Origin of the sequence: Gynurincola endophyticus (assembly GCF_003991195.1) — a bacterium.
Classification (GTDB): domain Bacteria; phylum Bacteroidota; class Bacteroidia; order Chitinophagales; family Chitinophagaceae; genus Gynurincola; species Gynurincola endophyticus.
Genome location: NZ_RCWL01000005.1, coordinates 115343 through 173013 on the forward strand (window position 1 = coordinate 115343; position 57671 = coordinate 173013).

At 38.4% G+C, this 57671-nt stretch carries 58 protein-coding genes (2 of these 58 running past the window's edge); 36 read left to right on the forward strand and 22 right to left on the reverse strand.

Annotated elements, in window-relative coordinates:
* The 5 genes from ispF to D9O48_RS11010 form a co-directional block, all read left to right on the forward strand.
* A protein-coding gene (ispF, locus tag D9O48_RS10990) for a 2-C-methyl-D-erythritol 2,4-cyclodiphosphate synthase (protein WP_126973026.1) crosses the window boundary here: on the forward strand, nucleotides 1-319 show its 3' portion. Its footprint begins 161 nt before the window's first position; only the last 319 of its 480 coding nucleotides appear in the window; the start codon falls outside the window, past its left edge; the stop codon is at nucleotides 317-319.
* A 47-nt stretch (nucleotides 320-366) separates the two neighbouring features.
* Nucleotides 367-813, forward strand: a complete 447-nt coding sequence (dut, locus tag D9O48_RS10995; RefSeq protein ID WP_126973027.1) for a dUTP diphosphatase — start codon at nucleotides 367-369, stop codon at nucleotides 811-813.
* 4 nt (nucleotides 814-817) lie between these two features.
* Nucleotides 818-1636 (forward strand): DUF4292 domain-containing protein, encoded by an 819-nt coding sequence (locus tag D9O48_RS11000; RefSeq protein ID WP_126973028.1) that lies wholly within the window; start codon nucleotides 818-820, stop codon nucleotides 1634-1636.
* An 18-nt stretch (nucleotides 1637-1654) separates the two neighbouring features.
* On the forward strand, nucleotides 1655-2944 hold the full coding sequence (locus D9O48_RS11005) for a murein hydrolase activator EnvC family protein (RefSeq protein WP_126973029.1): 1290 nt from the start codon (nucleotides 1655-1657) through the stop codon (nucleotides 2942-2944).
* Nucleotides 2945-3057: 113 nt separating this feature from the next.
* Nucleotides 3058-3624: a murein hydrolase activator EnvC family protein gene (locus D9O48_RS11010; protein WP_126973030.1), complete on the forward strand. Its 567-nt coding sequence runs from the start codon at nucleotides 3058-3060 to the stop codon at nucleotides 3622-3624.
* A gap of 2 nt (nucleotides 3625-3626) precedes the next feature.
* Here D9O48_RS11010 and bshA read toward each other — a convergent pair whose 3' ends face one another.
* Nucleotides 3627-4751: an N-acetyl-alpha-D-glucosaminyl L-malate synthase BshA gene (gene bshA, locus D9O48_RS11015; protein ID WP_126973031.1), complete on the reverse strand. Its 1125-nt coding sequence runs from the start codon at nucleotides 4749-4751 to the stop codon at nucleotides 3627-3629.
* A gap of 156 nt (nucleotides 4752-4907) precedes the next feature.
* On the opposite strand from bshA, the gene D9O48_RS11020 reads away from it, so the two are divergent.
* Nucleotides 4908-5282, forward strand: a complete 375-nt coding sequence (locus D9O48_RS11020; RefSeq protein WP_126973032.1) for a hypothetical protein — start codon at nucleotides 4908-4910, stop codon at nucleotides 5280-5282.
* Nucleotides 5283-5332: 50 nt separating this feature from the next.
* On the opposite strand, the gene D9O48_RS11025 is transcribed toward D9O48_RS11020, so the two are convergent.
* The 3 genes from D9O48_RS11025 to D9O48_RS11035 all read right to left on the reverse strand — a co-directional run bounded on the left by D9O48_RS11025 (nucleotide 5333) and on the right by D9O48_RS11035 (nucleotide 7278).
* Nucleotides 5333-5650, reverse strand: a complete 318-nt coding sequence (locus D9O48_RS11025) for a carboxypeptidase-like regulatory domain-containing protein (RefSeq protein WP_126973033.1) — start codon at nucleotides 5648-5650, stop codon at nucleotides 5333-5335.
* A gap of 136 nt (nucleotides 5651-5786) precedes the next feature.
* Nucleotides 5787-6494: an SAM-dependent methyltransferase gene (locus D9O48_RS11030; protein WP_126973034.1), complete on the reverse strand. Its 708-nt coding sequence runs from the start codon at nucleotides 6492-6494 to the stop codon at nucleotides 5787-5789.
* A 7-nt stretch (nucleotides 6495-6501) separates the two neighbouring features.
* On the reverse strand, nucleotides 6502-7278 hold the full coding sequence (locus tag D9O48_RS11035; RefSeq protein WP_126973035.1) for an EI24 domain-containing protein: 777 nt from the start codon (nucleotides 7276-7278) through the stop codon (nucleotides 6502-6504).
* A gap of 322 nt (nucleotides 7279-7600) precedes the next feature.
* Between D9O48_RS11035 and D9O48_RS11040 the strand changes: the two genes are divergently transcribed.
* Nucleotides 7601-9049 carry an SLC13 family permease gene (locus tag D9O48_RS11040; RefSeq protein WP_126973036.1) on the forward strand — a complete coding sequence of 483 codons (1449 nt, stop codon included), beginning with the start codon at nucleotides 7601-7603 and terminating at the stop codon, nucleotides 9047-9049.
* Here D9O48_RS11040 and upp read toward each other — a convergent pair whose 3' ends face one another.
* Nucleotides 9050-9700: a uracil phosphoribosyltransferase gene (gene upp / locus D9O48_RS11045; protein ID WP_126973037.1), complete on the reverse strand. Its 651-nt coding sequence runs from the start codon at nucleotides 9698-9700 to the stop codon at nucleotides 9050-9052.
* Between the two features lie 46 nt (nucleotides 9701-9746).
* On the opposite strand from upp, the gene D9O48_RS11050 reads away from it, so the two are divergent.
* The gene (locus D9O48_RS11050) at nucleotides 9747-10832 is read left to right on the forward strand and encodes an anhydro-N-acetylmuramic acid kinase (protein ID WP_126973038.1); all 1086 of its coding nucleotides are present in this window, start codon (nucleotides 9747-9749) and stop codon (nucleotides 10830-10832) included.
* Between the two features lie 172 nt (nucleotides 10833-11004).
* Here the strand turns inward: D9O48_RS11050 and D9O48_RS11055 are convergent, their stop codons facing one another.
* Together D9O48_RS11055 and ade are read right to left on the reverse strand one after the other, a co-directional pair.
* A complete protein-coding gene (locus tag D9O48_RS11055) occupies nucleotides 11005-11637 on the reverse strand; it encodes a Crp/Fnr family transcriptional regulator (RefSeq protein ID WP_126973039.1) in 633 nt (210 codons plus the stop codon).
* A 173-nt stretch (nucleotides 11638-11810) separates the two neighbouring features.
* Entirely contained in the window at nucleotides 11811-13442 is a 1632-nt protein-coding gene (gene ade, locus D9O48_RS11060) for an adenine deaminase (protein WP_126973040.1), read from the reverse strand.
* A gap of 138 nt (nucleotides 13443-13580) precedes the next feature.
* Here ade and D9O48_RS11065 point away from each other — a divergent pair, with 138 nt between their 5' ends.
* Nucleotides 13581-14264: a hypothetical protein gene (locus D9O48_RS11065; protein WP_126973041.1), complete on the forward strand. Its 684-nt coding sequence runs from the start codon at nucleotides 13581-13583 to the stop codon at nucleotides 14262-14264.
* Nucleotides 14265-14344: 80 nt separating this feature from the next.
* Entirely contained in the window at nucleotides 14345-16798 is a 2454-nt protein-coding gene (locus tag D9O48_RS11070; RefSeq protein WP_126973042.1) for a TIM-barrel domain-containing protein, read from the forward strand.
* Nucleotides 16799-16814: 16 nt separating this feature from the next.
* On the opposite strand, the gene trmD is transcribed toward D9O48_RS11070, so the two are convergent.
* Nucleotides 16815-17498, reverse strand: a complete 684-nt coding sequence (gene trmD, locus D9O48_RS11075; protein ID WP_126973043.1) for a tRNA (guanosine(37)-N1)-methyltransferase TrmD — start codon at nucleotides 17496-17498, stop codon at nucleotides 16815-16817.
* A gap of 152 nt (nucleotides 17499-17650) precedes the next feature.
* On the opposite strand from trmD, the gene D9O48_RS11080 reads away from it, so the two are divergent.
* Nucleotides 17651-19069 (forward strand): DUF5723 family protein, encoded by a 1419-nt coding sequence (locus D9O48_RS11080; protein ID WP_126973044.1) that lies wholly within the window; start codon nucleotides 17651-17653, stop codon nucleotides 19067-19069.
* Between the two features lie 84 nt (nucleotides 19070-19153).
* On the opposite strand, the gene D9O48_RS11085 is transcribed toward D9O48_RS11080, so the two are convergent.
* The 4 genes from D9O48_RS11085 to D9O48_RS11100 all read right to left on the reverse strand — a co-directional run bounded on the left by D9O48_RS11085 (nucleotide 19154) and on the right by D9O48_RS11100 (nucleotide 23448).
* On the reverse strand, nucleotides 19154-19540 hold the full coding sequence (locus D9O48_RS11085) for an RNA-binding S4 domain-containing protein (RefSeq protein ID WP_126973045.1): 387 nt from the start codon (nucleotides 19538-19540) through the stop codon (nucleotides 19154-19156).
* A gap of 8 nt (nucleotides 19541-19548) precedes the next feature.
* The gene (locus D9O48_RS11090; RefSeq protein ID WP_126973046.1) at nucleotides 19549-20919 is read right to left on the reverse strand and encodes a dipeptidase; all 1371 of its coding nucleotides are present in this window, start codon (nucleotides 20917-20919) and stop codon (nucleotides 19549-19551) included.
* An 81-nt stretch (nucleotides 20920-21000) separates the two neighbouring features.
* A complete protein-coding gene (locus tag D9O48_RS11095; protein WP_126973047.1) occupies nucleotides 21001-21990 on the reverse strand; it encodes a cation diffusion facilitator family transporter in 990 nt (329 codons plus the stop codon).
* Nucleotides 21991-22008: 18 nt separating this feature from the next.
* Entirely contained in the window at nucleotides 22009-23448 is a 1440-nt protein-coding gene (locus D9O48_RS11100) for an LptF/LptG family permease (protein ID WP_126973048.1), read from the reverse strand.
* Nucleotides 23449-23464: 16 nt separating this feature from the next.
* Here D9O48_RS11100 and D9O48_RS11105 point away from each other — a divergent pair, with 16 nt between their 5' ends.
* Nucleotides 23465-24073, forward strand: coding sequence for a hypothetical protein (locus tag D9O48_RS11105; RefSeq protein ID WP_126973049.1), 609 nt, complete (start codon nucleotides 23465-23467; stop codon nucleotides 24071-24073).
* On the opposite strand, the gene D9O48_RS11110 is transcribed toward D9O48_RS11105, so the two are convergent.
* Nucleotides 24070-24450 (reverse strand): START-like domain-containing protein, encoded by a 381-nt coding sequence (locus D9O48_RS11110; RefSeq protein WP_126973050.1) that lies wholly within the window; start codon nucleotides 24448-24450, stop codon nucleotides 24070-24072. The genes D9O48_RS11105 and D9O48_RS11110 overlap by 4 nt on opposite strands.
* A 319-nt stretch (nucleotides 24451-24769) precedes the next feature.
* Between D9O48_RS11110 and D9O48_RS11115 the strand changes: the two genes are divergently transcribed.
* The 7 genes from D9O48_RS11115 to D9O48_RS11145 all read left to right on the forward strand — a co-directional run bounded on the left by D9O48_RS11115 (nucleotide 24770) and on the right by D9O48_RS11145 (nucleotide 31934).
* A complete protein-coding gene (locus D9O48_RS11115; RefSeq protein WP_126973051.1) occupies nucleotides 24770-25639 on the forward strand; it encodes a sigma-70 family RNA polymerase sigma factor in 870 nt (289 codons plus the stop codon).
* A gap of 146 nt (nucleotides 25640-25785) precedes the next feature.
* Complete coding sequence (ffh, locus tag D9O48_RS11120; RefSeq protein WP_126973052.1) at nucleotides 25786-27108, forward strand: signal recognition particle protein; 1323 nt, start codon at nucleotides 25786-25788, stop codon at nucleotides 27106-27108.
* A gap of 140 nt (nucleotides 27109-27248) precedes the next feature.
* Nucleotides 27249-27665, forward strand: a complete 417-nt coding sequence (rpsP, locus tag D9O48_RS19100) for a 30S ribosomal protein S16 (protein WP_126973053.1) — start codon at nucleotides 27249-27251, stop codon at nucleotides 27663-27665.
* A gap of 375 nt (nucleotides 27666-28040) precedes the next feature.
* A complete protein-coding gene (rimM, locus tag D9O48_RS11130) occupies nucleotides 28041-28556 on the forward strand; it encodes a ribosome maturation factor RimM (RefSeq protein ID WP_126973054.1) in 516 nt (171 codons plus the stop codon).
* Between the two features lie 40 nt (nucleotides 28557-28596).
* Nucleotides 28597-29751 carry a DNA polymerase IV gene (dinB, locus tag D9O48_RS11135; protein ID WP_126973055.1) on the forward strand — a complete coding sequence of 385 codons (1155 nt, stop codon included), beginning with the start codon at nucleotides 28597-28599 and terminating at the stop codon, nucleotides 29749-29751.
* 117 nt (nucleotides 29752-29868) lie between these two features.
* Nucleotides 29869-30507 carry a peroxiredoxin gene (locus D9O48_RS11140; protein ID WP_126973056.1) on the forward strand — a complete coding sequence of 213 codons (639 nt, stop codon included), beginning with the start codon at nucleotides 29869-29871 and terminating at the stop codon, nucleotides 30505-30507.
* Nucleotides 30508-30662: 155 nt separating this feature from the next.
* Entirely contained in the window at nucleotides 30663-31934 is a 1272-nt protein-coding gene (locus tag D9O48_RS11145; RefSeq protein ID WP_126973057.1) for a metal-dependent hydrolase family protein, read from the forward strand.
* Between the two features lie 293 nt (nucleotides 31935-32227).
* Here D9O48_RS11145 and D9O48_RS11150 read toward each other — a convergent pair whose 3' ends face one another.
* From D9O48_RS11150 to rlmN, 3 genes are read right to left on the reverse strand one after another with little or no spacing between them, the layout of a single operon-like run.
* Entirely contained in the window at nucleotides 32228-32938 is a 711-nt protein-coding gene (locus D9O48_RS11150; RefSeq protein WP_126973058.1) for an RluA family pseudouridine synthase, read from the reverse strand.
* The gene (locus D9O48_RS11155) at nucleotides 32931-34304 is read right to left on the reverse strand and encodes a pseudouridine synthase (RefSeq protein ID WP_126973059.1); all 1374 of its coding nucleotides are present in this window, start codon (nucleotides 34302-34304) and stop codon (nucleotides 32931-32933) included. Before D9O48_RS11155 ends, D9O48_RS11150 begins: the two co-directional genes overlap by 8 nt.
* A 38-nt stretch (nucleotides 34305-34342) precedes the next feature.
* The gene (gene rlmN / locus D9O48_RS11160; protein ID WP_126973060.1) at nucleotides 34343-35392 is read right to left on the reverse strand and encodes a 23S rRNA (adenine(2503)-C(2))-methyltransferase RlmN; all 1050 of its coding nucleotides are present in this window, start codon (nucleotides 35390-35392) and stop codon (nucleotides 34343-34345) included.
* A gap of 106 nt (nucleotides 35393-35498) precedes the next feature.
* On the opposite strand from rlmN, the gene D9O48_RS11165 reads away from it, so the two are divergent.
* Complete coding sequence (locus tag D9O48_RS11165) at nucleotides 35499-36701, forward strand: thiolase family protein (RefSeq protein WP_126973061.1); 1203 nt, start codon at nucleotides 35499-35501, stop codon at nucleotides 36699-36701.
* A 189-nt stretch (nucleotides 36702-36890) separates the two neighbouring features.
* Here D9O48_RS11165 and D9O48_RS11170 read toward each other — a convergent pair whose 3' ends face one another.
* The 6 genes from D9O48_RS11170 to D9O48_RS11195 all read right to left on the reverse strand — a co-directional run bounded on the left by D9O48_RS11170 (nucleotide 36891) and on the right by D9O48_RS11195 (nucleotide 43880).
* On the reverse strand, nucleotides 36891-38372 hold the full coding sequence (locus tag D9O48_RS11170; protein WP_126973062.1) for a hypothetical protein: 1482 nt from the start codon (nucleotides 38370-38372) through the stop codon (nucleotides 36891-36893).
* A gap of 53 nt (nucleotides 38373-38425) precedes the next feature.
* Complete coding sequence (locus tag D9O48_RS11175) at nucleotides 38426-39628, reverse strand: hypothetical protein (protein ID WP_126973063.1); 1203 nt, start codon at nucleotides 39626-39628, stop codon at nucleotides 38426-38428.
* A gap of 9 nt (nucleotides 39629-39637) precedes the next feature.
* Nucleotides 39638-40276 (reverse strand): ATP-binding cassette domain-containing protein, encoded by a 639-nt coding sequence (locus tag D9O48_RS11180; protein ID WP_126973064.1) that lies wholly within the window; start codon nucleotides 40274-40276, stop codon nucleotides 39638-39640.
* Nucleotides 40277-40333: 57 nt separating this feature from the next.
* Nucleotides 40334-41941, reverse strand: coding sequence for a DUF4836 family protein (locus D9O48_RS11185; protein WP_126973065.1), 1608 nt, complete (start codon nucleotides 41939-41941; stop codon nucleotides 40334-40336).
* 74 nt (nucleotides 41942-42015) lie between these two features.
* Nucleotides 42016-43401, reverse strand: a complete 1386-nt coding sequence (hisS, locus tag D9O48_RS11190; protein ID WP_126973066.1) for a histidine--tRNA ligase — start codon at nucleotides 43399-43401, stop codon at nucleotides 42016-42018.
* Between the two features lie 11 nt (nucleotides 43402-43412).
* Entirely contained in the window at nucleotides 43413-43880 is a 468-nt protein-coding gene (locus D9O48_RS11195) for a low molecular weight protein-tyrosine-phosphatase (RefSeq protein ID WP_233589236.1), read from the reverse strand.
* Between the two features lie 298 nt (nucleotides 43881-44178).
* On the opposite strand from D9O48_RS11195, the gene D9O48_RS18745 reads away from it, so the two are divergent.
* The 16 genes from D9O48_RS18745 to nuoL form a co-directional block, all read left to right on the forward strand.
* Complete coding sequence (locus tag D9O48_RS18745) at nucleotides 44179-44382, forward strand: hypothetical protein (RefSeq protein ID WP_158624871.1); 204 nt, start codon at nucleotides 44179-44181, stop codon at nucleotides 44380-44382.
* A 7-nt stretch (nucleotides 44383-44389) separates the two neighbouring features.
* Nucleotides 44390-45313, forward strand: coding sequence for a PstS family phosphate ABC transporter substrate-binding protein (locus D9O48_RS11200; RefSeq protein ID WP_158624872.1), 924 nt, complete (start codon nucleotides 44390-44392; stop codon nucleotides 45311-45313).
* Nucleotides 45314-45354: 41 nt separating this feature from the next.
* Nucleotides 45355-46989, forward strand: a complete 1635-nt coding sequence (locus tag D9O48_RS11205; protein WP_148114544.1) for a tetratricopeptide repeat protein — start codon at nucleotides 45355-45357, stop codon at nucleotides 46987-46989.
* Nucleotides 46990-47144: 155 nt separating this feature from the next.
* On the forward strand, nucleotides 47145-47540 hold the full coding sequence (locus D9O48_RS11210) for an NADH-quinone oxidoreductase subunit A (RefSeq protein WP_126973069.1): 396 nt from the start codon (nucleotides 47145-47147) through the stop codon (nucleotides 47538-47540).
* 58 nt (nucleotides 47541-47598) lie between these two features.
* Nucleotides 47599-48177, forward strand: coding sequence for an NADH-quinone oxidoreductase subunit B (locus tag D9O48_RS11215; protein WP_126973070.1), 579 nt, complete (start codon nucleotides 47599-47601; stop codon nucleotides 48175-48177).
* Between the two features lie 29 nt (nucleotides 48178-48206).
* Nucleotides 48207-48710 (forward strand): NADH-quinone oxidoreductase subunit C, encoded by a 504-nt coding sequence (locus D9O48_RS11220; protein ID WP_126973071.1) that lies wholly within the window; start codon nucleotides 48207-48209, stop codon nucleotides 48708-48710.
* 50 nt (nucleotides 48711-48760) lie between these two features.
* Nucleotides 48761-49996, forward strand: a complete 1236-nt coding sequence (locus D9O48_RS11225) for an NADH-quinone oxidoreductase subunit D (RefSeq protein ID WP_126973072.1) — start codon at nucleotides 48761-48763, stop codon at nucleotides 49994-49996.
* An 18-nt stretch (nucleotides 49997-50014) separates the two neighbouring features.
* Nucleotides 50015-50512, forward strand: a complete 498-nt coding sequence (locus tag D9O48_RS11230) for an NADH-quinone oxidoreductase subunit NuoE family protein (protein WP_126973073.1) — start codon at nucleotides 50015-50017, stop codon at nucleotides 50510-50512.
* 96 nt (nucleotides 50513-50608) lie between these two features.
* Entirely contained in the window at nucleotides 50609-51022 is a 414-nt protein-coding gene (locus tag D9O48_RS11235) for a copper resistance protein NlpE (RefSeq protein WP_126973074.1), read from the forward strand.
* 26 nt (nucleotides 51023-51048) lie between these two features.
* Nucleotides 51049-52407, forward strand: coding sequence for an NADH-quinone oxidoreductase subunit NuoF (gene nuoF, locus D9O48_RS11240; RefSeq protein WP_126973075.1), 1359 nt, complete (start codon nucleotides 51049-51051; stop codon nucleotides 52405-52407).
* A 30-nt stretch (nucleotides 52408-52437) separates the two neighbouring features.
* Entirely contained in the window at nucleotides 52438-53529 is a 1092-nt protein-coding gene (locus D9O48_RS11245) for a 2Fe-2S iron-sulfur cluster-binding protein (protein ID WP_126973076.1), read from the forward strand.
* A 36-nt stretch (nucleotides 53530-53565) separates the two neighbouring features.
* Entirely contained in the window at nucleotides 53566-54627 is a 1062-nt protein-coding gene (gene nuoH, locus D9O48_RS11250) for an NADH-quinone oxidoreductase subunit NuoH (protein ID WP_199750560.1), read from the forward strand.
* 31 nt (nucleotides 54628-54658) lie between these two features.
* On the forward strand, nucleotides 54659-55210 hold the full coding sequence (gene nuoI / locus D9O48_RS11255) for an NADH-quinone oxidoreductase subunit NuoI (RefSeq protein ID WP_126973077.1): 552 nt from the start codon (nucleotides 54659-54661) through the stop codon (nucleotides 55208-55210).
* 8 nt (nucleotides 55211-55218) lie between these two features.
* A complete protein-coding gene (locus tag D9O48_RS11260) occupies nucleotides 55219-55734 on the forward strand; it encodes an NADH-quinone oxidoreductase subunit J (RefSeq protein WP_126973078.1) in 516 nt (171 codons plus the stop codon).
* Between the two features lie 11 nt (nucleotides 55735-55745).
* A complete protein-coding gene (nuoK, locus tag D9O48_RS11265; protein WP_126973079.1) occupies nucleotides 55746-56075 on the forward strand; it encodes an NADH-quinone oxidoreductase subunit NuoK in 330 nt (109 codons plus the stop codon).
* Between the two features lie 47 nt (nucleotides 56076-56122).
* On the forward strand, nucleotides 56123-57671 hold the 5' portion of the coding sequence (gene nuoL, locus D9O48_RS11270) for an NADH-quinone oxidoreductase subunit L (RefSeq protein ID WP_126973080.1). 365 nt of this gene lie beyond the right edge of the window; 1549 of the gene's 1914 nt are visible here — the first part of the coding sequence; its start codon is at nucleotides 56123-56125; its stop codon lies off the right edge, out of view.

A 57671-nucleotide genomic window follows, 5' to 3' on the forward strand; every position in this document is an offset into this window, starting at 1 on the left:
GGCGTTAGGAGATATAGGCGTACATTTTCCTCCGAACGACGATCGTTTTAAGGATATTGATTCTAAAATCTTATTGAAAGAGAGTTTTGAAATGATTCGTCAGAAAGGATACCGGATAGTGAATGTAGACAGTTCTTTATGCCTGGAAGCCCCAAAAATAAAAAAGTATGCACCCGAAATGCAGGCAGTAATTGCGGAGATATTAATGCTCGAAATAACGGATGTTTCTATCAAAGCGACTACCACTGAAAAAATGGGGTTCGTAGGCAGGGAGGAAGGATTGGTGGCTTATGCTACTGTTCTGTTAGAAAAAAATTAACGTTTTTCAGGCGGCGATTACCCAGGCTATAATAGTAAATTTGCAATATGATAAATAAAGTTGTTGTTAAAGTTGTAAATAAATCAAACAATGAACTTCCTGCTTATGGTACAGAATTAGCAGCAGGAGTAGATGTGAGAGCGAATATTGAGGATACGATCACTGTTCACCCATTAGAAAGAGTTTTAGTGCCAACCGGTTTATTTGTTGAAATACCGGCCGGATATGAAATACAGGTTCGCCCCCGCAGCGGAATGGCAATCAATCATGGTATTACCGTATTAAACTCACCGGGTACAATTGATGCTGACTACAGAGGGGAGATTAAAGTTATTTTAGTCAATCTGTCGAACAATGCCCATACTATTCAACACGGCGATCGTGTGGCGCAAATGGTATTGAACAAAGTGGAAAATATTGAGTGGGAGGCCGTAACGGAACTCTCTGCAACCGTTCGTCAGGACGGAGGTTTCGGGCATACCGGAAAAAAATAAAAGAATGAAAAAAAAGCTCATTTATAATATCGGTATTTGCTTTTTGCTGTTGCTTACAATGGCCAGTTGTAGCAGTTCGCGTAAAGTAAAAAAAGTTACTCAACCTGACCAGCAAATTGATTATACCGGTCAAACAGCATCTGGCGATACACTCAAGTATATCACCGAATTTAGAGAACAGGTTGCTCTGAATGAAGCTTCCTTCCGAACTTTCAGTGCTAAAGCAAAAGTGTTGTTTACCGACAAAGAAGATAAAACTACCGAAGTAAATGCAATCATCCGGATAAAGAAAGACAGCGTTATCTGGGTGAGTATAAACGCACTACTCGGTATTGAAGCTGCACGGGTATTAATCACCCCCGATTCAGTAAAACTGATTAATAAGCTCGACAAAAAAATAGTGGAGCACTCAGTTACATATCTGCAGGAACTGGTAAACCTTCCGCTTGATTTTCATTCGTTGCAGGATCTTTTATTGGGAAATGCCTTGTACTTCGATGAGGGTGTAGTAGCTTATCAGAAAGAAGATGACTTAATAACCGTACTGTCGGTGAATGAAAAAATTAAAAGTACCCTGCAGTTTGATTCGAAACGGGCATTGTTTTTAAGTGCAGTTCTGTCTGAAATGGATCCGGCTAAAGACAGGGTTTCTACTATATTGAATGATGAATATGAAAAGAAGAGTAAAAGATGGTTTTCATTATTCAGGAATATAAAAGTAGAAGGTTCTACAAAAGCAAATATCCAGATCACTTTCAGGCAATATGAGTTTGATGGTGCAGTAAGTTTTCCTTTTAACTATCCGAAAGATTATTCTAAATAAACCAGTCGAAATATCGTCATGATACAGAAACTATTGCTGTTGTTAATGTTGGGAGTGTTGGGTTATAACGTTTCAGTTGCACAATCAAGTGACGAACTGAAGCGTCAGCAAGCTGCTATTCAGGATGAGATCAACCAGTTGAAAAAACAGATTACGGAAGCACAGAAAAATACAAAGGCAGGTTTAGGACAGTTGAATCTGATTAAAAATCAGATTGCCCTGAGAGAAAAATCTATCCGGAATATTTCAGCACAAATCGACAATATTCAGAAAGACATTTCCAGTTCTAATGGAGAAATTGTACAGCTGGAAAAAGATGTTGCACAGCTTAAGCAGGAATATGCTAAAAGTGTGGTATATGCTTATAAGAACAGAAACAATTATGACTTTTTAAATTTTATATTTTCTGCTCCATCTGTAAATGATGCCTTAAAGAGAATAGAATATTTAAAATCTTATAGAAAACACCGTGAATTGCAGTCAGAAGCTTTACAGGAAAAGCAATCTTTATTAAAAGATAAAATTGCTTCTTTAGAAAAGGTAAAGCTGGAGAAAGATGAAATTCTAAAGAAACAGGAAACAGAAAAAAACTCGTTATTGGGTGAGCGAAAAGAAAAGGACGCAATTGTTGCCAGTTTAAGAGGGCGGGAGAAGGAGCTAAATACTGAATTGAAGAAAAAGCAGGATGCAGATAAGAGGTTGAAGTCTGCCATCAATGCAGCTATTAACCGTGAGGTTAAGTTAGCTCAGGAAGAGGCCCGCAAAAAAGAAGAACTGGCTAAAAAGAACAATGCTGCAAACAATAACAAACCTAATAATACAACGACTACCACTACGAAACCTGCTACCACTAATACTTCTGCCAGTGTTTTTGAGAGTACGCCGGAAGCATTGGCGCTGTCGGGTAATTTTGAAGGTAATAAAGGTAAAATGCGTTGGCCTTTAGATCAGGCTACTGTGAAAGTTCCATTTGGTATTTATAATGTAGAGGGTACGAAATTGCAGGGAAATAATCCGGGTTTAACATTTGAAACTGTTAAAAATGGCGCTGTAAAGGCCATTTTTGAAGGTGTCGTTTCCAGCGTGTTCGAGATTGAGGGCCAATGGGCCATTATGATCAAACATGGTAAGTATTTTACTGTATATAGTGGATTATCAACCAGTTCAGTGGCTGTAGGGGATAAGGTTACAGGAGGTAAAGTACTCGGTACAGCAGGTACCAATGCAGATGGAAATGGCGAAATTGAGTTTTTGATCTACGAAGAAAGAAAAAATGTTAATCCGGGTCTTTGGTTAAACAAACGATAATTTGGCGGTATTTCGCATTTTTTGTAATTTTCGTTGAAAGGTATTAGTAGCAAACTCCTGACGGACGATATAATATTTGCCCGAGTCGTACGTTATACAAAAAAAGCGTTTCAATGAAATTGAAATTATTAAGCTGGTTTGTTGTGTTGTTAGGCGCAGTGTCCACCGCATCGGCTCAAAAACAGCCTACCCTATTATCCGCAACGTTTCATATTAAAAAAACTGAACATATTGAAAAGCGTGCTTTTCAGCCTGAAGCCATTACTGCCAGTAAAGGGGTCTTAGAAGCTCCTTTAACAAATGCCGTATTGGTCAGTAACTTCGGTTATTATGATATTCCCGGTACAAAATTAAAGGGAAACAATCCCGGAATTACACTTGCTGTTCCTGTTTGGGGAGAAGCTAAGTCTGTATTTGACGGCGTTGTAAAATCCGTTTATAAAATGGATGGTAATTACGTAGTGATTGTTAAGCACAATGATATTCTCAGTGTATATGCCCATCTCACTAAAGTAGTAGTAAAAGAAGGTGAGCAGGTGTATACGGGTGATACCATTGGAGGAATCGAAACTTCTCTTACCCACAATGGTACCATGGAGTTTATGATGCTTGAAAACAGTAAAAATGTAGATCCGCTGGCATGGTTAAAAACCAATGCGGTTCCTCTTCAGAATCAATAAGATCAGTTCTTCATAAATCTTTGATACAAAGCTTCGTATTGTGGTATAATTCTATCAATATCGAAGCTTTGTGCATGTAATATCCCACACTCTTTAAACGTATGCATCTTTTCCTGATTTGTTAGTAAATCAACAGCATACCTGCTCATGGCATCTACATCGCCTATATCAGCCAGATAACCGGTAAAGCCGTGACGATTTACCTCTGGCAATCCTCCGGCATTTGTAGAAATTACAGGAACACCTGCTGCCATTGCTTCTAATGCTACCAATCCAAAACTTTCATAATCTGAAGTCAGCAAGAATAAGTCGGAGATAGCCAGAATTTCTTCCATGCGCTCCTGCTTTCCTAAAAAGCGTACATCGTCAAATATATTGAGTTCACGAGCCAGCCTTTCTGCAGCCGGTCGTTCAGGCCCATCGCCTACCAGTAATAATTTAGAGGGTACTTCGTGTCTTACTTTTTCAAATACTTTTACCACATCTTCTACTCTTTTTACTTTTCTGAAGTTTGAGGCGTGTACCAGAATTTTTTCTCCATTGGGGGCAATAACTCTTTTAAAAGCATCAATCGGCTTTTTACTGAATCGTTTTACGTCAACAAAGTTGTAGATTACTTCAATCTTTTTATCAATCTTAAAGTTGCGATAAGTTTCAGCAGCAAGGTTATCAGAAACGGCAGTAATCGCATCACTTTCGTTAATAGAGAAGGTAACTACGGGAGCGAAGGTTTTATCTTTACCTACTAAAGTAATATCTGTACCGTGTAAAGTGGTAATGATTGGCAAGTCAATACCTTGTTTTGCCAGAATCAGTTTGGCCATGTAGGCTGCTGAAGCGTGTGGAATGGCATAGTGAACATGTAATAAATCTATTTTGTGATTAACCACCACATCTACCATTGTACTTGCCAGAGCGGTTTCGTAAGGAGGATAATCAAACAGCGGGTAGTGAGGTACCCTTACCTCATGATAAAAGATATTGGCATAAAATTCACTCAGCCTTACCGGCTGCTGATAGGTAATAAAGTGAACTTCATGACCTTTATGAGCTAAAGCCTTTCCCAGCTCTGTTGCTAAAACACCACTTCCGCCAAATGTAGGATAACAAACAATTCCTATGCGCATAAATTATATCTTGTTGAATGCTAAATTAATAGAAAAAATCAAATATCACAGTTCCGTTACACAACTACAGAAGAACAGTCAATTTCATTGGTTTGTTCACTTTTCTGAGAAATTTGGTTTCTTCCCCTTAAATTTGAGTATTAATTACAGAAATATATGAAAGTCATCAAAATAGCCGCTATTGTGTTAATTGTAGGCCTTATTGTATTTCTTTATGCAAGATACTATATGGTTTTTGGTGAAGGTACTAAAGCCGGTGTACTTAACAGTTTCGTAAGGAAAGGATATGTTTTTAAAACCTATGAGGGTAAAATCATTCAAACCGGGTTTAAAGCCAACATCCAGAGTAATGAGTTTGAGTTTAGTGTAACAGACGAGAAAGTAGCAAAAATATTAATGGAAAACTCAGGACGTGAGTTAGAGCTGCATTATAAAGAGTATTTCGGGGCGCTGCCGTGGAGAGGAATGCAGAAATATGTTGTAGACAGTGTATACGAAATCAGAGATGCAAAAAGTTATCCTTATCAATAAAAAAAGATGGCATTACGGTGCCATCTTTTAAGTGTAAATTTATATATGAATTACTCAGACAAGGTAATGGTTCCAACATCGGTAACATTACCTGCTGTAACAGATACATTATCCTTTGCTGCATTTTTATATGGAGGAGTTGCTTCAATAATTACTCTGTAACTACCTTCTTTCACATCTCTCAATTCAAACAATCCATTTGAAATGGCTGATTGTAAAGTATCTGTGGCACTGATTGCCCACACTTTAACACCTGCGTCTGTCGGAGAAACCGAACCTTTAATACTTCCTGAATTCTGTGCCTTAAAGGCTAATAATGAACCTGCTAGGATTACAATAGCTGCAATCGACATTTTAATCTGCTTCATAAGATAACATTTTAGTTGTTTTCAATAAGAATGTTTTGAACTAGCTAGTGCAACTTAAAAAATCCAATTACTATGCCGAAAATGAAGCTACATGTTAAAATAGTCTAAAAGTGAAGTTGTCGGTTATGCTTTATTGTTATGCCTGCAAACAAAAGATTGCAGGACGCTTATGAAGGTCGTCGGGAGTGTTTTGTTTCCACTCACTAACTGTTTTGGTTATTATGCTTTCTGTAGAAGCAGTAATATCAACAGCGATGCAAAAGCGGGTGGTGTGCTTACAGTTTTTCAGTACCGATTGTACTAACTGTTGATTTCTATAGGGTGTTTCTATAAATATATGTGTTGAACTATCTTGTTGGGATTGTTGTTCCATCTGCCGGATCTTTTTATCTCTTGCTACATTATCTATTGGCAGATAGCCGTGAAAGGTAAAATGCTGGCCATTCATTCCACTTGCCATTAATGCCAGTAATATGGAGTTCGGGCCCACCAGTGGCGAAACATTTATATTTAATTTTTGTGCGCGTGCAATTAAATATTGTCCGGGATCTGCAATGCCCGGACAACCGGCTTCTGAAATAATACCGATTGTTTTGCCTGCCATTATATCTTTTTGAAAGGCATTCAATACGTTTTCTTCAGCTTTTCCAATCATTTGCCATTCATAGTCATCAATGACCATTTCTTTCCACCAGCGTTTCAGATATCTTCTGGCGGTACGATCGTTTTCTACATAAAATACCTGGCATTTCTGTATAGCCGATAAAATATAATCGGGTAAACATTCCATATTTGTTTCATGCAGATAACAAGGTATCAGATACACGGTTCCTTTTCCACTCATAAAAACATTATTGATTAATCTTATAGCGTACTTCTTTGTGTTCGTATAAACTTAAAGTAGCTGCAATCACTGCGTATGCAGGAGCAAATACCCATCCTATAAAAGGAATGAAATGTAAACCATAAAACATTATACCATTTCCGATGGCTAACCCTTTATGACGTCCAATGAATTCAATCGATTCTTTCGGTGATAGTTTATTGCGTTCACAACTATAATCTAACATGGAAAATCCGTAATAATAACATTCTATGAATACCATAATGATTGGGGTAATCCATCCGGCAACCGGTATCAGTGAAGCCAGTAAGGTAGAAATGGTGAATAAGGTTTGCCATACCGTATTTCTTAATGCCAGTTTAATACCCCGCCACATGTCTCTGAACAGTTGTGAAAGACTAAAGGGAAAATCTTTGCCTTCAATAATAGAGGCCGTCTTTTCGCTGAGGTAGGCAAAAATAGGGCTACCGATAATAAGGAATAAGAATTTAAAAAGAGAAAACCAGAAAATCAACATGATAAACCGGATCATGATCTGCGACATCATAAAAAGAAAACTCAATAGTCCGCTTTCTTTTCTCGATAGCCAACGATCGATTCCTAATCGATTGGATAGGTATGATACGGCATCGCCGGAACTGGTCCAGAAAAAATACATACCGATTAAAAACAGTAAAGCATACAGTATTCCTGGAATAATAATCCATTTCCATAAATTGTGCTTACGTATAAACCGGTGAGCATTAATGTATGATTCGATGGCGATTACAATTTCTTTCAGCAACTTTCTTTGATTTTAGGTTATCATTGGACAGGCATCAAACTTATAAAAAAAAACACACTTGACCATAAATGAAACGGAGAAGAGTGCGGAAATTTTCGTAATGAGTATTTACCATTATGAAACAGACCGATTCGGCAGTGCTGGTTTTGTGTTTGTATCCGGGAGCTTGATGAATGATAGCTGATACTCTTTTAACAGTTAAGAAATTACATGTTTTGCATAGTGAGGGTAGTCTTAAAAATCGTATACATGTTTTAGACTCAAAAGCCTTATAATATCAATAAGCATTTGTATTTTTAAGTTTATAACAAAAACTAACTGGATGAATTGGCTCAAACAATGGGGCGGAATTGTATTGGGAATTGTTCTCGCTCTCCTGATTTATATTACTAATCCCTTCGGATTAGAAACGAAAGCCGTGACGGTTCTTGCCTTAGCTGCATTAATGATTACCTGGTGGGTTACGGAGGCCCTTCCGATGCCGGTGGTTGCTTTAACTCCGTTGGTGCTGTTTCCGCTTTTTCAGATTAACTCTATAAAACAAGTAGCCAGCGGATATTCCGATTCAGTAATATTTCTGTTTATGGGAGGCTTTATGATCGGAATGGCGATTGAAAAATGGAATCTGCACCGGCGAATTGCTCTTACCATTGTAAACATTACAGGTACCAGCGGAAATAAAATTGTATTGGGCTTTATAGTAGCCACGGGCTTATTGAGTATGTGGTTGTCTAATACAGCTACAACGATGATGATGTTTCCGATCGCAGTATCGGTAATATCTGTTGTTCAGGAAAATCAATCGGGCAATGTTAATTATAAAAACTTTGCCGCTTCTATAATGCTGGTGATAGCATATGCTTCTAATTTTGCTGGTATCTCTACCATTATCGGTACACCTCCGAATGTAGCTTTTGCAGGATTCATCTCAGATAAATACAACTATGATATTCAGTTTGTCGATTGGATGCTTATCTGTATGCCTATTTCAATTTTACTGTTGACTGCTTTATATTTTTTATCTACGCGGATATTATTTCCGAATAATATTAAAGCAAATCCACAAACAAAGCTCGTGATAAAAAGTGAACTGGCGGCTCTGGGAAAGTTGTCAAAAGCTGAAAAAAGAGTAATGATTATTTTTTGTACTACGGCTGCCTTATGGATTTTTAAAGACCTTATCAATAAACTGGGAATAGTGAGGCTGGATGATACCATGATTGCTGTAGCCGGTGCTTTGGCACTATTTATCAGCCCTTCAGGCATGAAAGAAAAAGACACTCAGCTGTTGGTTTGGGAAGACACTACTAAAATGGCATGGGGTATTTTACTGCTGTTTGGTGGTGGAATAGCATTAGCGTCGGCATTAGAAAGTGTGGGATTGATAGAAGCGCTCGGAAAATGGGTGGCTGATTTTTCAGGAGGAGGTGGTATTATGCTGGTGATATTAATTACAGTTATTTCAATCTTTATCAGTGAAGTGATGAGTAATATTGCCCAGGTTATAGTATTTGCCCCGGTGGTTGCAGGTATTTCAGATGCGTTGGATATGAATCCGCTATTATTAGGACTACCCATGACATTGGCCGCTTCCTGCGCCAGTATGATGCCGATGGGCACTCCTCCTAATGCGATTGTATTTGCAAGTGGTCACATCCGCTTAAAACAAATGGTTGTAACCGGTTTTATAATGAATATTGTTTCAATTGTACTGATCGTGTTATTCTGCTGGTATGTAGTACCAATGTTGATTCCGCCAATATCAAAATAATCAGAATTGAATTTTCGGACCAAAGGCTAGATCTCCCGCGTCACCTAAACCGGGAACGATGTAGCCTTTGTCATTTAATTCAGCGTCAATGGTACCTACCCAGATATGAACTGCAGGTTCACTCTTTCTGATAAAGTCGATGCCGGGTTGACTGGCTATCGCTGCTACAACGTGAATTTCACGCGGTTTGCCTTCCTGCTTCAGGTACTGGATGGTTTTTACCAGAGATGCCCCGGTAGCTAACATCGGATCTGAAATAATCAGTACACGGTTTTCAAGGGCCGGGCAGGAAATATAATCCAGACTGATTTCAAAACTACCATCTTCGTTATGTTTGCGGTAAGCAGAAATGAATGCATTATCACTTTTATCAAAATAATTCAATAAGCCCTGATGTAAGGGAACTCCTGCACGTAGAATGGTTGCCAATACAGGATATTCATTCAGTACAGTACTTTTGCTGATTCCTAAAGGGGTGGGCGTGTCTTCTATTTTAGAAGGTAATCTTTTACTGATTTCAATGGCTGCCACTTCGCCAATCCGCTCTAAATTTCTTCTGAAACGCATTCTGTCGCGCTGAACTGCTACATCCCTTAATTCTGCGACCCAGTTATTTAGGAGCGAAAATTGTTCACTTAAGTTGATTACCATAATTTTGAACTTTATTAAGTTGCCCGAAAATAGAAATTATTTCGATATGATTTACCGTGCTATAGGATTAATGAGTGGTTCGTCGCTCGATGGTTTAGACATTGCATTTGTGGAGTTTACAGAACAGAGTGGCAAATGGCAGTATGAAATAAAAGCTTCTGCCTGTGTGCCTTATGATGATGAATGGATGGAAAAACTACGTACTGCATCGCAAGCTTCTGCATATACATATTTGGGGCTGCACTCAGCATACGGACACTATCTCGGAAGAACCGTAAACCAGTTTATTGCTTCAAAAGGACTTGATTATCAGGTGCAATTAGTGTCTTCGCACGGTCACACTATTTTTCATGAGCCGTCAACCCGTATGACTGCTCAATTAGGAGACGGTGCTGCTATTGCGGCAGAAACCGGTATTAATGTAGTGAGTGACCTGCGCGCGCTGGATGTTGCCCTGGGTGGACAAGGTGCTCCGATTGTTCCGATCGGAGAGAAGTATTTATTCAGCGACTATTCATATCTTCTCAATATCGGTGGAATTTCTAACCTGACAGTTTTGGGCGAAAACCAATCCATTGCATTTGACATAGCTCCGGCAAACCGTGTTTTAAATATGATTGCCGGCCAGATAGGAAAAAAATACGATGAAGGTGGAGCGATGGCAGCTAAAGGAATGATCAACGAGCCGGTATTAGATGAGTTGAATGCGCTCGATTATTATAAAAAACCTTTTCCTAAATCATTGAATAATGAATTTGGCAGCGACACTATTTATCCGCTTCTTGAGAATTTAAATACCGAAGATGGGCTGGCCACTTATGTTGAGCATATCGCTCAACAGTTGGCAAATGCTTTCCAACAATTTGAGCAGCCGGTTCAACCAGGTAAACTGCTCGTAACAGGTGGGGGAGCGCATAACGATTTTTTAATGCAGGCCATTCAATCTAAACTGGCTGTATTCGGAATTGAAGTAGAGAAACCTTCAAAAGAGGTGATTGACTATAAAGAAGCACTTATTATGGCCTTTATCGGTGTATTGAGATGGCGTGAAAATAATAACGCATTAGCTGAAATAACAGGTGCAGGAAGGAATAGCATCGGTGGGGCATTATGGATCGGTCAGGAATATTAAATAAGTGAAGAATTAAGAATGAAGGGTTATGAATGATTTATTTACATTCTGTAATATCTCAATGACTTTAAATTGACCGCAGATACACAAATGGCAAAGCATATACCATACATAACCTTTGGAGTTAGTTTGTTATCTGTGTATCTGTGGTAAAAAGGTGTTTGTTATTCCACTATTGTTTTTTCTGCGTATACTTGTTACGTATTCTACTCAGGGTTTCCAACGTCATACCCAGATAAGATGCAATGTATTTTAAGGGGATGCGTCTGAGTAATAACCCATTCGTCTGAACGAAATAGTCATACTTTAAAGATGCTTCTGTTAAACGGGCTACAAATGCCCTGTCTTCGGCTTCCATCAGATATTCCTGATACAACATTCTTACAATGTAATTGAACTCGGGAAATCGATTGTACATCTCTTGTAATACATTGTAATCGATCACATATACTTCTGCATCTTCAATTACCTGAATACTTTCTTTTGTAGGATTCTCATTGTTGAAAGTTGAAATGCAAGCTGCCAGTTGATTCTCTCTTGAAAACCAGGTGGTGATTTCTTTATTGTTATACAAATAAAATCCTCTTAATACACCTCGTTTAATGTAGTAAATATTTTCGCAGATATTACCTGCTTCATGAATCACTTCGTTTTTCTTGAATTGTTTCTGCGAAATATGACGATCTAAATATGATTTTACTTCGTCTGAAAGCGGATGAATTCGTTGTAGAATCTGAGTGAATGAAAAATTACCAATACTCTCCTTTTGTGAGGGAGGAATGGGCGCCTCTGTGTTTGATACCATAATCTAGAATAAGGGTTTAACCAATACTGTTATTTCTCGGCATTGCCGACTATGGCTCATCAAAGGATTACATTTGTAAACTAAAATAATATTATTTTGTTACAATAATAACATTTACTTAAATATTAAGTATTTATACTTAGCTAAAACAAAGAAATTGATTAGTAATACTACTAAAAGGTGATTAGTTTAAACTGATCGCCATCGAATAATGACCGATCGCTGAGCTTTAAATGCGGAATTACTAACAGTGCCATAAACGATAATGTCATAAAAGGAGCACTTAAAGAAGTACCCAGGGTTTTCGCCATTTCGTCGATTGCCGTATATTGTCTGGCAACCTGGTATCCATCATCAGCTGACATTAAACCGGCAACGGGTAAACCTAACGTTTTTATTATTCCATCGTTTACACAACTAATTCCTCCTTTCAATTGAATTAACGATTGAATCGCTTTGTAAATACTTTCATCATCTACTCCCACCGCAATAATATTATGGCTATCGTGTGCTACTGTAGAGGCAATTGCCCCTGATTTAAAACCGAACCTGTGAATAAAAGCTTTGGCAACGGGTGTGTTCTGATAGCGGTTCACCACCACAATTTTGAGCACATCTTCTTCTGTATTACTAATGATATTATTACCAGACAGGGTGGGTTTGAACGTTAATTTTTCGGTGATGAGTTGTCCGTCTAATGCCCCGATTACGGGAATTTGTTCCTGTCCGTTAAATGGAACTGCCAGGTCCTCTATACTGAAATGAGGATCTGTAAATTGATTGAGTAATTGTGTGGGAGGAGTGGTGGATAGATGAGACTTTCCGTTTTCTGCTACTTTTTTACCATTGATATATGTGGATAATACGTCAAAAGTATGCAGGTCCTTTACCAATATAAAATCGGCCGGGTCACCAATATTCAACAGGCCTACGTCCATTTTATAATGTTTTACCGGGTTGATACAGGCTGCCTGTAAAATATTAAACAGTGGAATACCTTTATCGATTGCTCTTTGACATAATTGATTGATATGCCCATCTACTAATGAGTCAGGATGTTTATCATCACTGCAAAACATGATATGATCAGGGTATGTATTTAGTAAAGGAATCAGTGCTTCGAAATTTTTAGCAGCACTTCCTTCACGAATTAAAATCTTCATACCGTGTTGAAGTTTTTCTAAAGCTTCTTCAAGTGTGAAACATTCATGATCGGTACTGATGCCGGCATTGATATATTGTTTGGCGGCTTCACCGCGTAACCCGGGGGCATGTCCGTCAACAGGTTTACCTAATGCGTGCGCTGCTTTAATTTTTGCCATTACCTCCGGATCTTTGTTTAATACACCAGGGAAGTTCATCATTTCGCTGAGGTAATAAATAGCAGGATCCTGTAATAATTCTTTCACTTCAGCTATGCCGATTTCAGCTCCTGCCGTTTCTGATTTAGTGGCCGGAACACAAGAAGGAGCTCCGAAATGAAATTTAAACGGAACTGTTTTTCCGTTATTAATCATATACTTAACGCCCTCTACCCCACATACATTTCCAATCTCATGCGGATCACTGATAGTGGCTACCGTACCATGTACGACTGCCAGTTTTGCAAATTCAGAAGGAATCAGCATTGAACTTTCAATGTGTACATGGCTGTCAATAAATCCTGGTAAAAGAAAAGGCAGGTTGGTGTCTTCCTCAATCATACGAAAGGAACGGATAGATCCTTGTGTTACCTCCATTTCAACCGGGCGGATTTCTTTTTTTTCAATGTTTACCAGTTGCGCTTTGATAGTAAAATCTTGCATAAAATAAATGCTGTGGTTACCCGCAATTTAGGTAATACTTTGATAATATGGAGAGAAGAATATTATTATCAAAAACAGTCATGATTATACCGGTAAAATGAGAAAAAAGAATTATCTTTCGAGCATTAAATTATCTGTATGAAAAGAGTATTATTTGTTTTATGTGCTACTGTGATGAGTTCAGTGGTGTTTGCACAAGATGCGAAATCTTTGGTTGATAAATATTATAACGCTTTAGGAGGTAAATCTGCTGAAACGAATATCAAATCATATGTTGCTAACATAGAAATGGATGCAATGGGGCAGCCATTAAATGTGAAACAATCAGTAGTACTTGGTGAAAGTTCTAAAATTGTGATTGATGCCGGTATCATGGAAATTATTCAGGTGTGGAGTAAAGGTAAAGGTTGGATGACTAACCCGATGACCGGAGGTACCGAAGATATTTCTGAAGATCAGGCAGTTAATTTAGTTGAACTTTTAAACCTTTTCGGTTATGTTCATCCGTCAAAAGTAGATGATACTTTCAAATATATCGGAAAGAAAGAAGTGGGGGGTGAAACTTTCGAAGGTATCGAAACGGTAAAAAGCGGTAACGATGTGAAAATTTATTTCGATAATAAAGGATATTTAAGATTACAGGAAATCAATTCAGCTGAAGGTAGTGTAACGATTGAGTTTTCAGACTACCGTGATCTTGATTTTGGTTTTAAAGCTCCTTTCAAAGTAATCACTAACACGCCAATGGCTTCTATCGAAATGAAGTATAAAGATTTCTTAATCAATGAAAAAATTGATCCGGCAATTTTCGAAAAGCCTTAATCAACTAAATAAGTAATTAAAAGGAGCCCAAAAGGCTCCTTTTTTTGTGCCAGATTATTAGATATTGTATATTTATTTTTATGAAGAAGTTCTATAGCATACTGATAGCTACATTATTAGCCATTCCTTATCTGAATGCACAAACTTTACTTTTAAATAGTTTGGGTAAAGAGCCTGTGAATGGAAAATATCAACAGGTTGTTTTAAAAGAAGAGGGTGGTGAGTGGCAATTAAAGTTTTATGATCATAAAGTGGTAGAGTTTAATTATTCGTCTGGTAAATTAAAAAATCAGGAACAGATAAGTGATGCTGTAGTAGCAACTCCATTAACTGTAGGTATACAGGCTAGAAAAACCGCTATCTATACATTAATGTTAGAAAACGGTTTATCTGTTATTTATCAGCAGGGAGCATGGTATGTGAAAGACGGTAACAAAGTATTATTGAAAAAAGCTGTTGTGAAAAGTGATGCTTCGGTTCGCGGCTATGAGTTTGTTATTAATGAAGACGAACACTTTTTCGGAGGTGGAGAAAGAGCGCTGCCTTTAAATAGAAAAGGTTTTTCGTTTCCGCTGTTTAATCAACCTCATTATGGTTATGAAACGGGAGCAGATGCGCTAAATTTTTCAGTACCATTTTTTATGTCAAGCGACGGGTATGGTATTCTCTTTAATAATGTTTCAAAAGGAAGCGTTGATTTAGGGAAGTCAGATGCCAGATCCTGGAAAACAAGTTTTGAAAGTGGTGCATTACAATTTTATATTATACCCGGTAGCAGAATAGCGGATATATTAAAAGCTTATCATTTGTTAACCGGTGCACAGCCCTTACCTCCGCGATGGGCTTTCGGTAACTTTGTATCCCGCTTTGGATATAGAAGTGAAAATCAGGTGAAACAGGTAACCGATACAATGCGTACACATGCCTTTAAAATGGATGCGCTTATTTTTGATCTCTTCTGGTTTGGTGACTCTATCAAGGGTACCATGGGCAACCTGAGTTGGGTGAATCAAAAGAAATGGCCTAATCCTCCTCAGATGCTGAAATCACTCCAACTTCAGAACATTAAACCTGTTGCCATCTTAGAACCTTTTATTCTGGAAGGTACCTTACAGTTTGAAAATGCAAAACCTCATTTTGCCTTAGACATAAACCGTAAACCTTATCTTCTTCAGGATTTTTATTTTGGAGTAGGAGGATTGATAGATATTTTTAAACCATCCGCACAACAGTTTATGTGGAAATTCTATCAGCAACAAATGAAAAATGGTGTGATCGGATGGTGGACTGATTTAGGAGAACCGGAAAAACATCCGTCAGATTTATACCATGATTTATCTGTACTCGGATATAAGAGACTCTTTGCAGCTGATGAAGTACACAATGCTTACGGGCATTATTGGAATAAATTTCTCTACGAACAGTTTAAAAAAGAAAAACGTAATGAAAGATTGTTTCATTTAAACCGTTCCGGATTTGCAGGCTCTCAAAGGTATAGCGTATTTCCATGGACGGGAGATGTTGCCCGTACATGGAGTGGCTTACAGGCACAGGTGCCTTTGCTATTGGGAATGAGTGTAAGCGGATTTCCTTACATACATTCGGATGCAGGTGGTTTTTCAATGGTGGATAAAGCAGATCCTGAATTATATGTTCGTTGGTTAAGTTTTGCCGCTTTTACACCGATTTTCAGACCGCATGGCACTGCTCTGGGAGATCTTGAAGCTCCTGAAAAAGATATTCCATCTGAACCGGCTTTCTGGAAAGAACCTTATCGGACGTTTGTAAAACACTGGATCGATTTAAGATATGCATTACTTCCTTACAACTATGATCTTGCATTTCAGCATGTAAAAGACGGTAAACCTTTAATGCGTACACTGAATTACAATGACTTTTCTTTTAAGCATACTTCGTTAGATAAACAGTATTACTGGGGCGAACATTTTCTGGTACACCCGGTAACAGAATCAGGAAATAAATCTGTAAAAACATATCTTCCTAAAGGACAGTGGTATGATTTCTATACAAATGAATTGACAGAAGGCGAGCGCGAGAAAGAATTTAATTTTAACCTGCAAAAGATACCGTTATATGTAAAAGCTGGTGCGTTTGTTCCTTTCTGGACAAATTCGTTTAAGTTTTCTTCAGCCGATGCTTATACAGGAGATACCCTGAGTGTTTATTATTATCCTGCCAACAATAACAGCTTTTATGAGTGGTTTGATGACGATGGTAAAAGTGCCGGCAGTTTAGAAAAAGCGCAATATGAGATTATACATTTCACAGCCGGCTATCAGGGTGGTTCAAGAGAAATTGAAATCAGTACACCTATTTTGAAAACACAACAAATGAAGAAACGTGTTATTGAAATTTCAATTCCTGCAACGATTGAATATAAGAGTATTGAAGTAAACGGAACTGCGGTAAATGTGTCGACTAATCAAACGGGTATCAGTTTGCTACAGGAAGGGAAGTTTCTTCGCTTCAGGGTGAACTTTGAAGGTAAGCCGGTGAAGATTTCAATAAAATAAAAAAGAGGAGTAATTTTTACTCCTCTTCTTGTAGTAAGTCGGGTCGTCTTTTTTTAGTACGTTCCATGGCTTGTTCATAGCGCCATTCTTCGATTTTTTTTAAATCACCGCTTAATAATATATCCGGAACTTTTAATCCCTGAAAATCTGCAGGTCTGGTATAAACAGGCGGGGCTAAAAGATTATCCTGAAATGAATCGGTTAAAGCAGATGTTTCGTTGTTCAAAACACCGGGTATTAATCTGCCGATTGCATCTACTACTACAGCTGCTGCCAATTCTCCGCCGCTCAGCACGTAATCACCGATTGAAATTTCATGAGTAATATATAATTGCCGGATGCGGTCGTCAATACCTTTATAATGCCCACAGATAATTATAATATTTTCCAGAAGGGATAGTCTGTTTGCCATTTTCTGGTGAAAGGTTTCACCATCAGGTGTCATGTAAATAATAGCATCGTAGGGCCTTTGTGATTTCAGACTTTCAATAGCACTTGCTAAAGGTTCAGGCATCATCACCATTCCTGCTCCTCCTCCATATTGATAATCATCTACTTGTCCATATTCATTCACTGCCCATTGACGAAGGTGATGAATTTCTACTACTAATAAAGATTTTTCTTTGGCTCTTTTCATAATAGAGTGAGCCAGCGGACTTTCTAATAATTCCGGAACCACTGAAATGATATCTATCCTCATACTGCAAAGATATTGTTTCAATTAAATAATCACCCTTTTTAGGTATTTCGTACGGATAAAAATCAAAAAGGGTGTGAAACATAAGAATTTATAGGTAATTGACGTTATTTGTGCAGGTTTCACAAAATGCCCCTAAATCTAAACCAACAAGAATGAAATCAAGAATTACCGGTCTGCTGACCGTTTTAGCGTTATCTTCTTCATTAAGTACCACTGCACAGGATCTGCTGGGTTTGAGAACGAGCCGATACATCGGAGGTGCCAGTGCTATTTTTAATCCGGCAAACATTGCCGACAGCCGGCATAAGTTTTCTTTGAATCTGGTTGGGCTTGATGTATTAGTGAACAATTCATTCATCACTTTTGATCAAAATTCTATTAAAGATTTATCGAATATTCAAGATCTTTTTAAAGATGCCAACGGACCAATCAGTGCGAAGATCAGCGGCGGAATAGTAGGCCCGGGTGTGCAGGTAAAATTGAATCAAAAGAGCAGCATTGCATTAAACACGCGTGTTCGTTTTATTACAGAAGTAAGTCAGTTAGATCAGGAACTATATAGGAATGTAGTACTTAGTGAAGATGAACTGGAATCTGGTATTAAAAGCATCAATTCTCCTTACAGACAAGCAGTGAATGCTACCGGTTGGGGCGAGATTGGTTTAACTTATGCGAGAACAATTTATGATAAAGAAGCCCATTTCTTGAAAGTCGGTCTTACGGCAAAGTATTTAATTCCTTTTGCTAATTACAGCATGCAGATTAATCAGCTGAATACAACTATTGTAGTGGATTCTGATCACAACACTGCGGAGATGAGAAATTCAAGCGGTACCATCGGATTTGAGCAATCGGGTGCAGACTTTGATAATATCAGGGTAAAAGATTTCTTTAAAACGGATAATCCTTCAATTGGATTTGATTTAGGAGTGGTGTATGAATATCGTCCTAAACATCAGCGTTACAGAAATACAGAGAACGGCCAATATAACTCTCCAAAAGAAAAATATGCTTTCAGATTAGGTGTAGCAGTGTTAGATTTTGGTAAAATGAAGTTTAACAGAAATGCTGCTAACAGTGGTACATTTGATATTGATATCAATGGAGCTGAAGCTTACAATCTGAGAGAATTGGAAGATGTTGAAATTCCTTCAGGTTTAATGACACACCTGAGAAGCCGTCCGCAGTATTTTACGGAAAGAGCCGTTGCAAATCCTGCCGTATATACCTTAAATATGCCCACTAACTTAAATGTTGATCTTGATGTGAGATTGTTAAGCTGGTTATATGTAAACGGAGCCTATCAGAAGTTTATGGATACTGAAAATGAACATGGACAAAGCCTGGCGATGTTAGATAATTTCACAATTACACCAAGAATCGAATTGAAAAAATTAGGCGTTTATTTACCGATAAACCATAGCGAGTTAACGGGTACTAACTTTGGTGCGGCGTTACGTTTCGGAGGATTTTATATCGGTTCTTCCAATGCACTTACTTTATTAACCAATGGGTCTAAAAAAGTGAATGTATATACCGGCTTATTTATCGGATTAAACTCGAAGAGATAATTTATCTGCCACATAATAATAAAAGCCTCCAAATTATTGGAGGCTTTTTATTTAACTAAAAGATTGTTGATATAACCACGAATATTATTCAGTGAAAAAATCATCCAGATCTCTTCTTTGTTTTTTAGTAGGTCTTCCGATTTTACTGGGCCTTTTTCCGGTATGGAAGCTGGCCGCCTGAAATTGAATTCTTTCCAGTTCTTCGGCAGGAGTGATATCAATATAATATTTAACTGCTTCACTGTAAGCCACCCGGTTGGGAAGTAATCCGGTTACTTTTATTACCCATCGTTTAGCTTCGGTTTTGACTTCATACTCTTCACCCACTACAACATTTTTTGCAGCTTTAACCGTATTGCCGTTCCACTTTACCTTTCCACTATCACAGGCAGTAGCTGCCTGTGACCTGGTTTTGAAAAGCCTGATCGACCATAAATATTTATCAATTCTTAATTTCTCTTTGTCTGCCATAACGATAATTATGCATTTGCATCTGCAAAATACTGATGGAAATAAGGAATGGTTTCGATTCCTTTATAGAAGTTTGCCAGATCATATTTTTCGTTCGGAGAGTGTAGGTTATCGTTATCTAACCCAAATCCCATAAATACAATCTTGCAACCTAATTCTTTTTCCAGCAGTGAGCAGATAGGAATAGAACCGCCACCTCTTACAGGAATTGGTTTTTTACCGAAAGTTGTTTCGATTGCTTTAGCAGCAGCCTGATATCCTTTTGAGTCGAGCGGTGTTAAATATGGTTCGCCACCATGATGGTTTTCTGCTTTTACAGTTACTCCCGGAGGAGCGATCTGACGGAAATAGTTTAACAAAATTTCAGTTATTTTTTCAGAGCTTTGGTTAGGTACCAGCCTCGCTGAAATCTTTGCAAATGCTTTAGAAGGCAATACTGTTTTTGATCCTTCACCCGTGTATCCACCCCACATGCCATTAATCTCAAGTGTTGGTCTGATGCCGGTTCTTTCAATAGAAGTATATCCTTTTTCACCCCAGGTAGCATTTACTCCTAAATCTTTTTTATACTCTTCATCATCATAAGGGGCTTGTGATAATAGAGCTCTTTCTTCCGGAGTGGCTTCTAATACATCATCATAAAAGCCAGGAATAGTTATGTGATTATTTTCATCGTGGCAGGAAGCGATCATTTTTGATAAGATCGTTAAAGGGTTGGCTACGGCACCACCATAAACACCACTGTGTAAATCGCGGTTAGGTCCTGTTACTTCTACCTGAATATAAGCCAGGCCTCTCATGCCGGTATCGATGGAAGGTGTTTCCAGGCTGATCATAGCAGAGTCACTGATAAGAATTACATCACATGCTAATAATTCTTTTTCTTCGTGTACCAATTTAGCGAGGTTAGGTGAGCCTACTTCTTCTTCTCCTTCTATCAGGAATTTAATATTCAGAGGAAGTGTATTGGTTTGAGTAAGAATCTCCAATGCCTTAACGTGCATATAGAATTGTCCTTTGTCATCGGCACTTCCGCGTGCGTAAATTTTACCATCTTTTATTAATGGTTCGAAAGGAGCACTGTTCCATAATTCCAGAGGATCCGGTGGTTGAACGTCGTAATGTCCGTATACTAAAACGGTAGGTTTGGATGGATCTACAATTTTTTCAGCATATACCGAAGGGTGGCCAGCTGTTTCTAAAATCATAGCTTTATCCGCTCCGGATGCTTCTAATCTTTTTTTAACGATTTCGGCACAGGCACGCATATCTCCTTTGTGGTTACTGTCAGCACTGATGGAAGGAACTTTTAACAGTTCTACTAATTCTTCCAAAAATCTTTCCTTATGCGTATTTAAATAGTTTTTCCAAGCTTCCATAATAATGGAGATTTTAGTTGAATAATGTTTGGCAAAGATAAGATTCCTTGCCGGCTCTGGGTGGTATAAAAATAACTTTTACTAATCTGGCAGATAATGTCTTGAGTTTGTGGTAACAGATTCAAAATTCCAGTCAATTTTTGCTTCAGAAGGGTGTTGGCGAACGTGGCAATCTGTTTTAAAACATATTTTGCAAGACTGCGGTTTACAATCATCAGCGTGTACCATTAATTCAATTGGCTGGGTGGAGAAGTTTCTGATTGTTTGTGAGAGTGCATCCACTTCTTTGTGTGCGTCGCGAACAGTAAAATACCAGGGGAGGGTTAAATGGCAGTCTATATGAAAAGTACCTCCATATTTAATCACTCTGAGGTGGTGTAAATCGATCCAGTCTGGTTGTCTGGCCTTATTTACCTCCTGAATGATCTGATCAAGAACTTCCTCGTCTGCCTGGTCCATGATTCCTGCCAGCGAGCTTTTGATAATTTTATAACCTGTATAGCCGATAAATAAGCTGAGTGCTATCGAAACTACACTATCAATGATTTCCCATTTAAAAAGGTAAACGAGTAGGAGCGATGCGATAACGGCGATAGTAGAGTAGGTGTCTGTCTGCAGGTGTTTACCACTTGCTACCAATGCCAGTGAGTGGTTTTTTTTGCCTTTGCGGATGCAGATGCTTCCCATGGTCCAGTTTACAACAGCTGTAAAAGCAATCAAACCTATACCTTCTTTTACAGCGTTTAAAGGACTGGGATAAATGATTTGGTGAATTGCTTTATAAAGAATGGCAATTGCTGCCAGTAAAATCAGAATACCTTCAATTTCGGCTGCTACGAATTCTGCTTTTCCATGGCCGTAAGGGTGATTTTTATCTGACGGTTTAGCGGCAATCGACAAGCTCACCAATGTAATGACGGCGGCAATAATATTCACAATACTCTCCAGCGCATCTGTTAAAACGGCTACAGACCGGGTAAGGAAATAAGCGAATCCTTTAATCAGAAAGAGGGCTACGGCTACAGCCAGTACCCATTTCTGTATGTTTAAATTCTGTTTAGTAATTTCCAATACTTAAAAATTAGTGTATCAGAGCGTCTCTTTGTTCTTTTTGAGTTTTAGTGCCAGTGCTTTTATTTTTTTGAAAGCTCTATGATACGATTCTTTATTAAAAAGTTGTGAATCATTTAATGCTTTAATGATCAGAAATACGGCGATAGGGAAGAGTACGAAAGTCGGAAGCCATTTACCTGCAAAAGGAGTCATCACATCTTCTTTTACAAACTTGGTTCCGAAGTTATTTAACAGGAAAAAGATAACAAAGAAAATGAGTGCAAATACAACGGGTAAACCGATACCGCCTTTTCGTACGATAGAACCTAAAGGGGCTCCGATCAGAAAAAGTACCAATACGGCCATTGCCATAGAGAATTTTTCATGCCATGCGAGTTTATAGAGGCGGGTATCTTTTCTTTTGCCAAGGTATTCAAGGTTATAGCTTTCTAAAGAGCTAACCATGTTTCCTACATAATTCTCTGTTACTTCAACTACGCTTTTGCGGGCTGAATCAGGTAATAAATCTTCAAAATTTTTGGTAGTGACCCGGGGGATGGTAGTTTCAACCCATGTAGAATCAATATAATTCAGGAATGACAACGAATAACTCAACTCTCTTTTAACACGGCCGAACATTGCCTGGTTAACTTTTTTCATTGAATCAACTGCGAGGTCAAGTTTAGAGATACTCAGCATTTCGTATCTGTCTTTGTTAACAGAGTCGGAAGTCATGTTTAATTGCAGTGAACTCAGATCCAGTGCTTTTGTATAATTACGAAAGTTTAATCTGGAGAATTCGTTATTGCTCATGTTTCTGGAGCCCTTTTCTTCATAGTGCGCGCCATTGTACATTACAAATTCGAGATAGCGCTGATCGGGCGACATGCGCATGATTGCTTTTTCAGCAATTGTTACGAAACTTTGGGGGCCATTGCCTGATTCAAAAATAAAAACATCATGGAGAATAGAATCTTTTTCTTTTTTGGATACTTTAATGGCATAACCGGGGATGGTGGTATAAAAAACACCTTCTTTCAGGTCGAAGGCTGGTTTTTTGTGTACGAGGTCATTGTGGAGTGTTTTCATTTTAAGTGTAGCCAGCGGGTACACATTGTTGTTAAAATAAAAAGCAACAAAACTCATAAAAACGGCAACAATTAACAAGGGGCGCATAAATCGCATTAAGCTGATCCCTGCCGATTTGATGGCAATCAGTTCAAAGGTTTCTCCAAGGCTTCCGAACGTCATGATAGAAGATAACAGAATAGCCAGCGGTAAAGCCAGCGGAACGAGAGTACCGCTCAGATAAACCACTAACTTTAACATAATAATCGGATCAATACCTTTTCCTACGTAATCGTCAATCCACAACCAGAAAAATTGTAAGATCAGAACGAATAGGGTGAGAAAAAAAGTGGCAATAAAAGGACCTATGAACGCTCTAAGTATTAATATGTCGAGTTTTTTTATCATTCTATACCTTTATCACATGGAAAAAGCAAAAATACATCTTTCGGCAAATGAATGGAAAATGATTCGTGAAACTGACTGGATATTTATCAAGAAACAAATAACAGCAAAAGTGTATGAATTGTTGGGAATGATAGCAGATGAGTGGAGGCTGACCGTTCCTGAAAACAGGCACTTACCCGAAGAAGTAAGGCTGAGTGAACCCAAAATTACCAGGGGCGAGCAATACAAAGAATTGCCTTATGTAATATTGGATTATCCCAGAGTTTTCGGAAAAGAAGGAGTGTTTGCCATCAGAACTATGTTCTGGTGGGGCAAAACAATTAGTGTAACACTTCATTTAAGCGGAAAATATAAACAGCAATACCAGCCCGCTTTGCTAAAAAACTGTCAGGTGAAGCAGTACCAATATTGCTGTTTTGAAGCTATTTGTAAGGATGAGTGGGAACACGAAATTGCGGCACCTTATTATTTACCGGTGCATGAATTTACAGTCGAAGACTTACAACAGATGATTACAAATTCAGGATTTGTAAAATTTGCTATTCCTTTCGCTTTAGAAGAGTGGAATGAACTACCTGAAAAGCTTCTACATGCCCATCAAACTTTAAATGAATGGTTGATTTAGTTACCAAGCCTGTGTAACAGGTCTTTTACCTGATAATCCCACAATTGAGTCTGATCTTTAATTTCAGCTTTTTCTGCGAAATCTTTTATCACTAAAATTGTTTGATTCGTAACTTCTGATTTTTCAATAGAAAATTCAAAATATTCGTTATCGGGTTGATGTAACCAGTGGTAACGAATAAACTTCCCTTCTTCTTTTTCAAGAACCTCGGCTCTGTCTACAGTTCCATTCCAGCTAAAGCTGAAAAGGCCTTCACGTTCGTCTACTTGATCGGCAAACCATTCCTGTAAGCCCGCAGGAGTGCTTAGGAAATCATATAAAATGGTAGGAGAACATCTCACCGAATACTCTAATGTAAATAGTTGTTTCTTACTCATCTACTCCTTAAATTAAAATTTGAATCATGTATGATGATAAACCTGTTGCAATAATAGACAATAAAACGTACCGTCAAAATTTTTTTATCACAACCTGGTTAAAGATATGGAAAGATAAATATAAGTACTAAAATGATTGATTTTGTTGAAAATTAGCTCATTAAGATAATTTTAAAGGTTTAACGTTCTTTTTCGTCCAATTCCCCGGCAGAAATAAAGCTGTATAAGTGACTCATATTTACAAGAAAATGCCTATTTTTTCGTTAATAAACCTGAAGTGGTCTTTTTTAACCATTAAACCTTAAACCAGCCTATTAGTATGAGGCAACTCAAGATAACAAAATCAATAACTAATAGAGAGTCACAAAGCCTTGAAAAATATCTTCAGGAAATAGGAAAAGTAGAGTTGATTTCTCCTGAAGAAGAAGTACGCTTGGCCAGAATGATCAAATTAGGAGATCAGAAAGCATTAGACAAGCTTACAAAGGCGAACCTGAGATTTGTTGTTTCGGTAGCGAAACAATATCAGAATCAGGGACTTTCTTTACCCGATTTAATTAATGAGGGTAACCTTGGCTTAATTAAAGCCGCACAAAGATTTGATGAAACCAGAGGCTTTAAGTTTATCTCTTATGCTGTTTGGTGGATTCGTCAGAGCATTCTTCAGGCCTTGGCCGAGCAATCCCGCATTGTACGTCTTCCTTTAAATAAAGTAGGATTAACCAACAAGATTCAAAAAGCTTTTTCCAGTTTAGAGCAGGAATTTGAACGCGAGCCTTCGCCCGAAGAGCTGGCCGAATTGCTGCAAATGGAAACGGAGGAAGTGAGTGACACGCTAGGCATATCTGCCCGTCATATCAGTATGGATACTCCTTTGTCTGAAGGGGAAGACAATACCCTGATGGATGTAATGGAAAATCCTAATGCAGAGCGGGCCGAAGTGAATATCGAATACAAAGAGTCGCTCAAGCTGGAAATAGAGCGTTCCATGAGTTTATTAACTGAACGCCAGAAAGAAGTAATCTGTTTCTTTTTCGGTATCGGGGTTGAAAACCCGATGAGCCTGGAAGATATCGGCGAACGTTTTAATCTGACCCGCGAAAGGGTGCGTCAGATCAAGGATAAAGCGATTTCGAAGCTACGAAATAACTCTCGTGCCAAGGCTTTGAGAAGTTATTTAGGTGTTTAGTATAAAAAAATACTGAAGAGCGGGCCCCGAAAGCCTGTATCTACATAAATATTTGTAAATTTGCACACGCATTAAAGTGAATGTATTCTTACATTCACTTTTTTGTTCCAGATAATTGAACACCAAAACATCAAAATATTTCTTTCATGTTTGAAAGTTTGTCGGAAAGGCTCGAATCCGCCTTTAAGCAGATTAAAGGAGAAGGCCGTATTACGGAGTTAAACATTGCTGCTACTGTTAAAGACATTCGCCGTGCGTTGGTTGATGCCGATGTTAACTACAAGATTGCTAAGGAATTTACGGATAAAATCAAAGACGAAGCGCTGGGGCAAAAGGTAATTACTGCCGTTAGCCCGGGCCAGTTAATGGTAAAAATCGTTAAGGATGAGCTCGTTGAGCTGATGGGCGGAACAGAAAGTAGTTTCGAAACCAAAGGTACTCCTGCCGTGGTATTAATCGCCGGGCTACAAGGTTCGGGTAAAACTACTTTTTCCGGGAAACTGGCTAATTACTTAAATACCAGGAAGAATCTGAAACCGCTTTTAGTAGCAGCGGATATTTATCGTCCTGCTGCAATTGATCAGTTAAAGGTGTTGGGTGAACAAATTGGTGTGGAGGTATACAGTGAACCAGAGAACAAAAACGCAGTAGACATTGCTAATAAGGCAGTTGCCTATGCAAAAGCGAATAATAAGAACATTGTTATTATAGATACAGCAGGTCGTTTGGCGGTAGATGAAGTCATGATGACCGAAGTAGCGAATGTAAAAAATGCCGTAAATCCGACTGAAATCCTGTTTGTAGTTGACTCTATGACGGGGCAGGATGCGGTTAACACTGCAAAAGCTTTTAACGATCGCCTGAACTTTACAGGGGTAGTTTTAACCAAATTGGATGGTGATACCCGTGGTGGTGCGGCTCTGTCTATCAAATACACTGTAAATAAGCCGATTAAGTTTGTTTCGAGTGGTGAAAAAATGGATACGCTGGATGTTTTTTATCCTGAACGTATGGCGCAGCGTATTCTGGGGATGGGGGATATTACAACCCTTGTTGAAAAAGCCCAGGCTCAGTTTGATGCGGAAGAAGCAAAAAAACTTGAGAAGAAAATCCGTAAGAATCAGTTTGATTTTGAAGACTTTAAACAACAACTTGAGCAGATCAAAAAAATGGGGAATATTAAAGACCTGTTGGGAATGATTCCTGGTGTTGGTAAAGCCATTAAGGATATTGATATCAGTGATGATTCTTTCAAGGGAATTGAAGCCATTATTAACTCAATGACTCCTTTTGAAAGGGCTAATCCTGATGTAATTGACCAGAAAAGAAGAACCAGGATCGCAAAAGGTTCAGGAAAAGATATTGCTGAAGTGAATGCTTTTATGAAGCAATTTGAGCAGATGAAGCAAATGATGAAAATGATGAATAAAATGCCAATGGGAAGAATGCCCGGATTAGGCAAACGATAAATCTTTTCTAAAGTTGATTATTGTTTTTTTGGTAAATTAATCTGATTTACTAAATTTGAAAATATTAGGAGGATGGCTACAATAACCATCCTTCTAAAGTTGTAACCCTATTTGTTCACGCATTTAAATTTCTATTTAAAATGCCAGTTAAAATCAGACTTCAACGTCACGGGTCTAAAAAAAGACCTTTCTACTTTATTGTAGTAGCAGATGCTCGTTCTCCAAGAGACGGTAAATTCATTCAGAAATTAGGTACTTACAATCCTCTAACAGTTCCAGCGACTATTCAATTAGATCGTCAGAAAGCTTTAGATTGGTTGCACAAAGGTGCTCAGCCAACTGACACAGTGCGTAAGATCCTTTCTTTCAAAGGTGTATTATACTTAAAGCATTTATTGCGTGGCGTAAAACTAGGATTATTTGACGAAACTGCTGCCATGGAGAAATTCCAAGCTTGGCACTCAGAGCATGAAACTCAGATCAAAAAGAAACAAGAAGAACATGCCAGAGACAGAAGAGTTCGTCGCGCTCCAATCAGAAACGGTGGTGGCGAATAGTCCAACGCTTGTATAGCAAAAAAGATTAAAGAGATTATCCGTGAGGATAATCTCTTTTTTTATACCATTAAGGATAAGGATTGTCACAGAAACAAGATGTGTTTTCACCTACATTTTTTTCAAACCCGGAGTCTTAAGACTCCGGAGGATATAATTTATACGAATTTGAGACCGGATCAGATGATGCTTCCTAAATAAACTTTTATATTTCCTTCTTCATAATTTCACTATAATGAGCTGAAAGTTTCTGTTTCTCAATGTCTTAAATATTCGATTTGTCATTTTCCCCATCATTGCTATGAATTCTTACTATTATATACTCATATTTTTATTACTTCGATTTTATGTCGGCTATTTTTTTAATTTTACACAGTTATGAGTCAATATAATAGCATTGGTAAATTAGTGGCCACTTTTGGTGTAAAAGGAGAAGTAATTTTATCTCATCGTCTGGGAGCAGAAACTGATCTGCAAGGACTGGAAACTTTCTTTATAGAAAACAAAAAAGATGAGATGTTACCTTATTTTGTGGAATATACACGCGCTAAAAATGAGGAGGAGGTATATATAAAAATAGAAGGTATTGAGTCGAAAGAAGTAGCAGGTAAATTACTTCAGAAAACGGTATGGTTGAGCGAAGAAGATTTTCGTCAGTACGCAGACGCTACCTCACCCATCTCATTCTTAGGCTATCATATTATTGATCAGGACGTTGATCTGGGTGAAATATTAGAGATTATTGAACAACCCCACCAGGTATTGTGCCGGATCGATCTTGAAGGAAATGAAGCGCTGATTCCACTGCATCAGGATACTTTATTGGAAATAGATCAGGACGAAAAGAGAATTTACGTTGAACTACCCGACGGTTTACTGGATATTTATCGCTAAAATCTTTTGTTTGCTAGCCCATCCTCCAACTTACTAAACTATGGCAGCAACAACACCACAGCGAATAATCGCACATTTTGACCTGGACGCATTTTTTGTGTCTGTAGAACGGCTGTTTAATCCGGCTTATATCGGTGTGCCGCTAATTGTAGGAGGTAAAGAAAGAGGTGTAGTGTCTACCTGTAGCTATGAAGCACGTCAATATGGAGTACACTCTGCAATGCCCATTCAACAGGCAAAAAGACTTTGCCCCAATGGTATCTTTATAGGTGGTAACAGAGCTGCTTACAGCCATTATTCACGTATGGTAACGCAGATTATTGCAGATAAAGCCCCGCTGTTTGAAAAAGCTTCTATCGATGAGTTCTATATAGACCTAACCGGTATGGAAAGGTTTTTTGATCCTTTTCAATGGACAATCGACCTGCGTCAGCAAATTATCAATGAAACCAAACTGCCCATCAGTTTTGGAATGTCTACTAATAAAATGGTAGCAAAAATCGCTACCGATGCAGCTAAACCAAATGGGTATTTACAAGTGCCATTCGGAATGGAAAAAGAATTTCTTGCTCCATTGGCCGTCGGAAAAATTCCCGGAGTAGGTAAAAACACACAACAAACACTGGAATCTATCGGAATAAAAACTATTCGCCAGATAGCCGAAACCCCTGTTGCTTTGCTGGAAAAGGTAATCGGCAAATATGGTGTTGAATTATGGCACAAGGCACACGGAAAACATGAAGGCATTGTAGCTCCTTATCACGAAGCAAAATCGATTTCAACCGAAAGAACTTTTGAAGAAAATGTGCTGGACCTCGATCGACTCATGGCTGAGCTCGTAACAATGACTGAACGGGTAGGCTATGAATTGCGCCAGGAAGATAAAATGGCCGGTTGCATCGCTGTTAAAATCCGCTACCCGAATTTTGATACAAATTCCAGACAAATAGCTGTACCTTACACTTGCTACGACGATGAAATAATTCCTATAGCAAAAGAATTGTTTCATCAACTCTATAAAAAAAATCAACCCGTACGCCTGCTGGGAATCAGATTGAGTGAACTCACTAATCATGCTCAACAAACTAACTTGTTCTACAATACCGAGAAAAAAACAGATCTCTATAAAGCGATCGATGACTTAAAAAATAAGTTCGGAAAACTGGCTGTAAAACGAGGAGGAGGTAAAAATTAACCCAAAAGTTAAAAAAAAGCCTAAATCAACCGGAAAAGATAAAATAGTCTACTAAAATTGTAGGGAATTGTTATATTTGACATCTAAATCTTTCAAGAACAAAATAAACTTACCATTATGAGTTTACGTTTAGGCGATATTGCTCCCAATTTTAAAGCAAAAACCACCATTGGTGAAATTGATTTTTATGAATTTTTAGGAGATAGCTGGGGGATATTATTTTCTCACCCGGCCGACTACACCCCTGTTTGTACAACAGAATTGGGCAAAACTGCATTATTGCAAGAGGAATTTGCCAAACGTAATGTGAAAGTATTAGCAGTGAGTGTTGATCAGTTAGAACATCATCACGGATGGGTGAAAGACATTAACGAAACACAAAATTGTACAGTCGGATTTCCGATTATTGCTGACGAAGATCGTAACGTGGCCACTTTGTACGATATGATTCATCCAAATGCATCTGTAACAGCTACTGTGAGATCATTATTTGTGATCGGGCCAGATAAAAAGGTAAAACTTACTATTACTTATCCCGCATCAACCGGAAGAAACTTCTATGAAGTATTACGTGTAGTAGATTCTTTACAGTTAACTGCTGATTATAGTGTGGCTACGCCGGCAGACTGGAAACACGGTGAAAAAGTAATCGTAGTACCTGCAGTTTCTACGGAGGAAGCAGAAAAAAAGTTTCCCAAGGGTTTAGAAATCGTTAAACCCTACCTGAGATATACACCTCAGCCGAATATTGATTAAGAATTGTCTTCATCATAAATTGGTACTCAAAAACCTCTTTGTAAATTTTACAAAGAGGTTTTTTTATAGAGGAAGGTGTTCACCGCTGCCTCTATACCCTATTTTAACGTTGCAGGTTTTACCGCTAATGCTTATCTTAAAGCAAACTAATTTTTATGCGACTGATTGCTTTATTACTGATTTGCATTGCACCTGTTGTAGTGTTTTCGCAACGAACTGTTATTCATTGCGGTAAATTAATTGACGTAGAAAAAGGAACTGTTTTAAATAAACAGACAATCGTTGTAGACGGAACTAAAATTGTTTCTGTTGAAAACGGTTTTACAAAACCTCTTTCAACCGATAAACTCATTGATTTAAGTGATAAAACCGTTATGCCCGGATTAATGGATAGCCATGTGCATTTAGAGAGTGAAACTTCGCCTAACAATTATTCTCAACGATTTACCCGTAACGTTGCTGATATTGCTTTTACTTCGACTATCTATGCCCGTGAAACACTGAAAGCTGGTTTTACCAGTGTAAGAGATCTTGGAGGTAATGGTGTAAATACTTCATTGAGAGATGCTATTAACAGTAAAGTAATCGTAGGGCCTCGTGTATATAGTGCCGGAAAATCAATTGCAACCACCGGAGGACACGCAGATCCTACCAACGGAGTAAGAAAAGATCTGATGGGTGACCCGGGGCCGGAAGCAGGTGTAATTAACGGAATAAGTGATGCACGTAAAGCTGTTCGTCAAAGATATAAAGAAGGTGTGGATGTTATTAAAATTACGGCATCTGGTGGCGTATTGTCTGTGGCAAAAAGTGGTGAAAACCCTCAGTTTATGGAGGATGAATTAGAGGAAATTATTAAAACAGCCAATGATTATGGCTTGAAAGTAGCTGCCCATTGCCATGGTACCGAAGCTATGCTAAGAGCAGTAAGAGCAGGCGTACATTCTATTGAACACGGCACTTATATGACTCCTGAAGTAATGGATCTGATGAAGCAAAAAGGTACTTATTATGTTCCTACTATTACTGCAGGTAAGTCAGTTGCAGACTCCTCTAAAATTCCTAACTATTATCCTCCCCTTGTTCAGCCGAAAGCTGCTACCATCGGCCCGAAAATTCAATCAACTTTTGCGGCTGCTTATAAAGCTGGTGTTAAAATTGCTTTCGGTACGGATGCCGGCGTGTATAAACACGGCAAAAACTGGTTAGAGTTTGTATACATGGTAGAAGCCGGAATGCCGGCAATGGAAGCCATTCAATCTGCTACCATAGAGGCGGCAAAACTGATTGGTAACTGGGAAGAGCTGGGAAGTATTAAAACCGGAAAAATTGCTGACATTATTGCCGTAGATGGTGATCCGATAAAAGATATTCAGTCAATGGGAAAAGTGAAGTTTGTAATGAAAGCCGGAGTGCAGTATTTTTAATGATGATCAATTGAATACATATAACGTGTATGTATATTTGTTTTAATGATTTTTTTTCTGTATCTTATTAGTATAGGGTGTTGTATTTTTAACGTGAATACAACCATGCACAAATTAAGTTGTTCAGCAGATTTCGCAGAAAGCATCATTTAATCTATATGACCACTTATGCGCGTACATCAGCGAAGAAATTTCTCCTGTCAAACGAAGGAGAGTAGTAACAAGCCGAAGGCTGAAGAATATTGATGACAGATTTAATATAATTATAAAAAATAAGTCCGGTATTACCGGACTTATTTTCTCATCTGTTGTAAACAGGCGCGTATATCTTTTGGCGCTTCTGCTATTATTTCGATTTGCTGTGATTGAAAAGTAAATACGATTCTTTCTGCATGTAAGGCCAATCTGCTCAAAATAGGCCGCTCATTTTCCTCATGCTTGGAAAGCTTATAATTACGCTTGAAAGCAGATACAAATAATGGATTACCGTCCCCATACACTTCATCGCATACCAATGGATGGCCGAGGTATTTCATATGCACACGGATCTGGTGGGTTCTACCTGTATGAATCTGAAATTCCATAAAGGTATATTTACCGAATCTTTCTTTTACCGTGTAATCAGTATGTGAATGTTTTCCTTTTCTCATCACCGTCATAACACCCTTTTTGGTAGGGTGTTCGTCGAGATATACTTCTATAGATCCTTGTTCATTTAATACGTCACCTAATACTAATCCTGTATAATATTTTTCAACAGTTCTGTCTAAGAATAATTTAGAAAGTTCTTTGTGCGTAGCTTCATCTTTTGCGAACAGAATCACACCGCTGGTGTCTCTGTCAAGCCGATGAATTACAAAGATTTGCTGATATTTTTCCAACAGGTATTGCTTTAATGAAAGTTCCTTTCCTTCACGGTCGGGAATACTGAGCATACCTGCAGGTTTATTGATTGCAATAAGATAATCGTTTTCAAATAATACTTCCGGTTGTTGCTTAGCCACGGGTCGATTTGTTTTTTGAATAAGACTTGTTCAGGAATTTTAATAATCTGACTTCTTTTTCATTTAAGAAACGCCATTTACCACGATCTACGTTTTTCTTTGTAAGATCTGCGTACATTACGCGGTCAAGGTTTCTGACGTCGTATCCAAGGTGTTCAAAAATTCTTCTTACAATTCTGTTTTTACCACTGTGGATTTCGATACCAATAACAGATTTGTCTTTCGGATCAGGATATCCCAAAGCATCCGGAGCAATAAATCCATCTTCAAGGGTTACCCCACCGATCAGTTTATCAAAGTCTGCTTTTGTAAGCGCTTTGTCTAATCGCACCTCATAAATTTTCTTTACCTCATAACTTGGGTGAGAAAGTTTTTGAGATAATTCGCCGTCGTTGGTTAATAAAAGTACACCTGTTGTATTTCTGTCTAGGCGACCAATCGGATAAATTCTTTCAGTTGTAGCATTTTTAACAATGTCTAATACTGTTTTTCTACCTTGAGGATCATCGGTAGTAGTAATATAATCTTTAGGTTTATTCAATAAAATGTAAACCAGATTTTTTCTGGCCATCAGTTTTTTACCGTTGAACTTTATTTCGTCTTTTTCTGTTACTTTAAAGCCCGGCTCTAATATCACTTCTCCGTTTACCTGTACCTTACCTTCTTTTACAATATCAGCAGCATCTCTGCGTGAACTGACACCGGCATGTGCTAAGAATTTATTTAAAGGAATTGGTTCGTTAATTGGTTTTGCTTTAAAATTAGGCGCTTCAATAAGAGAGTCTTTGCTTCTTGACTCATATTCTTTACCTCTCACTTCTCTTTTACGGTCATCATAAGTCTTGCCGAAGCGTTTGTCTTCTTTCTTATAACTATCTCTTGTATTAGAGCGCTCTTTGCCTTTACCGAATGAGCGTTCTGTTTTTTCGCCTCTGAATGGACGTGCAGTATCCTGACGGTCTGATCTTTCTTTTTTGAAAGCATCGTCTCTGTTATTATCCTTAAAAGAAGAACGTGAAGTATTTCCTTTTTTGTTATACGGGCGTGTTTCTTTATCGGTTTTGTAGGGGCGCTCTGCGCGATTCTGGTCGTCTTTTTTATAAGGACGTCCGGTTTTCTTTTTTCCGAAAGAAGGTCTTTCGTCAGCATTCTCGCGGAATTGTGCTGATTTTTTTGATTCGAAAACTTTTTTAGGAGCGGCAGGATCTTGCGCTTTCAGTCCGGCTCTTTCTCTTTTCTTTTGTTCGAAGAATGCATTTTTTTCTTCGCGGGCCTGCTTTTTCTCCTGGCGGATTTTCTCTTTTAATTTAGCGCCGGTTTCTTTTTTGTGTACAAAACGATCGAAACCGCCTTTTTTTGAACTCATAAATAAAATTTTGCTGTTTTTCAACAGTAGTGATATAATTAAATAGTTGTCAGATCCTTATTCGCCAATTGTCCGCAAGCTGCATCAATGTCTTTTCCGCGGCTTCTTCTTAAACGGGCGTTTACTTTATTTTTTTCTAAATAAGCCATGAACTGGTCAACTACAGGCTCTAAAGGTTTTTTGAAGGTAGCCATTTCAATCGGGTTGTATTCGATGATATTCACCAAATCGGCTGGTACTTGTCTGTAAACCTTGATAAGGTCGTCGGCATCTGCCAAACTTTCGTTGAAGTTCTGGAATAAAATATATTCTAAAGTGATTTCACTTTTCGTTTGTTTATAGAAATAATTTAGTGCACTGATCAACTCTTTCAGGTTATTGCTTTCGTTGATTGGCATGATTTCATTTCTTTTCTGGTCGTTAGCAGCATGTAATGATAAGGCTAATTTGAATTTTACTTTATCATCACCAAGTTGACGGATCATTTTGGCTACTCCGGCAGTAGAAACAGTGATCCTGCGGGGTGACATTCCCAAACCGTCGGGAGAGGTGATCTTCTCAATGGCCTTCATCATGTTTTTATAGTTGAGTAACGGTTCACCCATTCCCATAAAAACAATGTTGGTCAGCTTTTGCTGGTAAGTTTCTTCGCTTTGACGGTTAATTAATACCACTTCGTCGTAAATCTCATCATGGTTGAGGTTTCTTTTTCTTGCCATATAGCCGGTTGCACAAAACTTACAGCTTAATGAACAACCAATCTGTGAAGAAACACAGGCTGTTTTTCTTTCGTCTGTAGGTATTAAAACACCTTCAACTAAATGACCTTCAACTGTTTGGAAACGAGATTTAATGGTGCCGTCATTGGAATGCTGGGTGGTGTTTACAGCAAGAGCAGGTAAGGTGAATTTTTCACTTAACTGAGCTCTCAGCTCCTTGCCCAGATTGGTCATTTCATCAAAACTATGGGCATGTTTTTTCCAAAGCCATTCATATACCTGCCTGGCTCTGAACTTTTTCTCTCCCATTTCAGCGAAAAGTTCCTCTAGCTCGCTGAGCGCTAAATGTCTGATATTCGGCTTCACCATCCTGCAAAGATATTTGGATATTTATGGATTTACAGTTTCTTTTTCTCAAGAATGGTATATTGCACCATAATTTAACAAATTAACTATCAACTTAGCGATTGTTGCCATGGAAAAAGCTTACGTAATAGATGCATTAAGAACCCCGATAGGAAAGTATGGTGGTAAATTGAGCGGAGTGCGTCCTGATGATTTATTAGCACATGTGATACTGCATTTGATGAAAAGAAATTCTTCTGTAAACCCGCAACTCATTGAAGATGTGATTGCTGGCGCTGCTAATCAGGCCGGAGAAGATAACCGTAATGTTGCCAGAATGGCTGCTTTGCTGGCCGGATTGCCTGTAACTGTAGGTGGAAATACTGTTAACAGGCTTTGTGCTTCAGGTTTACAAGCAATTATGGATGCTTCACGCGCCATTATGTGTGGCGAAGGTGATTTTTATATCGCCGGTGGAGTAGAGAGTATGACCCGTGCGCCATTTGTGATGCCAAAGGCTTCAGGTGCCTGGAGCCGTCAACCGGAAATTCATGATACTACCATGGGTTGGAGGTTTATCAACCCTAAGTTATCAGCCTTATATCCACCCTATACGATGGGAGAAACAGCGGAGAACGTTGCTGCTAAATGGAATATTACCCGCGAAGCGCAGGACCAGTTTGCTGTTAACACACAAGAAAAATATCAGGCAGCTTTTAAGGCCGGAAAGTTCAATGATGAAATTGTTCCTTTTGAACTGATGAATGAAAAGAAGGAAAAAGTGCTGTTTTCTGAAGATGAGCATCCGCGTTTAAGTGCTCTCGAAAAATTAGCTCAGTTAAAGCCTGCTTTTAAAATAAATGGTACGGTAACAGCGGGTAACAGTTCAGGTATTAATGATGGCGCCGCAGCGGTGTTACTGGCAAGCGGTAAAGCCGTGGAACAATACGGATTAAAACCTTTGGGTAAAATTATATCAATGGCAATTGCGGGAGTTGATCCTGCCATTATGGGAATCGGTCCTGTGCCGGCTACTCAGAAAGCTTTGCAGCGCGCAGGTTTAACTGTGAACGATATTGGATTGTTTGAATTGAATGAAGCATTTGCCAGTCAGAGTATAGCCTGTATCCAGGATCTGGGTATTGATGAAAAGAAAGTAAACGTAAATGGTGGTGCCATCGCTTTAGGACATCCGTTAGGGGCGTCCGGAGCCAGAATATCAGCTACTTTATTACACGAAATGAAACGCAGAGGAGTAAAGTACGGAGTAGCAACCATGTGTATAGGGGTAGGTCAGGGCGCTGCGATTGTTTATGAGAATACTTATGTATAGTTGAAAATTGAAAGTTGAAAACAGCTACACAGTTATTGAAATCCGATTATTTTAGATTCACTAAAAGACACTGGTACTGCATTTTACATTTTCAATTATCAGTTTTATATAATAAAAGCTAACCCGCCGGTTAGCTTTTATTTATAAATTTATTGGTAAACTACAAAAATAGCTGAACATCATTTAGAGTCATTTTGACTCTGTCCTTTTTAGTTTTAACATGTTGTTTATTGTATTTTCAAACATGTTTTTGATGAAATTGTCAGTTCCGGCCATTTTAGTAATGATATCTGCTTTAAGATATTTTTTCTCCCATTTCCAGGTAATAAAGTAAGACTCATAAAGGTCGAGCATTTCTTTCGCTTCCGGGGGCATGCTTTCGGTTCCCTCAAGATCAGATAGACTCTCAAAGAAGCTTTTTATATTAACATACATAACACCGGCATTATTTTTTTCGGGAGTTGGTATTTTACCGGTTGGTGTGATTGATTGGATAGTTCTGAAAACTGAAATATCAAATAGTTGATCACTCAGTATTGCAATGGATTCTTCTGTAACTACGGTATCCTCTGTTTGTTTAAATATCTCTTTTAATTTATCCTTTTCTTTAATATCCACTTTAATGGACATATACATTGTTTGAACAGAGTCAGGTTGATTGCTGTTCTGTTTCGCATACATGCTCATGGAATACTGTTCTCCGGTAAGCTTAGCAATATCGGCAAAAGAAACATTAAACATCTGAAATAACTGATCAAAAAGTATCTCAGAGTTTGTTTGTTTAATAATTTCATTGATAAAGTCAAGCTGCAAATTGCTTATTATATAAAAAAATGTATTCTGTTCTGATTGAAGAAAAGAAGTGTTGATATTATTTTTATAATGAGTGTTGAAAATCTTCGTGAGTTCTTTATTCGGAGCAAAAAAGGTGTGCATCTTCAAAACATTACTGTCTATAGAAGAGTGTCCGAAAAAATAACTGTCATTGATCAAGTCATATCCTTTAAGCGTAGATACAAAAGGAGCCACCTGTTGAATTAGTTCTGAAATGTTTATATAATAAGTAGCGTCACTATTTGTTGGAATATTATTATCGTAGATTTTTGATAAATCCAGATGATCTGCTTTTTTCATATTGAAATAAAGGTCAGCATATTCTATCGTTTTTTCGGGTGACAAAAATACGTTACCCAGCAATTCTGGTTGAAGCTGTGCCTGATACCCAAAATCAATAGAAAAAGGAATTAATACCCAATCTTTATTCCAGAAAATCAGATTGTCTTTGTGGTTAATATAACTGTAACCAGATTTTTGTTCTGGTTTATTTCCTGTTGAGAATATCTTATTAGTTTTAAAAACTTCTATATCGCTGATGGGTAAAACTATAGCCATCAGGTATTGCCCTTTATATTTATGCCCAAAAAAAATTCCGTTAGAGAAAGTATCAATACCGGTATATTCAAAGTTCAGATATTCAAAATCCGGATAATATTCAAGAAATTCTTTGTAGATAAGAGATGTTCTGATTTCGTTCCATTGATATTTATCAAGGGTTGATTTAATAGAGTAGGTTGCTCCGATAACTGAACCCTTCGGAATCGGAGGATGAACTATTTTGTTTTGTTTACAGCCTACGGCCACAATTGCCAGTAAAAAAAGAAGATATCTCATATTACAAGGTTTAGGGTGTTTCTGCAGCAAGATAAAAAAAATATAGCCGTTGATCAACGGCTATATTCATATAAAACTTTTTTTAATGTTCTGTGATTGGCTAGTAAAATTGCAATAAAGATGAGTACTGTACTACTGATTGTCCACAAACTGATAAAATGACTTAAATCGTGACTGATCAAAGGAATGGTTTTTACAAATATGAATTGAAAAATAACAGTAGCAATTCCTGCAAATATTACTACTAATACAAAAGCCGGTAAGAATGCTTTATCTAATTTCTGTACCATCCAAGCGGGGCTGTAACCGATCGTTGTTAATAATTTAAGTGAATCCTGATTTTTGGCTAACATCCATTGCAGGTAGAACCTGAATAACATGATCGATAATAGTAATGTAAAAATTCCAATAGCTCCGATACTTCCTAATACACCATTCAGTATTTGCTTCACTTTTCCGAATTGTACTTTATCATTTTGGATGCTGTAACCCTTTTTTTCAAGGAAGCTTACAAAATCTATATTATTCAGATCGTTTACTTCCAGATATACACGTGAAGTCATTAGCTGGTCAGTAGTGGTAAATGTTTGATTAGCCCAGTTAAGGAATGATTCAGGAACCAATACGGAGTTAATGCGATCGGTTGTTCCTACAATTCTGGCGTTGAATACCTGCGATCTGCCCAAGGCGTCATAACAGATAACATTCAGCGGAATATTAAATAAAGTTTCTTTTGAAAATTGCGGTAAGCCATAACTCGGAGCAAACACATTGAAAAGCTCTAAAAAAGTATTTGAAATAATGAGCGGTAATTCCGCATCTCCTTCCTGCCATTTGAAGGTAGGGGGAGTGGTACCCAGAAACTTTGCATCGAGCGATTCAATAAAGAAATCTGTTCTGAAACCCAGACGACCGGCAGCACTCAGTTGTACCCTGAATTGGTTGGCTACCAGTGGTGCGGCAGATATGATAAAAGGCTGAGCTTCTAATTCGGTAATATCTTTTTGCAGAAAACTGTTGGCTTCTACATTGCCCATAGTATTATTCGAGATAATCTTTGAGATAGAGATAAATTCGTTTCCTTCTGCATCAGGTTTTTGTTCTCCTAAAATTACCTGTAGATTAATATAAAACTGAAGAGAAATCAATACTAAACTCACCCCCACCCATAAGCCGAAATAGCTTAACCATTTAGAAGACTTATTGGTATTGGCAATCAGTAATTTCTGTATATATTTAAAAGAAGGTTTCGACATGATAGCTGATTATAGATGATAAATAACGTCTGGCTGAAACGCATGATTCTTGTTAAGATCTGCTAAAATGAGTGCTGCGTTTCTGGCTTTAACCTGCTCACGAATAAGGTCCAGCGCTAAAAGCGAGTTGTTTTCATCTAAATGACTGAAAGGTTCATCGAGTAATAAAAAATCAAAGGGTTTGCTGAGTGCACGAACGATGGCGATTCTTTGCTGCTCACCGTAAGAGCAATATCTAGCCAATTGATTCCATTTGCTGATTACACCCAGTCTGTTCAGTAATTCCTTAATTTGCTCTATTGATAAAAAGGGAGTGATGTTGTTTTGTAGCAGCAGGTTGTCTTCGATGGTTAGTTGAGGAAATAAACGAAGGTCCTGAAAAACTACACTGAGCTTTGATTGTCTGATGAGCGCTAATTCGTCTACCCCGGCATCAGTGATTGTTTGTTGACCGATAAGAATCTTTCCTTTATAATCATGCCGCATTCCATAAAGAAAGTGAATCAGAGAAGTTTTACCGCTTCCGGAAGGGGCAACGATTTCTACCTGTTGGTTTTTCTGAAAGTGAACGGCCTGATTCCAGATTTCAGAATTTCGAACTTTATTTTCGTCGAAGTAAGTTGGAATTAATGATTGAATCTGTAGCATAGTTGAAAAAAAGGTTCGAATACTATTCGAACCTTTTACTATTTTAATAATTAAAAATTACTGTTGTTCAACTGGAGGTGGTGGCGGAGGCAACATTTCATCGTTTGCTTCGTTGATCGCTCCTAATTCATCTAGTAAATTAATTAATGACTTGACACTGTTTTCATTCGCATTCATTAAGTCAAGCTGAAGGTGACCTACGATTTCACCGCCTTCAAATTCGCTGATCAGATAAGCACCTTTTAATACTTTTCTGAAAGCTGCAAGTCCTTGTTTATCGTTTTCTTCTACGAATGTTTTATCGAGTTGAGTAAATAATTTCTGGAAATCGATAAAGAAACCACCACTCGTATTTTTGATTTTTTGAGCGTACTCATTTAATGAACCTTTCGAACCGGTTAAAATCTGATTTGCCAGATTGCTGCTGGTAGCAACTACGAACAATTTATCATCAGATGCAAATAATGAATCGGTTGTATTAGCTCCCTGGGCTTGTAAAGTATTTAATACTTTTTTGAAATAATCTTTATTTCTGATTTCAAATCCGAATGCGCCTACCGGCTCGCTTTTTACAGATGTTGTGCTTTCTACATAAGCATCTTTTTCGAAATCATAGTATTTAGATGGAACGCTGATGATTTCAGTAATACCACCGAAAATAGTGTTTCCGAAAGCTTCACTGATATTTTCAAGGCTAAGATTATCTTTTTGTAAGTAAGAGTTTACTAAACCATCTAATCCTGCTTCTTTGATAATATCAACGATTGCAGAAGGACTTAATTCAATCGCAAAACCGGCAATTACATCCGCACCGCCGAATTTTGTAAGCGGGTCGATGTTTACATTATTCTTGAAGTGTTTTTTAAAGATTTTCTTTAAAGAATCGTTCAGGAATGCTTTGGTTTTAGAAACGATTTTTCCATTTTCAAATGATAAGTTACCGATAGAATAGTTATCTTTTAAAAGATCACCGATTTTACTCATACCGATATACATCTGATAAGGAGCCATTGCGTAAGTAGTATTACCATAAGTCTGGATATCTCCGCCTAATGCCAATGCTTCTTTAAAGTGTTTTGAGTCGTTTACTAAATCTTTACCGCTGGCTTTAAAGTAAGTGTCGAGAAAAGAGATGGTGTTTGTTAAATTTAGTGCGGCAGGGTCGCCGTTTTCGTCGAACTGACCAAGTTTGGTGAAATCCATATCAATGGCCGTTCCCTGAATGGCAACTTTGTCGTTCCAGGCTACAAAATAATTTGATTTAGTAGCATATTTATACTCTTTGCCTTCGATAGGAGTACCGATCTGGGTAGCCACTACTTGTTCGAACTGATCTTTATTTGCGATAAAAGCACCTATAATAATAGAGTTAGCATTATTTTTAAAAACATTGAAGTAGGTAATGTTTTTATCTGTGTTAAGACCAGAGCTCGCAGGATCTTTGAATAACTGTAAAATACTACTGTCTTTAATTTCGCTGGAAATTTTTTTGAAAAGCTTGGTTTCAAAAAGATCACTGAGTGATGCTTTTTCAGATAAGGACGCAGTGTTAAAATTCACTACCTGAGCAGCTTCTTTTGGAATCGGAATAACGTCCGTTGCCGGGCTGCTACAGCTTGCGATCAGAACAACAGCTACGAGTAAGAATGAATAAACTTTTTTCATGTTTCAATTTATGTTAATAGTAGTAAGTGCTAATATAATATATGTCGACAAAAAAAGCCTGGTGTTACCAAGCTTTAAAAAAATATTTTTTCATCAATTTCTGAGTAATTAAATGTTTTTTGTTCGCCGGTTTGTAAATTCTTGACATTAAACGAACTATTCTGCAATTCATTGCTGCCCAACACTGCTATATACGGAATACTTTTCTTCTCAGCGTATTTGAATTGTTTGTCAAATTTAGCCGTTTCGTGGTAGATTTCAGCAGAAATACCCAATTTCCTTAGCTGTTGAACCAATTTATACGCCTGATTGCCTTCGGCAGTACCGAGGTTAAAGAATAGAATCTGAGTAGTGGTATTTAACGTATCAGGAAAAAGCTGTAATTCTTCCATTACATCATAAATACGGTCAATACCAAAAGATATTCCTACACCGGAAATTCCGTTCACCCCGAAAAGGCCCGTAAGGTTATCATAGCGGCCACCACCACCGATACTTCCCATTTTTACGGTTTCCGGTGCTTTTACTTCAAAGATTAATCCTGTATAATAATCTAATCCTCTGGCCAATGTAAAGTCAACTTGTAAAGGATTTTTATCTCCGGTGTTTAATCCGGCGCTGAAATGGTCTAAAACATATTGAATTTCGTCAATACCTTGTTGACCGATTGCTATATGAGATAAAAGGGCGCTTACCTGCGTCATCATTTCGGTGTTAGAGCCATTAATGTTCAGGTATTTTTCAATTACTCCGACCTGTTCGGTTGAAATGCCGCGTTGAGTCAATTCTTCCTTTACTTTTTCAATACCGATTTTGTCGAGTTTATCAATTGCTACGGTAATATCTACCATTTTATCGGCTCCTCCACAAAGTTCGGCCAGCGCAGAAAGGATTTTGCGGCTGTTGATTTTAATAATAAATCCGTTTAAACCGAGTTTGGTGAGTGCGTCATTATAAATATTTACTAATTCGGTTTCGAATAGCAAACTGTTACTTCCTACTACGTCAGCATCACACTGATAAAATTCGCGGTAGCGGCCTCTGGCAGGACGATCAGCACGCCATACGGGTTGAATCTGATAGCGCTTAAAAGGAAAAACCAGTTGGCCGTGATTCATTGCTACAAAACGGGCAAAAGGAATGGTAAGGTCGTAGCGAAGGGCTCTTTCGGTGAGCTCTTTCACGTTTTTACCTTCGAGTGCTTTTTCAAAAGCCTGTTGGGCTTCTTCATGTTTGGCCGGATTTTCTAATCCGTTATTCAAAATTTTGAAAATAAGTTTATTTCCTTCCTCACCGTATTTTCCCATCAGTGTATCCAGCTGTTCCATTGCCGGAGTTTCGAGGGGTTGAAAGCCATAACGCTCAAAAATTTCACGGATGGTATTGAAAATATAGTGACGTTTACGCACTACTGCCGGGGCAAAATCTCTTGTTCCTTGTGGTAAACCTGGTTTACTCATAAATCTGTTAATTATTTATTTGCGTATTTTTCTATGATTCGGTTACAGGCATTGTTGAGCATTTCATAAACTTCATGATAGCCGGGCTCTGTACCATACCAGGGATCTGGTACATCAAGGTCTTCGTTTGGATGTAACTCATTCATTATTAATGATATTTTTGAATGATGTTGCAAAAAGGCCGCTTTGGTGAGCCTTCTGATATCATCTAAAACATCTCCTGCCATTACATAAATAAGGTCATAGCTTTCTAAATCGGCCGCGGTAATTTTTCTGGATCGCTGGTGACTGATGTCGATTCCGTTCAACTTCGCTACCTTCTGCGAGAGTTTATGCGGGGCTTCACCATTGTGGTAGCCATTGGTACCGGCGCTATCTATTTTCCAGTTCAAACCTGCGGTATCGGCTTTAGATTGTAAAATACCTTCTGCAAGCGGACTTCTACAAATGTTTCCTAAACAGACCATTAGCACTTTCATGCTTGCAAAGATACGGTTATTGAAAAGCTTATAACATTTTCTTAATGAGTAATGCGTATGGAATTTGTAACTTTTAGCATCCTTTATAAGAAAGGTATTTGAAAAAATGCCGGCAGAGATTAAAAAGAATTAAAAAAAACAGGCTCTTTAACAATCTGATATTATCTATTGCCCTAAAAATTTGAATTAGCAAGGGTGTACTTGACGATTTTTGATGATATTTTGTTAACTTGCCCGAACCGAATTTTGAATGGAAATGAGTTTTAATCAACAAGATAAACGAGAAAAGGCTTATAAAATGCGCCGTTCTTTAGCGGATGCAGTGATGGGATTACTATATTCTGGCGTAGGAACCTATTTACTATTTGTAAAAGGAGAAGACGGAGAGTCTTTTTTGCCGGGAGAAATGCTGTATGTATTCGTTGGCATTTGCTATTTGTACGGTGCTTTTAGAATTTATCGTGCAATCAAGCAGAATTATTATATTGATAAAGATAGATAGGAAGAATATGAAACATTCGTTTTGGAAGCATATTTGTTATGCAATCATGGCCGTAACAATGTTGGTGAGCTGCGCAGGGGATACTGCTAATCAGCAGCCCAGGGAAAGCGCTACCAGAGGAACTATTAATATTAGTGTTGACGAGTCTTTTCAATTAGTAATTGAGCAGCAGATTTTTGCTTTTGAAGGCTTGTATCCCAACGCAAAAATTAATGTTACCTACAAGCCGGAAGCCGAATGTTTAAAAGATTTGAATAATGACAGTATCCGGATGGTAATTGTAACACGCGGTTTGAGTGATGATGAAGTGAAGCAATTCGAACAAAGAAAAAGATACAGACCTTCTTTCGGAATAGTCGCTTATGATGCTTTGGCAGTTATATTAAATAAAAAGTCTAAAGATACTTTGTTTAAAATGTCTGATATCAAAGCAATGTTAGAGAAGAAAAGTGAATACCCTTATAAAGTGGTGGTAGATGGAAAAGTGGCAACCTCTACCGTAAGGTATTTGCAGGATTCGGTATTAAAAAGTAAAGATCTCGGAACAAATATAGAAGGTGCGGAAAACTCTTTGGGTGTAATTGATTATGTTTCTAAAAATCAGGACGCGATAGGAATTCTGGGAGTAAGCTGGGTAGGAAATAAAGATGATTCTACTCAATTAAGTTTTTTAGAAAAAGTAAAAATTGCGAAATTAGAGTGTCGGAATTGTGAAGGTACTTATGTAGATCCTGTACAGTATAATATAGCTCACGTAAGATATCCTATGTTCAGGCCTTTATATTATATATTAAAGGAAAATTGGAACGGCCTGGGGCATGGATTTGCAAATTTCCTATCCTATGAAAAAGGTCAGAAGGTTTTTTACCGTTCTTACCTATTACCTGGAAAAATGAGTTTCACCGTAAGAACAGTGGAAATCTCTGAATAAAATAGCAACATTTCAAAATCAAAAATTAGAAATTGATAATGATGAAGAAGTCATTCAGTTTATTGGCAGTGGTTGTTCTTTCGGGCAACGTGCTTTTTGCTCAGAGTGTAGAGCAAGGAAAGAAAATGTTTTATTATGAGCGCTATACCAGCGCTAAAGAAAACTTTCAAAAAGTAGTGGAAGGTAATCCTGGCAATACTGAAGCAGTTTATTGGTTAGGACAAACTTTATTCAAGTTAAAAGACTCTGTTGGAGCACAGAAACTATATCAGGATGCTTTGGCGAAAAGCAGCTCAGATCCTTTATTATTAGTTGCTGCAGGACACAGCGACCTGAAGTTCGGTAAAACAGCCGAAGCTCGTCAGAAATTCGAAACAGCTATTACCGCTTCAAAAGGAAGATCGGTTGATATTTATAACGCAATCGGCAGAGCAAACGTTGACTCTAAACTGGGCGATGCTGATTATGCTATCGACAAATTGAAAGCGGCTACCCTGATTAAAAAGTTCAACGATCCTGAAACGTATGTTTTAATGGGCGATGCATACCGTAAAAAAACAGACGGTGGACATGCCATTACCAGCTATAGCCAGGCTTTGGCGATCGATGGCAGCTACGCTGCTGCTAAATACAAAGAAGGTAAATTATATCAGACTCAGGGTGAAACAAGTGCTGACTTATATGTACCTGCCTTTGAATCTGCCATCAGCAAAGATGCAGGTTTCAAACCAGCCTATTATGAATTATTCTACCACTGGTATTCAAGAGATTTAAATAAAGCTTCTGAATATTTCGCTAAATATGAGCAAAATGCAGACAGAGACGCTAATCTGGAGTATACCAAATTAGATCTTGCTTATGTAAAAGGTGAGTATGCTGCTGCAAAACAAAAAGCACTGGAATTAACGCAGTCTATGGGCGACAAAGTGAGTCCGAGAATGTACCGTATGGCAGCTTTCGCTTCTGACACATTAGGTCAGCCGGAAGATGCTAAAAAATACATCGAAACTTTCTTTGCTGAAGCAAACGAAGATGCCCCGGCACTGCCTACAGACTATTTATTGTTAGCTAAAACCGATTTGAAATTAGGCGATACTGCAGCGGTTTTAGAAGCAATTAAAAGAGGTGATGCATTAGATGCTGACAAAAACGATAAAATTAAATTCCTGAATGAAGCTTCTGCGTTTACGGCAAAAAATAGCCTGAAAGCTGCGAAAGCGTATGTTCAGGGTATGATCTACCGTGCAAAAGAAACACCGAGCAACAGAGATTTATACGATTACGGATATGCTTATTATCAGGCAGGTATGTATGATTCTTCTTATGCTATTTTCAATACTTATATTGAGAAATATCCAACAGAATCATTCGGTTATTTATGGTCAGCATACAGCGCCAACGCATTAGATGATGATGAAATGTCAAAAGGGTTAGCTTACCCGGCGTGGAACCTGTTTGTTACAAAAATGGAAGAATTGAATCAGGTGAATGCTGTAAAAGACGCTTACATCCGTGCTAACTTTATCTTGGCACAATATGAAGTAAATGTCAGCAAAGAGTATCAAAAAGCACTCGACCACTTTAACAAAGTACTGGCTGTAGATTCAGCAAATGAAAATGCGGTTAAATTTAAAGAGGTGGTGGAGAATATTATTAAAAATCAAAAAGGCAAATAAGCTGTATTTCGATTTTAATATAAAAAAATTCCCGATTTAGGAAATTAAAAATCCCGATCGATTTTGTCGATCGGGATTTTTATTTTATTGATTTTCACCAATTATCTTGAAATTTGTCTTAGTAAACCTTATTTTTGTTAGAAACTAAGCGAGTTATGAATATATACTTGTTACAAGCACAACATGCAGACAGTGCTTATTGGTATTTTCCAATCGCTTTGCAGTTTTTGTTTGCCATTGGATTTGTAGTTATCACCATAGCTGCGACCCATTTACTGGGCCCCTCAAGAAAAACCGCTGATAAATTAGCCAATTTTACCAGTGGGATTGAGTCTCATGGTGATGCCCGCCAACCCATGGCCATCAAATACTTCTTAGTGGCAATTTTATTCGTACTATTTGATGTTGAAGTAATTTTCTTCTATCCTTATGCAGTGAACTTCAGAGAGCTCGGATGGCAAGGTTTTGCCGCAGTAATGATGTTCGTAGGGTTTTTCCTGTGTGGGTTTATTTATGTGTGGAAGAAAGGAGCATTGAATTGGGAAGACTAATAACCTGTTATTTACGTTATTAGGAACAATATTGATCCATATCGAAACAATTAAGTTTATGGCACGTCCGGTACAACATAATATTTATGGGCAAACTTCGGTAAAACTCGTTCACGAAAGTCCTGACGGGTATACCGGAGAAGGTTTTTTCGCTACCTCACTTTCTCAAGTAGTGGGTTTGGCGCGTAAAAATTCTCTATGGCCCTTACCGTTCGCAACTTCCTGTTGTGGAATTGAATTCATGGCAACAATGGGCTCTAACTACGATTTGGCTCGTTTTGGTGCTGAGCGTGTAGGGTTTTCACCACGCCAATGTGATCTTTTGATGGTGATGGGTACTATCGCTAAAAAAATGGCTCCCGTTGTTCGTCAGGTGTATTTACAAATGGCAGAACCGAGATGGGTAATTGCAATGGGTGCATGCGCCAGCAGTGGTGGAATATTCGATACTTATAGCGTTCTGCAGGGAATCGATCAGATTATTCCTGTAGATGTATATATTCCGGGCTGTCCGCCAAGGCCGGAAGCTGTAATTGATGGCGTAATGAGAATACAGGACCTGGTAGGCAAGGAAGATATCCGCCGCAGAAATAGTCCTCAGTATAAAGCTTTATTAGAAAGTTACGGCATTCAATAATAATCTTTACGATTGAAATAACAAAGCACATGGCATTATCTTACGATCATATAAAAGAACGGTTATTGCAGAAGTTTGGTGAAGAGGTCACCGGCTTTGAAGAACCTCATGGGATGTTGACGTTTGAAGCAACTGCAGCAATGAATCTGAAAGTATTGCAGTTTCTTTATGACGAGGATGATCTTGCATTTCGCTTCTTAACAGACCTTCAGGCGGTGCATTATCCGCACGATAAAGGAAGAGAGTTGGCAGTAGTGTATCACCTGCATAACCTCGTTGAAAATGTTCGTTTACGTTTCAAAATATATGTTCCGGTAGAAAGCCCAGACGTTTTCAGCGCTACACGTTTGTTTGAATCAGCAAACTGGATGGAACGCGAAACATATGATTTCTTCGGTGTGCAATTTGTCGGTCATCCGAATTTAAAACGTATTCTCAATGTTGATGAAATGGATTATTTCCCACTAAGGAAAGAATTTCCATTGGAAGATCAAACCAGAATCGATAAAGATGACGACATGTTTGGTAGATAATATTTCTATCAACAGAAAACCTATTTCTTTAAGCTAAATGATAGACAGTAATGTCTGACGTAATACATCATTCAAATATCAGATTACCCGAAGGGTCAATCGGTAAAGAAACATCTACTTTAAATCTTGGTCCAACCCACCCTGCAACGCACGGCGTGTTCCAGAATATTCTGGAGTTGGACGGAGAAAGAATTGTTTCTGCTGAACAAACTGTAGGGTATATCCACCGTGCATTTGAAAAGCTGGCTGAAAGAAGACCACTTTATCAGGTGACACCGATTACCGACCGTTTAAACTATTGTTCCTCTCCCATTAATAATATCGGGTGGCATTTAACCTGCGAAAAGCTTTTAGGCATTGAAACGCCTAAGCGTGTTGATTACCTGCGTGTAATCATCATGGAGCTGGCTCGTATTGCCGATCACCTGATCTGTTCTTCTATCATGGGGGTAGACTCTGGTGCGTTCACAGGATTCCTGTATGTAATGCAATACCGTGAATTGATTTACGAAATCTATGAAGAAGTTTGCGGTTCGAGACTAACTACCAATATTGGTAGAATCGGTGGTTTCGAAAGAAACTTTACGCCGGTAGCATTCCAGAAACTGGAGAAATTCTTAGCAGAATATCCGAAAGTGCTGAAAGAGTTTGAAGACCTGTTTACCAGAAACAGAATCTTTATGGAACGTTGTATCGGTGCTGGTCCGATCAGTGCTGAAAGAGCATTGAACTACGGATTTACAGGCCCGAATTTAAGAGCTGCAGGTGTGGATTATGACGTTCGTATTCATACACCATATTCTTCTTATGAAGAATTCGATTTTGAAGTACCTGTAGGTACTACAGGCGATTGCTACGACCGTTTCCTCGTAAGAAATGCTGAAATGTGGCAGTCTCTCCGAATTATCGAACAAGCTTATAGCAAAGTAAAAAATATGTCGGAAGCAGAAAGTCAGATCTATCATGCCGACATTCCAGAATATTATTTGCCGAAGAAAGAAGATGTTTACACTAAAATGGAAGCATTAATCTGGCACTTCAAAATTATTATGGGTGAAATCAAAATTCCGAAAGGAGAATTGTATTTCCCGGTTGAAGGTGCTAACGGTGAATTAGGATATTATTTAATTAGTGATGGAGGAAGAACTCCTTATCGTTTGCACTTCCGCCGTCCTAGTTTTATCTATTATCAGGCTTACGAAGAACTAATCAAAGACGGTATGCTGGCCGACGCGGTTATTGTAATGAGTAGCTTGAACTTAATTGCAGGTGAATTAGACGCATAACCGAAAAAAGCAACGAATATGGTTAAATTTTCAGATGAGAAATTATCAAAAGTAGCAACGATCATTGCACGTTATCCGGAAGGAAAACAAAAAAGTGCATTGATTCCTTTGCTGCACCTTGCTCAGGAAGAATTCGGTTGGTTGAGTGCTGAAACAATGGATTATGTAGCAGGATTGTTACAAATTGAACCTATTGAGGTTTATGAAGTAGCTACCTTCTATACCATGTTTAATCTGAAACCTGTTGGTAAATTCGTTTTTGAAGTATGCCAGACGGGCCCTTGTATGATCAATGGAAGCGATGATATCGTAGCCTATATCAAAGAAACATTAGGAATTGAAGTAGGACAAACTACCAGCGATGGAATGTTTACACTGAAAGTGGCCGAATGTTTAGGTGCCTGCGGATATGCTCCTATGATGCAATTGGGCAAACATTTCAAAGAGCATTTAACAAAAGAAAGAGTTGACCAGATTATAGCAGAATGCAGATCAAATGCTGCTGCTAATAATTAACCTAAAGCAAATCTAAACCGTATTCATCACTGAGTACGTGTATAAAAAATACGGAATAGTGATGTTAAGAAATAACAATTTTCAAAAAACATCATTATGAAAAAAGTATTTGCATTTGTTTTGATCGCTGCATGTTTTGCATGCAAAAGCGAAGAGAATAAAAATCAGAATTCCGTTTCACCAGATGAAAACCTGACAACGTCAAAAGCTGTGGAACAATATAAAGGATTAATTCCTTGTGCGGATTGTATGGGAATTGAAGTGGTATTGACTTTAAATGATGATCATTCTTATGTAGAGTCAAATACTTACCTCACAGATAAAGAAGGAAACCCGCAACACAAAGAAGAAGGGTCTTACGAGTGGAAAGGAGATACATTACTGTTGAACAGAAAGGAAGGTGTGTCGAAAAGATTCAGAACAGATACAGCTTTAATGGCAATTGACATGGAAGGAAAACTGATGAACGACGAATTCGGAATGAAGTATAATTTGAAGAAAGTATTTTAAATAAAAGGTAAAGTTCCAATCTAACAATGGGCAGAAAACTTTTAATTGAAAAAGCACATATCGAAGGCATTCGCAGTTTCGACGTATATCGTAGGGAAGGCGGATATCGTAGTGTTGAAAAAGCACTGAAAACGATGAGCCCCGATGATGTTACCGAAGAAGTGAAAAAAAGCGGACTTAGAGGTAGAGGAGGAGCAGGCTTCCCTACGGGTATGAAGTGGAGTTTTCTGGCAAAGCCGGAAGGCGTTCCACGTTACCTCGTATGTAATGCCGACGAATCAGAACCCGGTACGTTTAAAGATCGTTTCCTGATGGAAAAAATCCCTCATCTGCTGATTGAAGGATTGATCGTTTCTTCTTATGCGTTAGGTTCTAACAGAACTTATATTTATATCCGCGGTGAATATGCCTGGATTGTAGATATTCTGGAAGAAGCTATTGCCGAAGCCAATCAGAATGGCTTTCTCGGTAAAAACATTTTAGGAACCGGCTTCGATTGTCAGATTTATGTTCAACGTGGAGGAGGTGCCTATATCTGTGGTGAGGAAACTGCCCTGATTGAATCACTGGAAGGTAAAAGAGGAAACCCTCGTATTAAACCTCCATTCCCTGCTGTAAAAGGTGTATGGGGTTGTCCGACAGTGGTCAATAACGTAGAAACATTAGCAGCTGTCGTGCCTATTATTAATATGGGCGGCGAAGAATATATAAAAATCGGTGTAGGCAGATCTACCGGAACCAAATTAATTTCAGCATGCGGTAATATCAATAAACCGGGGGTGTATGAAATTGATATGACTATTTCCGTAGAAGAGTTTATCTATAGCGATGAGTATTGCGGTGGTATTAAAAACGGGAAACGTTTAAAAGCTTGTATTCCCGGAGGTTCTTCAGTACCTATTTTACCTGCTAATCTTTTGTTGAAAACAGCAAAAGGCGAAACACGTATGATGAATTACGAGAGCTTATCAGACGGTGGTTTTGCTACCGGTACAATGATGGGATCAGGCGGATTCATCGTGTTAGATGAAGATCAGTGTGTGGTAAAACATACTTTAACGCTGGCGAGATTCTATCGTCATGAGTCTTGCGGACAATGTTCTCCTTGTAGAGAAGGAACCGGTTGGATGGAGAAAATTCTTCAGAAAATTGAGAGCGGAAGAGGAGAAATGAGCGACATTGATCTTTTATGGGACATACAGAGAAAAATTGAAGGAAATACAATTTGTCCGTTAGGTGACGCCGCCGCCTGGCCTGTGGCCGCTGCAATCCGTCACTTCCGTGATGAATTTGAATGGCATATCACTAACCGTGAAGAATGCTTAACCAGAAATTTCGGATTAGCACATTATGCAGATCCATTAGAAGTTTCACCAACCGCTTAATAATATCGTAGTCTTTTAATAAGATAAGCAATGGCTGAAGAAAAAAAGTTATTTAAGGTAACGATTGATAATATCACCCTCGACGTAGAGCCGGGAACCACCATCTTGAATGCCGCCCGTCAAATCGGCGGAGAGGTCGTTCCTCCGGCAATGTGCTATTACAGTAAACTCGAAGGTAGTGGTGGTAAATGCAGAACCTGCCTCGTAGAAGTGGCACAGGGATCTACTGCTGATCCACGCCCGATGCCGAAACTGGTGGCGTCTTGCAGAACTACCGTAATGGATGGAATGGTGGTAAAAAATATTACCAGCGAAAGAGTTGTAGACGCAAGAAATGGTGTGGTAGAATTCTTATTGTTGAATCACCCGCTGGATTGTCCGGTTTGTGATCAGGCAGGTGAGTGTCATTTGCAAGACCTCAGCTATGAGCATGGTAAAGAAGGCACCCGCTACGAATTTAAACGCAGAACTTTCCCTAAACATGATTTAGGAAAATATATACAGTTACACATGACGCGCTGTATTCTTTGCTACCGTTGTGTGTTTACTGCTGATCAGTTAACCAATAAACGTGTACACGGTATTCTGGATAGAGGTGATCATGCTGAAATAGCTACCTACATTGAGAAGTCTTTAGATAACGACTTTATCGGAAACGTGATAGATGTTTGCCCGGTAGGAGCCCTTACCGATAAAACTTTCCGTTTTAAAAACCGTGTATGGTTCCTGAAGCCGGTAGATGCTCATTGTAATTGTAGCAAATGTTCGGGTAAAGTAACATTATGGTACAGAGGTGACGAAGTATTCAGAGTTACTGCCAGAAAAGATCAATATGGTGAAGTTGAAGATTGGATTTGTAACGAATGCCGCTTTGAGAAAAAGAAAACCAGTGACTGGATTATCGAAGGGCCGAGAGAAATTTCACGCCATTCAGTGATCTCACAAGGGCATTACGTAGGTATGGAAAAACCAAAAGAGCCATTATCTGAAGTTTTAAATGGCCGTCAACCGAAACTGTTGATGGATATCCATAGCATCAGTGAGGTGAATAAACCTGGAAAACAGTTGTCGATGATTGATGGTCCTGCACATAGTACCGATTTTCAATCTGAAACAAAGTAACATTCAACTATCATCAAGATAATAATTGCAATAAAAATGCATCCAACATTATTAGTCATTGACTGGGCTTTGATTTTAGAGAAAGCGCTATTGATCTCTGCTGTTATTGTGATTTCTTTAGTAGTAGCGATGTATGAAACGCTGGCTGAACGTAAAATTGCCGGTTATATTCAAGACCGTTTAGGTCCGAACCGTGCAGGGCCCGGTGGTATTCTTCAACCTTTGGCAGACGGTTTAAAGCTGTTCATGAAGGAAGAAATTACACCTAACTCTGCTAACAAAGTATTATTCGTTTTAGGTCCTTGTTTGGCGATGTTGACAGCAATGTTAACATCAGCAGTTATTCCCTGGGGAAGTACATTGTTCTTTGGTGAAAGGGAAGTAGCGCTGCAGGTGGCTGATATCAATATCGGAATTCTATATATTTTCGGCATTGTAGCGATGGGTGTATTCGGAGTAATGATCGGAGGCTGGGCTTCCAATAATAAATTCTCCTTACTTGCTGCGTTAAGAGGAGCTTCACAGGTAATATCTTATGAACTACCGATGGGTTTATCATTAATTGCTTTATTAATGGTAACCGGAACCCTGAAAATGTCGAGCATTGTGGAAGCGCAGGTCGATGGTGTTTATAATGTATTCTTACAGCCATTAGGCTTTTTAATCTTTCTTATTTGTGCATTTGCAGAATGTAACAGAACACCGTTCGATTTACCGGAAGCTGAATCTGAATTGAACTTTGGTTACCACCAGGAATATTCTTCCATGAAACTCGGGTTCTATTTATTTGCCGAGTATATCAATATGTTTATTTCTTCCGTATTAATGGCAACCCTTTTCTTCGGAGGTTATGATATTCCGTTTGTAAATGATGCCGCATTACGGGAATCATGGGGACATAACCCTGTTTCAATTCTCCAGTCGGTAGTACTCTTAATTAAAACCGGTGGTTTCATCTTCTTCTTTATCTGGGTAAGATGGACTATTCCGAGATTCAGATATGACCAGTTAATGGATTTAGGTTGGAAAAAACTTATTCCGTTAGCATTAGTAAATATGATTATCACTGCTATTGTGATTTTGTGGAGACAACAATAGCGTTCGTATAAATTTTTTGAAATTATTAGATATGCAACCGTTAACTAATAAAGCGAAGCCGGTAGACAGGTCACCCATGACGTTCGTGGAGAGTCTGTACTTGTGGAATATTGCCAAAGGGATGATGATCACTTTGAAGCACTTCTTTAAAAAGAAACCGACTTTTCAATATCCTGAACAAAAACGCCCTTTCAGTAAAGTATTCAGAGGGTTACACATTTTGAACAGAGATGAAGAAGGGAGAGAGCGTTGTACAGCCTGCGGCTTGTGTGCAGTCGCTTGTCCGGCAGAAGCCATCACTATGGAAGCAGCTGAACGTTTACCCGGAGAAGAACATTTGTACAGAGAAGAAAAGTATGCAGCAAAATATGAAATCAATATGCTGCGCTGTATTTTCTGCGGATTATGTGAAGAAGCTTGTCCGAAAGATGCCGTTTACCTTTCAGAAACATTTGCTCCGGCAAACTATAACAGAAAAGGATTTATATATGGCAAACCTGATTTGTTGATTCCTCACCCGGTAAATGAACCCGAAGCATATCAGCAAGCATTAGGAAACAGAGCAAAAGCAACCCAAAATTAATCTTTGCTATGAGCGTAACAGAAATATTATTTTATTCACTCAGTGCAATGGCAATTGGTAGCGCACTATTAGTGATTTTAAGTAAAAATCCCGTGCATAGCGTACTATGGTTGATTGTAACCTTCGTAGCTATTTCAGGCCATTATATTCTTTTGAATGCGCAATTTCTCGGCATTGTTAATATGATTGTTTATGCAGGAGCTATCATGGTATTGTTCCTCTTTGTAATCATGTTAATGAACCTGAGTACCCATAAAGAAGCTAAGAAAAACAAATGGCTTCAGATGGCAGGAGTACTTTCCGGCGGGCTTTTATTATTGGTCATTGTTGCCTCTCTGAAAGGAGCGGAACAAGCTACACTGGTAGCCCAAACCAATGAAGGAAGTATCGGATTGTTAGAAAATTTAGGTAAAACATTATTTACCGACTACGTCATTCCTTTCGAAATAGCGAGTGTGTTGTTTTTGAGTGCGATGGTGGGAGCTGTAGTTTTAGGTAAAAAAACAGAAACCACTAAATCTTAAAAATCTTTACGATGCCTATAGAACAGTATATTTTTCTATCATTAGCATTATTTACTATTGGTATTGTTGGGGTGCTGACGCGTAGAAATGCCATCATCATTTTTATGTGCATTGAATTAATGTTAAATGCCGTAAACTTATTGCTGGTAGCATTCTCTAAAATGCATCACCTGAAATTAATGGAAGTGAATCCGAATGCCGGTACCGAAGGACAGTTATTCGTGTTCTTTATCATGGTAGTAGCGGCAGCCGAAGTAAGTGTCGGGTTGGCAATTATCGTATTGCTTTACCGAAATACACGTTCGGTGGATGTGAACTTCTTAAACAGATTGAAACATTAATCTTTGAATTTTTTCCTAAAAGGATTCATAGCATATAAACAGGCTTTATGAAGAGTGCTTTGCAATTAGTATGGTTTATTCCTTTACTTCCTTTGGTCGGATTTCTGATCAACGGCTTGCTCAGGAACAAACTTTCCAAAACAGCTGCAGGAATAATCGGTAGCGGAGTAATTTTAGGTTCATTTATTTTGAGCTTACTCCTCTTTTTACAAGTGAAAGAAGGGGCAACTTTTGTATCGGAGTTATTTACATTCATTAAAGTGAATGAACTGTCTATTCCTTTTGCATTTCAGGTTGACCAGCTTTCGGCTTTATTTCTACTGATTATTACCGGCGTCGGCTTTTTGATTCACGTGTATTCTACAGCTTACATGCACGAAGAATCAAATAGTCATTTTGCCAGATATTTCGCCTATCTGAATTTGTTCGTTTTCTCAATGTTATTACTGGTACTCGGCAATAACTTTGTAATTATGTTCATCGGATGGGAAGGTGTTGGTTTGTGTTCTTATTTATTAATCGGTTACTGGTTTAAGAATATTGACTATACCAATGCTGCTAAGAAAGCTTTTATTATGAACCGTATTGGTGACTTAGGCTTTTTGTTAGCTATCTTCTGGTTAATTGCAAAAGTTGATACAGTTACATTTGCTACTGTATTCTCTGCTGAAACATTGCAGGTATTAACGCCTACCGATATTACCGGTATTACTCTTTTGCTTTTTGTTGGAGCAATGGGTAAGTCGGCTCAGTTACCTCTCTATACCTGGTTACCTGATGCGATGGCGGGTCCTACTCCTGTATCTGCACTCATTCACGCCGCAACGATGGTAACTGCCGGTATTTACATGATTGCAAGAAGTAATGTACTTTATACGATGGCACCTTTTACACAAGGTGTAGTGGCTGTTGTGGGTTTAGTAACCGCTTTATTTGCTGCAACCATCGCCTTAAAGCAAAACGATATTAAAAAGGTATTGGCTTACTCTACCGTGTCCCAATTAGGATATATGTTCCTGGGATTAGGGGTGGGAGCATATACCGGAGCGGTATTTCACGTAATGACTCATGCTTTCTTCAAAGCATTGTTATTCCTCGGTGCAGGCTCTGTAATTCATGCGATGCACCATGAACAGGATATTCGTAAAATGGGTGGGCTGAAAAAACATTTACCACATACACACTGGACATTCTTTGTTGGTTGTATTGCTATCGCAGGTATTCCACCTTTATCTGGTTTCTTCTCGAAAGATGAAATTCTGGCGGCAGCCTGGTCTGCTAATAAAATCTATTGGATTTTAGGCGTTATCGGTGCTGCAATGACTGCATTTTATATGTTCAGATTATACGCCACTACTTTCCTGGGTAAATTCAGAGGAACACAAGAGCAGGAACATCACTTACATGAAAGCCCGAAAGCGATGGTTTTTCCTTTGATTGTACTGGCTGTATTAAGTGCAGGCGCTGGTTTTCTGGGTGTACCGGCTGTATTGATGGAAAATGCACATTGGTTAGATCAATACCTGGCTCCTGTTTTTGCCGCCTCTAAAGAATTGACTGCCGGTCATGCGCATCATTTATCTCACAGCACTGAGT

What these genes read in the sequence shown, in the direction of transcription:
- dut (WP_126973027.1), top strand. Translation starts at nt 367, where the DNA reads ATGATAAATAAAGTTGTTGTTAAAGTTGTAAATAAATCAAACAATGAA.
- D9O48_RS11000 (WP_126973028.1), top strand. Translation starts at nt 818, where the DNA reads ATGAAAAAAAAGCTCATTTATAATATCGGTATTTGCTTTTTGCTGTTG.
- D9O48_RS11005 (WP_126973029.1), top strand. Translation starts at nt 1,655, where the DNA reads ATGATACAGAAACTATTGCTGTTGTTAATGTTGGGAGTGTTGGGTTAT.
- D9O48_RS11010 (WP_126973030.1), top strand. Translation starts at nt 3,058, where the DNA reads ATGAAATTGAAATTATTAAGCTGGTTTGTTGTGTTGTTAGGCGCAGTG.
- bshA (WP_126973031.1), bottom strand. Translation starts at nt 4,751, where the DNA reads ATGCGCATAGGAATTGTTTGTTATCCTACATTTGGCGGAAGTGGTGTT.
- D9O48_RS11020 (WP_126973032.1), top strand. Translation starts at nt 4,908, where the DNA reads ATGAAAGTCATCAAAATAGCCGCTATTGTGTTAATTGTAGGCCTTATT.
- D9O48_RS11025 (WP_126973033.1), bottom strand. Translation starts at nt 5,650, where the DNA reads ATGAAGCAGATTAAAATGTCGATTGCAGCTATTGTAATCCTAGCAGGT.
- D9O48_RS11030 (WP_126973034.1), bottom strand. Translation starts at nt 6,494, where the DNA reads ATGAGTGGAAAAGGAACCGTGTATCTGATACCTTGTTATCTGCATGAA.
- D9O48_RS11040 (WP_126973036.1), top strand. Translation starts at nt 7,601, where the DNA reads ATGAATTGGCTCAAACAATGGGGCGGAATTGTATTGGGAATTGTTCTC.
- upp (WP_126973037.1), bottom strand. Translation starts at nt 9,700, where the DNA reads ATGGTAATCAACTTAAGTGAACAATTTTCGCTCCTAAATAACTGGGTC.
- D9O48_RS11050 (WP_126973038.1), top strand. Translation starts at nt 9,747, where the DNA reads ATGATTTACCGTGCTATAGGATTAATGAGTGGTTCGTCGCTCGATGGT.
- D9O48_RS11055 (WP_126973039.1), bottom strand. Translation starts at nt 11,637, where the DNA reads ATGGTATCAAACACAGAGGCGCCCATTCCTCCCTCACAAAAGGAGAGT.
- ade (WP_126973040.1), bottom strand. Translation starts at nt 13,442, where the DNA reads ATGCAAGATTTTACTATCAAAGCGCAACTGGTAAACATTGAAAAAAAA.
- D9O48_RS11065 (WP_126973041.1), top strand. Translation starts at nt 13,581, where the DNA reads ATGAAAAGAGTATTATTTGTTTTATGTGCTACTGTGATGAGTTCAGTG.
- D9O48_RS11070 (WP_126973042.1), top strand. Translation starts at nt 14,345, where the DNA reads ATGAAGAAGTTCTATAGCATACTGATAGCTACATTATTAGCCATTCCT.
- trmD (WP_126973043.1), bottom strand. Translation starts at nt 17,498, where the DNA reads ATGAGGATAGATATCATTTCAGTGGTTCCGGAATTATTAGAAAGTCCG.
- D9O48_RS11080 (WP_126973044.1), top strand. Translation starts at nt 17,651, where the DNA reads ATGAAATCAAGAATTACCGGTCTGCTGACCGTTTTAGCGTTATCTTCT.
- D9O48_RS11085 (WP_126973045.1), bottom strand. Translation starts at nt 19,540, where the DNA reads ATGGCAGACAAAGAGAAATTAAGAATTGATAAATATTTATGGTCGATC.
- D9O48_RS11090 (WP_126973046.1), bottom strand. Translation starts at nt 20,919, where the DNA reads ATGGAAGCTTGGAAAAACTATTTAAATACGCATAAGGAAAGATTTTTG.
- D9O48_RS11100 (WP_126973048.1), bottom strand. Translation starts at nt 23,448, where the DNA reads ATGATAAAAAAACTCGACATATTAATACTTAGAGCGTTCATAGGTCCT.
- D9O48_RS11105 (WP_126973049.1), top strand. Translation starts at nt 23,465, where the DNA reads ATGGAAAAAGCAAAAATACATCTTTCGGCAAATGAATGGAAAATGATT.
- D9O48_RS11110 (WP_126973050.1), bottom strand. Translation starts at nt 24,450, where the DNA reads ATGAGTAAGAAACAACTATTTACATTAGAGTATTCGGTGAGATGTTCT.
- D9O48_RS11115 (WP_126973051.1), top strand. Translation starts at nt 24,770, where the DNA reads ATGAGGCAACTCAAGATAACAAAATCAATAACTAATAGAGAGTCACAA.
- ffh (WP_126973052.1), top strand. Translation starts at nt 25,786, where the DNA reads ATGTTTGAAAGTTTGTCGGAAAGGCTCGAATCCGCCTTTAAGCAGATT.
- rpsP (WP_126973053.1), top strand. Translation starts at nt 27,249, where the DNA reads ATGCCAGTTAAAATCAGACTTCAACGTCACGGGTCTAAAAAAAGACCT.
- rimM (WP_126973054.1), top strand. Translation starts at nt 28,041, where the DNA reads ATGAGTCAATATAATAGCATTGGTAAATTAGTGGCCACTTTTGGTGTA.
- dinB (WP_126973055.1), top strand. Translation starts at nt 28,597, where the DNA reads ATGGCAGCAACAACACCACAGCGAATAATCGCACATTTTGACCTGGAC.
- D9O48_RS11140 (WP_126973056.1), top strand. Translation starts at nt 29,869, where the DNA reads ATGAGTTTACGTTTAGGCGATATTGCTCCCAATTTTAAAGCAAAAACC.
- D9O48_RS11145 (WP_126973057.1), top strand. Translation starts at nt 30,663, where the DNA reads ATGCGACTGATTGCTTTATTACTGATTTGCATTGCACCTGTTGTAGTG.
- D9O48_RS11155 (WP_126973059.1), bottom strand. Translation starts at nt 34,304, where the DNA reads ATGAGTTCAAAAAAAGGCGGTTTCGATCGTTTTGTACACAAAAAAGAA.
- rlmN (WP_126973060.1), bottom strand. Translation starts at nt 35,392, where the DNA reads ATGGTGAAGCCGAATATCAGACATTTAGCGCTCAGCGAGCTAGAGGAA.
- D9O48_RS11165 (WP_126973061.1), top strand. Translation starts at nt 35,499, where the DNA reads ATGGAAAAAGCTTACGTAATAGATGCATTAAGAACCCCGATAGGAAAG.
- D9O48_RS11170 (WP_126973062.1), bottom strand. Translation starts at nt 38,372, where the DNA reads ATGAGATATCTTCTTTTTTTACTGGCAATTGTGGCCGTAGGCTGTAAA.
- D9O48_RS11175 (WP_126973063.1), bottom strand. Translation starts at nt 39,628, where the DNA reads ATGTCGAAACCTTCTTTTAAATATATACAGAAATTACTGATTGCCAAT.
- D9O48_RS11180 (WP_126973064.1), bottom strand. Translation starts at nt 40,276, where the DNA reads ATGCTACAGATTCAATCATTAATTCCAACTTACTTCGACGAAAATAAA.
- D9O48_RS11185 (WP_126973065.1), bottom strand. Translation starts at nt 41,941, where the DNA reads ATGAAAAAAGTTTATTCATTCTTACTCGTAGCTGTTGTTCTGATCGCA.
- hisS (WP_126973066.1), bottom strand. Translation starts at nt 43,401, where the DNA reads ATGAGTAAACCAGGTTTACCACAAGGAACAAGAGATTTTGCCCCGGCA.
- D9O48_RS11195 (WP_233589236.1), bottom strand. Translation starts at nt 43,880, where the DNA reads ATGAAAGTGCTAATGGTCTGTTTAGGAAACATTTGTAGAAGTCCGCTT.
- D9O48_RS18745 (WP_158624871.1), top strand. Translation starts at nt 44,179, where the DNA reads ATGCGCCGTTCTTTAGCGGATGCAGTGATGGGATTACTATATTCTGGC.
- D9O48_RS11200 (WP_158624872.1), top strand. Translation starts at nt 44,390, where the DNA reads ATGAAACATTCGTTTTGGAAGCATATTTGTTATGCAATCATGGCCGTA.
- D9O48_RS11205 (WP_148114544.1), top strand. Translation starts at nt 45,355, where the DNA reads ATGAAGAAGTCATTCAGTTTATTGGCAGTGGTTGTTCTTTCGGGCAAC.
- D9O48_RS11210 (WP_126973069.1), top strand. Translation starts at nt 47,145, where the DNA reads ATGAATATATACTTGTTACAAGCACAACATGCAGACAGTGCTTATTGG.
- D9O48_RS11215 (WP_126973070.1), top strand. Translation starts at nt 47,599, where the DNA reads ATGGCACGTCCGGTACAACATAATATTTATGGGCAAACTTCGGTAAAA.
- D9O48_RS11220 (WP_126973071.1), top strand. Translation starts at nt 48,207, where the DNA reads ATGGCATTATCTTACGATCATATAAAAGAACGGTTATTGCAGAAGTTT.
- D9O48_RS11225 (WP_126973072.1), top strand. Translation starts at nt 48,761, where the DNA reads ATGTCTGACGTAATACATCATTCAAATATCAGATTACCCGAAGGGTCA.
- D9O48_RS11230 (WP_126973073.1), top strand. Translation starts at nt 50,015, where the DNA reads ATGGTTAAATTTTCAGATGAGAAATTATCAAAAGTAGCAACGATCATT.
- D9O48_RS11235 (WP_126973074.1), top strand. Translation starts at nt 50,609, where the DNA reads ATGAAAAAAGTATTTGCATTTGTTTTGATCGCTGCATGTTTTGCATGC.
- nuoF (WP_126973075.1), top strand. Translation starts at nt 51,049, where the DNA reads ATGGGCAGAAAACTTTTAATTGAAAAAGCACATATCGAAGGCATTCGC.
- D9O48_RS11245 (WP_126973076.1), top strand. Translation starts at nt 52,438, where the DNA reads ATGGCTGAAGAAAAAAAGTTATTTAAGGTAACGATTGATAATATCACC.
- nuoH (WP_199750560.1), top strand. Translation starts at nt 53,566, where the DNA reads ATGCATCCAACATTATTAGTCATTGACTGGGCTTTGATTTTAGAGAAA.
- nuoI (WP_126973077.1), top strand. Translation starts at nt 54,659, where the DNA reads ATGCAACCGTTAACTAATAAAGCGAAGCCGGTAGACAGGTCACCCATG.
- D9O48_RS11260 (WP_126973078.1), top strand. Translation starts at nt 55,219, where the DNA reads ATGAGCGTAACAGAAATATTATTTTATTCACTCAGTGCAATGGCAATT.
- nuoK (WP_126973079.1), top strand. Translation starts at nt 55,746, where the DNA reads ATGCCTATAGAACAGTATATTTTTCTATCATTAGCATTATTTACTATT.